Genomic DNA, 57,671 nt, shown 5'->3' on the forward strand with positions numbered 1-57,671 from the left:
TGGTATTTCGTTATCGGTAATAGTTACTAGCTGGGTATCAGTAGCAGTAATACCAGAGTCATCGGTAATTGACCAGGTGACTGTAGTAGATCCAACCATGAATTGCGTCGGAGCATCATTTGTTGGACTACTGGAAGTTCCTCCAACTGATGCATTTCCGAGATCAATATTTGATCGTAATGCATAACATTGTCCGGAATCATTAATATGATTAACATCAGCAGGAGCTATAATCGTAGGCGCCGCTTCTAATAAAAAACCTACAAAAAATGATTTGTTTTTAATTTGCTTTTCAAATACAGCCTTTTCCGGGCCATAATTGATACTAGCCAAAACAGTGTTAGCGGAAAGTGAGAACAGTCCGTAAATAAATACCGCTAAGAAAAACCGGGGAGTAATTTTACCCATAGGCAACTAATTGCTTTTAGAGGGTAAAATTACATATAAAAAATCTATTTTAACAAGAATTTAAATACAAAATAAAGATTTAAATGTCTAATAACCAGATAAAAACCATCTTTTGGGGGGTGACCGTGAATTCTTGTAGGAAAAATCATTCTAAATTCATAATAAACTTTTTATTTCTACTTCCCATTTCAGTAATTAGTTTTATAATATATACGCTTGCATGTCTTGACCTAATATTGATAGTGGTTTCTTTTTCAGTAGGGATGTCATCGTAGGTTTTTAAAACTCTACCGTTTAAATCAAAGATTAATATTTCGGAAATATTTACCAGGTCTGGGTTGCTAATTATCAGTTCCCTGGTATCGTTATAATACACGAAATCTACTGTATTGTTCAATTTTGGTTTTACAGGCTTTTCCAGCTCGTTTTTATTCCTGAAAACTATTTCGAACCTTTCATTATGAGTTCCAGATTCTGAAGTAGCGAAGTAAGCGCCTGATCTAAGATCGTGAATGCTATCGTGTATCTTATCTTTTAGATACACCGGTTGTGTGTCGGGGTAATTTTTTAGTTCCCCGATTTCAACGCTGAACGCAACTTCCTCTTTTATTTTAATTCCCAGTGGTAAAACCTGATCTATGTTAAAATCTGGTACGGCCTGAATAACGAATTCGTTGTCTTGAATTAACCAGTACATGTCTTCTGGTATATCATCGATTAACAGTGCGTCATAGCCTAAATCGAAACCATTGGTGGTATTTGCATCGGCAGTTACCAAAATTTGTCTTTGAAAACCAATTGGAGAGGTGAAATTTAATTTTATCTTATATCTTGAATCTTTTGTTGTTACCTTGGTTTTCTCTTTAGTAGGATAAATAGGTTTAAGAAATTGCGATTCATTTGAATTTAGTTCGGTGACAAAAGCTCTTTGGCCATTATTGAAGTTAACCGTACCTCCATTTATGGTAATACCATTGGCAATTGCAGGATCTAAAACTGTATTGATAAAAAATCCCTGGCCAACCGGGACAAATTGTCCTGGTTCTTTGGTTCCTGAGGAACCATCGTTATTAATACGTTCATCTACAGATGATGCAGATTTGACGGCTCCAGAGAGATTTATCGTTGCATAACCACCAACATATTCTCTTAAAATATGCGTGTTTTCAGGCCCAAAATGATCCCAGAAATAAAGTGCTCCGTTAAAAATATTTTGAGTGTTTGTAGCACCCGAAACTATGTTTTTATCCAGGTTGTCTAAAATAAATTGTTTTGCTTCCATCGCAGATGGATATGGATTGCCAATTAAACGGTTTTGGTTAGTACCAATACTTACTCCGCTAACAGGACCATTATTTGGCAATCCTTTAAAAACATAATTTTGTGGTGTTGAAATCGCCACATTCCCAGAGGTGCCTTTCATTGTGAAACCGTCCCCTGCATTAAGAAGGCCATTTTCACCTATCCATTTCCATTCTGCATAAATATTTGCGGTTCCAAAGAATTTAAAAAGCCAATAGGCGCTAATGCGTTTTGGACCGGCAGTATAATTATAATTGTCGGCGTAGGTATGGTCGTAGGCAAAGGAAATATCCTTCGCGTTATTAGAATCTGTTCCGTCTTTTAGAAGATTTTTTATTGAACCACCGCTATTAGAAGCTCCGGCACTAACCGGGAAGCTCCAGTAATTATAATTGTAGCTGTTCGCTGTTCCTTGTTGGTCTCGTTCCAGATAACCGGAACTGCCGGCATCAACAATACTACCAATATCCTGTATTAATTGAGACTCTCCGGTAAGATCTATAACTCCATTTAATTTCAAATAATGACTTACTCTTAAGTATTGCCCCGAATTAGTTTCATTATGTACACCTGACGGATTGAAAATATCCAAAGTCCCCGTTTCCGATTTTAAACCTAATACAATGATATCTTTATTTCCTGAATCAATATCATGGGAAGTTCTAACAATATTCCAATCAATCGGGCTTCCATCTATACCATTGCTATTTGGTGCGTCCCAAACATCAAAGTGTGTCCAGGTGTTATCAGTTGCCCAGGTTTGACCATCTACGCGTGAAGTGTAAGGCAGGGGAGCTGTGTTTTCCTGGAAGGTATCCATATTAACCAGTCTGCCTGGAACTGATGTACTGGCAAGATCTGGGGTAGTTCCCATTGCCACCAATACAGGATCTGCAAGAAGTTGGTAATATCCTGCAAGACTCGTATAACTTAGTCCGCCGGGAACATTCATTGGAATTTCTACGCCCATTTGTGTACCATTATTGTAGAGGCGTTGGTTCATCATAAATCTAATTTGGTCTATGGTAAGGTTGCTGTTCCAGATACGGACTTCTTCAATCCAGCCATCAAAATGATTTTCGGGAGTTCCATTGTTCCATCTTGCTCCAATTAAGGTTTTTGTACCACTATTACCTATATTAAAACTTCCTTCTTCAATTCCATCAATATAAAGCTTGTTATTAGATACAGCAATATGGTACCAGCGAGTATTAGGATAAATTCCAGCGGGTAAATCTTCCATATTTATTTCAAAATTAGGCCCGCTTAGAATAGTTCCAGTTGAGCTTTGTGGGCGTATCCAGGCTTCCAGGGTGTAGTTGCCGGTATAAGTTTCGCCCAGGTCTACATAATCATCTATACCGTCAAAATCCAGGGCTGTGCATGCTTCGAAAGCAATTTCTAAAGGTTCATAAATTGGTAAACAGTTTTGGTTTTCTATTAAATTGCCATTTTCATCGGTTTCGGTTGGTTCTAAAATCCAGGTGAAGATATAATTTTCAGTATTTTGAGATTCTGAAGTGAAAATTGCGTTCGGATTGGTTATAGGATCAGTTGTATCATTAGGATCTATATTTGAAAATTCGAAATTTTCATCTGGGCCTTCTACATTCCATTTTCCAATGTAGCCATCTGCAGTAGGGTAGGAGGTAATTACACCCTGAGCTGCACTGCTTACCGTGGCAGTCAACTCGGCCGAGTATACACCACAATTACCGGTCTCAGCAGTGATACTGGTAGTATATTGATCATATACAAAAACCTTGATTTCTTCGTCGTTTCTGGCAGTTGGGCAAGAGCCGCCTGTATACTCTAAAGTAGTAGTAATTACAGAAACATTCCATCCAATTTCGGTGGGGGTCCATTGTTCTGAAAAATTAGTTCCGATAACCACAGGTGTTTCGGGATTGGTCGTGTCTTCCCAAATAACACCTACATCCTGGGGGCCGTCCGGTAAAATAATATTATCTACAGCCCAAACATCTCCATCTCTAACTCCCGTGAACTTAAACATAATTCTTAGGTTATTTTGTCCAATATAATCGCCTAAATCAATTTCCATCTTATTTTCCGGACGGGAAGTTGGGTTTCCAGAGGAGAAATTGGCATAGTTTCCACTTGAGGGATCGTTGTTATTATTGTATAATTGTGTGTAACTACCTGCGGCTCCACCACTGGTAGAAATTAATACTTCAATGGAAGCGCCGGGTGTAAGATTATACGCCTGGTCAAAAGTTAAAATACCTGAATCCATCCCGTCTAAAGCAAAAACATTGGTTTCCATCGTAGAACTATTAGTTCCGGATACAATAGCAAAACCTTTATTTCCACTCGTTAACCCGTGATCAAATAATTGCAAGGAGGTGTTGTAGGGAGAAGAGAGGTTAGCGGTAATAAATTCCCGTGGCGTAACTCTTTTCCAGACATTTGGTCTAACATTATTAGCACTGGATTCAAAATTTTCCAAGTTGCCATCAGAATCTTTTATTCTCCAGCCATGTTGATCTATAGACGCATTATTGAAATTACCTCTATCGTTTATACCATCGCCAGATTCATAACCAGACTCCGCGGTTAAGGTAACTTCATCCCCTAAGCATATAAGATCTTCGCTAACACTAACCGGGGCCGGTTCAATATCAGAGGAAATTATACTTAAAATAGCAGTTCTGCTGGTTAACGGTTCGCTACAGGCTCCATTTATTACCTCTGCCTGGAAAATAAGAGTTTCATTACCCAATAAATTCCCGATAACAGCAGCAGATAAGGTTGTGCCGGTTTCTCCGGCTATAGTTTGAAAAGAACCCTGTGCGGTTCTATATTTCCAGGCTACAACTTCTCCAGTATGACCGGTTAGAACAAGATCTTCCAAAAATTCCGGATCTTGGCAAGTGGTATACAGACGGTCAAATCCTTGAAAATTCAGTTCTCCACCTACGGGATACTCATCCACCTGTATATTAACACTTTCTGAAGTGGTTTCATCGCATATCCCATTTTGCACTACAGCTCTAAATGAGGTACTAAGGATGAGGTTTTCATAAGTATAACTTGTTGATATTTCAGAAGCTTCCTGATTTACTGTTTCCCAGGTAGATTCGTTATCTTCGGAATACTCCCAGCGAATTACTTCCCCGTTTATATTCGCCACGGAAATTTCTCCGGAATTGTTTCCAATACAAACATTGGTTTCTCCGGTAATTGTTCCGGCATCACTGGGTTGGTCAACCTGAATCGTGATTTCAGCTTCAGAGGAGCAATCTCCTGTGCTCGTGCCAATAACCGTATAGGTAGTTGTCGTTTCAGGGTTTATTTCAAGAGAATCTGCGGTTCCAATTTCTTCATCGGCTTCGTTATACCAGATATAAGAGTCAGCTCCTACTGCGGTTAAGATAACAGTAGATGCTGCGCAAACAAGAGTTTCTGAAGGGGTTATAGTAACCTCTGGTAATTCATGAATTATTACTTCAATAGTCACTTTATCACTTTCGCAAGCTTCAAGGCTTTGAGAGACATAGTAAAGATAAGTTCCCGGGGCCGCGGTATCGGGGGTGGGAGCTGCTGTAAGTGCATTGCTATCTTCATCATACCAATTTAAAATTGCACCGTTAGTAGTGGTGGCTTCTAAGGTGTTTGCTGTCTCACCTTCGCAGTATTCCAAAAGTGCAGTGGTTTCGGGAGTTAAAGGTTTTTCTTTAATGTTTACACTAACTGCCACCCGTTCACTTTCACATACATCTGGAGTTTGAGTTACCCAGTAGATAGTTTCTCCAGGTGCATCGGTATTGGGTATGGGTTGAGTAGAAAAAGCATCATCTCCGTTTTCAGAAGCATACCACGTGAGGTTAGTACCACTAACCACTGTTAATGCGGGAGCATTCTCAAACTGGCAATATTCAAACTTTTCTACTGTAGGTTGCTCCGGAATTTCATTTAAACGTAATTGAAAAGGATTTGTAACTGCGGTAGAACAGGTGAATTCAGAAGGTCCTTGAATTTCTACATAATAATCTCCGTTGTAGGCAGTAGTAACATTAATTATTTCCAGGATGCCTTCATATTTCCCATTTTCATCGGCTGGCTGTGTGGTAATCGTAATATTTGCATCAGTATCATCTACGATCGTATTTCCTTTATACCAGGTGAAAGTTAAGGGTGCGCCATTTGCGTGCGCGATAAATTTCAGGTTAACTTCTGAAAATCCGTCACCACATATTGGAACTTCCTTAACAGGTTCTTCAATAATAATATCTTCATCTACATTAAGGCTAACAGTATCAGAAGTAACTTCGGAGCAAGATTGAGCTCCTGTGATCACCACATAATATTCCCCGGCATTAACAGAAGTCGTGTTGCTAAAGTTAAGCGTGGCAGAAGTTGCACCACTTACAGCATTTCCGTCTTGATACCACTGATAACTTAGATCGTCTCCAATGGCACTAACACTTAACTCACTTGGTTGGGTGGTACAAATTCCAATATTAAATGGTTGGGAAGTGATCTGTGGTTTCTCGAAAATTTCTATTTCCAGGCTTGTAACGACTTCATCACATGAATTTTTAGCAGGAATACTGTAAAAAACCGTATGTGACCCGCTGTTACTGGATGCTGGGTCTATATTTCCATCTGCACTTATGGCAAGTCCGTTACTTCCTGAAAATGTTCCGTCTTGATATTCAGTAGGTGTATTTATAAAAGTTACCGGTTGATCTTGCGTTACAGACGTACAAAGCGAAGCGTTTTCATAACTTATAGTTGCGTATGGTACTTCTGTTATAGCGACTGAAGTATTTATGATTACTGCTTCACACCCTCCTTGTTCCATAATAGTATATGTTATGCTGTAAATTTCAGGATCACTTAAGGATGGATTAATAGCGCCGGTTTGGCTATCAATTGAAAGTCCGGTAGGGCTTGATGTAAACGTGCCGTTTGTGTAATTACCTATAGTATTACTAAAGCTTACTTGCTGTAATTCAGTTTCTGAAGCGCAAATTGGTGTGTTGTAATTTATTTCTGCAGATGGCAATTCTGTGATTGTTATGCTTGTTTCTGTGATAGCCGGAGCGCATCCATTTATCTCTGGAGTAGTATATGTGACCGTATAGGTTCCCGGGTCACTTCCTGTTGGAGTTATAGTCCCGGTTGTAGCGTTTAGCTCTAGTCCATTTCCTGCGGAAAAAGTACCGCTCTGGCTATTATTATTTCCGGTAAGTTCAACTACAAAAGCTGCTGTTTCAGAATTGCAGACTTCTGTTGCCGGATAAGCGATGGTTGGATTTGGAGCTTCGGTTATTATGATTTCTGTAGTGAAATTATAAGTTCCACAACCAGCACTTTCTGGAGTGGTATAAGTTACCTGGTATGTGCCTGGATTACTCGTAGACGGATTAATTTCTCCGGTTTCAGAATCTATTTGTAAACCAGTTCCGGCAGCGAATGTGCCATTTTCATAATTTCCGCTGCCATTTAGCGTTACTGTTTTGGTGTTCTCATCTGATGAACAGAAATGGGTGTCTTCGTAGCTTAAACTTACCTGTGGTACTGCCGTAATGCTTATATTGGTAGTTAATTCTACACGTTCACAACCTAGTGTTGGAGGAATAATGTAAGTGATTAGATATTCGCCGGGATTACTATTTTCAGGATTAATTGCCCCGGAATTTTCATTAATACTTAGTCCGGCTGGTGTTGCTGTAAAAACTCCATTTTCAATAGCTCCAATAGGGTTTTCCAGTGTTATTTGTTTAATTTCTGTATCATCTTCACAAAAGGCAGCTTGAGTATAAACCAGGTCTGCAAATGGAACCGGGTTAACTATTACCTCGTGAGTTCCTGAGAGTGAATTCTCGCATAGGGGTTCCTCCAGGTATTGTGAGCTTATTAATTGGAAAGTAGTAGAAGAAGTTAAGTTTCCCGTAATTATACCGGCTTCTCCATTGGCATCCAGGTCTATAGTTTTAGAGTTTCCGTTTTCGGTATAAGTAATTCGGGTTTCGGGTGTTCCTGTTAAACTTATTTGTGTACTGGAATTTTCGCAAATATCCTGACCTGTGGTAGTAAAAGAAGCCTGTGGGTCTTCCCTAAAAAATATGGTCATTTCGTCTTCACCTGCATTACATGCACCACCCGGTTTCTCTGTAGTGACACTAATGGTAACCTGCCCGTTGTTTATATCGGAAGCGGTAGGAATGTACTCAATTTTAAAACTGTCTACCTTTCCAGAGGGTGGATCAATTTGTGTCCCCGAGGAAGTTTCAATATTGTCGATTTTTAATTTAGCATTTTTCGAACCAAAGGCTACATACGCATCAATAATAATAGTGTTGTTTAGGCTACACAAAACCATATCTTCACCAAGATCGGTAACTACATAATCATCAATGGCTATTCCTCCCATCGTTTCGCTTGCGCTTGCTCCGCAAATATTTATGGCCTGTACTGAAACGCTTTCGTTAGCACTATAGTTGGAATTTGCGGTAATATTTACAGTAATATTAGTGGTTCCTGCACCGCTTACAATATTCCATCCATTGGGTAAGCTCCATAAATATTCTTCGGTATTCTCAACTTCATCTATCCAAAATTCTACATTATTAAATGGAGGGCATATTGCGGTACTGGGTAAATTAGAAGATATTGCTAAAGGTTTTTCTGGGACAGCAGTAGTAGAGGTTATCGTTTTAAAAACTACTGAACTAGCTCCACAATCGTTTTTTGCGAAAACTTCAATATTTCCTGATGTTCCCGAAGCACTTACCTCAATATTATTGGTGTTTTGACCTGAGGTGATTGCCCAGCCCGAGGGTAATGACCATTCATAGGAAGTAGCATGATTAATAAGTGGAATGCTATATTGCAGTTGTGTTGCATTAGAACAAACCGTTTGTGGGCCGGTTATTTCTACAGTTCCAATTTCAGGGGTTGGCGCATCTACGCTAACCGATAAGGAACTGGCAGTGCCTTGTCCACAGGAATTTTTTGGAACTACACTCACCAGTCCGTTTTCTCCATAATTGCCTGCATTTACGGTGATGCTGTTTCCGGTTTCAGTTCCTGTAATATTCCATCCGGTGGGTATACTCCAAATATATTCCTCGACTTCAGCTAAAGCGGAAACAGAAAATTCTATTTGATCTCCCGGACAAATAACATTATTGGAGTTGCTGAAATTGATGCTTATAGAGCCAGCGTTTGTAGGTGCTCCATCCTGCATCTGAATCGCCAGGCTTTGAGATGCACTAGTACCACATGAATTTCTTGCTGCAACCGCAATGTTCCCACTTCCAGATTGGCCTGTTTGAATACTTATTTGAGGTGTTGTAGTGATTTGCTCTTGCATTCCCCATGAAGAAGGAAAGTTCCATATATATTCCTCGGTACCGCTTATGGCATTTATTGTATAAGTTTCACTAGTACCGGGGCAGACTTCTATAGCTCCGATTATGGTTCCAGGAATACCAGGAGTGCCTGCTTCTACATTTACTGCCAAATTCCTAGTTGCACTTTCGCCACAGGAATTTATAGCTTTTACAGTAATTTGTCCACTTCCTGAATTTCCGGTATTAATGGTAGCTTCCGGTGTACTTGTGGTTATTGTGTTGTTTGTTCCCCATCCTGAAGGGAAAGTCCATTCGTAAGTTTCAGCATTTGCTATGGCGGCTATGCTGTAGGTTTCATTCACTCCCGGACAAACCGATTCGTTTCCTGAAATATTTCCGAGTTGGCCGGGAGCATCGGGTTGCACGGTTACGTTAATACTTTGCTCACTATTGCTACATTCGCCTATTGCAATCACTTTTATAGTGCCATCACTGCTTCCGGTGGTTAATGTTATGGATGTAGAGCTACTAGACCCGCTCCATCCATTAGGTAATTCCCATTGATAAGAAATAGCGTTATTAACAGTGGAAATACTGTAGGTCTCTGAGGTTCCCGGACAAACCGTGATGCTTCCAGTAATTGCAGAAGGAGTGCCGGGTGAGGCTGGTTTTTCGGAAATAGTAATTTGATTACTTAAAAAATCATCGGTACAGGGATTGCTGGAACTTATGAATAGCTGAACCTGATCTCCGTCATTAAGAGAGGTGTTTAAAGTTGAATTATTTCCTACACTGGAATTATTCACTCTCCAGTCGTATACAGGATTAGTTCCGGCTTCCGTAATGCTTGATATACTAAAATTTATATTTCCCCCGGGACATACCGGGTTTTTATCTGCCTGAATAACCACGCTTCCCTGGCGAATACTATTCACCGTCATTTTAATAGGTTGGGAAGGGATTTCGCAGTTTGCATCATCGCTGGAGGTAACTATAAGCCTTACCTCATCGTTATTCTGAAGTGTGGAGGTGCTAAAGCTTGTTTGAGTGGTTCCAACATCGGTTCCATTTATTTGCCATTGGTAAATTAAATTGCTGCCTCCAGTAACTGATGAGTTGAAAGTAACCTGGGTATTTTCACAAATGGTTCTACCTTCAGCTGCACTTATGCTAACCGAAGTAGGACAGGCCTGGGAATATCCATTTTCAGAAATTATAACAATAGAAAATACCAGTAATAAATAATAAAGTAATTTTCTTCCCATAATAGTAATGTTTTAGAGCAATAATAATTACGTAGGGATAATTATATGTAACAGTCTATAAAGGGTTAACCTTCTGGGGTGAAGACAATTAACAATGGAAAGTACGGTTTTTTATACTATTGGCCGTTTTAAATCGGTGAAGGGATATTTAATTCGTTAAAATAATTTAATAATATTTTGTTTATGTGTTAATAAATTATATAAAATACAATTAAAACTTTCTTAAGCTCTTTGGAATATAGTTTAAGGCAGTTTAGATTGTTGGAATAAAAAAGCCGCAGCGAATAAGGCTACGGCTTTTTTTTTGAAGTAAAATTCTTACAAATTATTCACCCATAAAAGGATATCTGTAATCGGTTGCCGGAACAAAAGTTTCCTTAATTAATCTTACGGAAATCCATCTCATCAGGTTCATTTTAGACCCTGCCTTATCATTGGTTCCGCTGGATCTTGCACCTCCAAATGGCTGCTGACCAACAACGGCTCCAGTAGGCTTATCATTGATATAGAAGTTACCGGCAGCATTTTGCAGTAAATCTGTTGCTTTCGCGGCAGCATAACGATCACCCGAAATAATCGCTCCTGTAAGAGCATACATACTCGTATTGTCTACCGTTTCGCATATATCTTCCCATTTCTTTTCATCAAAGTTCTTATCATCATATACATAGATGGTAACAACCGGACCAAAAAGTTCGGTTTCCATGGTGGTGTAATGCGGATCTGTGGTGAGGATTACGGTCGGCTCAATAAAATAACCTTTAGATTTATCATAATTTCCGCCAACTACGATTTCGGCCTTTTCGTCTTTCTTGGCTTTGTCAATATAACTCGCTAGTTTATCAAACGAACCTTCGTGGATAACCGCATTGATGAAGTTACTCATATCCTCGGGCGATCCCATTTTAAAAGATTCAACATCTTCTACTACGAAATCCTTTATCTCTGGCCAAAGACTTTTTGGAAGATAAACCCTTGAAGCTGCACTACATTTTTGACCCTGGTACTCAAAGGCACCTCGCGATATAGCGGTTGCAACCTGCTTTGCATTAGCTGTTGGATGCGCAAGAATAAAATCTTTTCCACCTGTTTCTCCTACAATTCGTGGGTAAGATTTGTAGTTTCTGATATTCTTTCCAACCTTTTCCCAAATACCTTTAAAGACATCGGTACTTCCGGTGAAATGAATTCCTGCGAAATCTGGGCTGGCAAGAACTGTGTCGGTTACCATTTCCGGATCTCCGTTCACCATATTAATAACTCCATCTGGAACACCGGCCTCCTTGAAAACTTCCATCAAAACCTGAGCGGAAAGCATCTGGCTGTCACTAGGCTTCCAAACCGCTACATTTCCCATAAGGGCTGCACTAGAAGGCAGGTTTCCGGCGATAGCCGTAAAGTTGAAAGGAGTAATGGCATATACAAAGCCTTCAAGAGGTCTGTATTCCACACGGTTCCAGTTTCCGTCAGAAGAAATTGGTTGCTCGTTATAAAGTTCACTCATAAACTCTACGTTGAAGCGCAAAAAGTCACAAATCTCTGCAGCTGAATCGATCTCAGCCTGGTAAATATTTTTTGACTGCCCAATCATGGTAGCAGCGTTAATTCTGGATCTGTATGGTCCCGAGATAAGATCGGCTGCTTTTAAGAAAACAGCTGCACGTTGTTCCCATTCAAGTTTCGCCCATTTTTTTCTGGCTTCCAAAGCTTCTTCAATAGCTTTTTCAACATGTTTCTTTTTGGCTAGGTGATAAGTACCGGCCTGGTGCTGATGGTCGTGAGGAGGGTTAATGGTTTTGGTCTCACCGGTTTTTATTTCCTCAGATCCAATATATAGCGGAACTTCTGTATTAGCGTTCCAAAGATCTTTATAAGTAAGTAAAACTTCTTCTCTTTCCGGCGTTCCCGGAGCATAAGATTTTACTGGTTCGTTAACTGCTTTTGGAACGTGAAAAAATCCTTTTCCCATAGTTATTTTGTATTTTTTGATTTTTAATTATTGTGTGTCTAAAGTTAGAAAAAATAGGTGATTTCTAATCACTCTAACTCACCATTTACGAAAGCTTAACTATTTTAGCGAAATCAGTACATTTATTAAGAAAATTTTATGTGCACTATAAGTCTTATACCACACCTGAAAAATCCTAATGGGTTTATCTTAACATCTAATAGAGATGAAGCCAGCGAAAGGGAGACCTTTCCTCCCAATTTTAAAGTTGAAAAGGAGCTAAAATTACTTTTTCCTGAAGATGCGGTGGCTGGTGGGAGCTGGATTGGAGTGAGCCAGAGAAAAAGGGTTTTATGTTTAATGAATGGTGGTTTTGTCTCGCATAAACGTCAGGGTTATTATAGAAAAAGTAGGGGTTTGGTGCTTAAGGAGTGGCTTGTTGCTGCTAATATTGAAACAGAAATAAAACACTATAATCTGTTAGATATAGAACCTTTTACGGTAGTGGTAGCCGATTGGTCTTCAGGATTGTTTTTTGCTGAATTTGTATGGGATGGTAAGCAGAAGTATTTTAAAAAACTGCCTTTTCAAGCGCAAATTTGGTCCTCCTCACCTTTATATACTTCAGAAATTAAAAACCTTAGGGAAGCGTGGTTTTCAAAATTTCAAAAGGAAAATAATCTTTCTGCTAAAAATTTATGGGAATTTCATCATTCCGCTGGAAAAGGGGATAAAGAAATTGATTTAATTATGGATCGCGGTTTTGTAAAAACTAAAAGTATCTCTCAAATAGAATTCCTGCCAGGAAAATTGATTTTCACATATGAAGATCTTCAAAAAGGAGAAACTACTAGAAAGGAATTTAAAGGACTTTAATTCACGGCAAATGGAGCGCTTAATTTAAAAGTGGGGATCTTAACCCTAAATTTTCTAGTAGAAGTGAAGCTCACCATATTGTAATAACCGCCCATAGAGCCAAATGGAGAGTTTAGTAAGCAACCACTTTGGTAGGTATGGAATTCGCCTGGTTTTAATACAGGTTTTTGGCCAATTACGCCTTCACCCTGTACAATTTCAGTATGGTTTAAGGCATCTTTTATTTTCCAAAAACGAGAGGTTAATTGCACCGAATCATTACTTTGATTTTCTATAGTGATATGGTAAGAAAAAGCAAAACGAGAACCTAAGCTCCTTAGTAAGGTGCCTTCAAAGCTGGTTTTAACCGAAATCTTTATTCCTCTTGTAACTTGTTGAACCATATACTAGTAAATAGCAAAAGACGCTAAAATTGATATTATTGTCGCAATTCCTGCTAAAATAAAAAATATAAAGTTTAAGAGTATGAACTTTACAACGGTTTTAACACGTCCCTGCCCATAAAAATTACGCATGGCCTTATATAAATAGAAGATAAAAACGATAATGGCTACGTTAAATGCCCAATTTTCTAAGAAAATATCTAAAATAGATGCCAGGGCACAAAGTATGAAAAAGGTGGTTTGTACATGGAAAGCAAAGATTAAATGCTCAATATAGTTAAACGGTCTCCTTAAATACAACAGCCAAATAAATAGAGCAAATACCGGTAGGTAAAAGAAAATGATAAACGGTAGTTTGTTAACAAAGTAATTAAAGAATAGCCCCGGATTCTTTTTTATGGTACTCCAGTCTACTGCTTTTTTGTATAACCAATGATTGTAGTTGGATTGTGGATAGGCAAGGCTGTCCATTGCAATTTCGGCTTTCCTAATGGTTGTTTCTTTGTGAAACTTTGAAAAGATATCGAATTTTTTATTTATTGCCTCCAAATAACTCAGACTGTCTAATTTCCCGGAAGGGATGTAAACTTCTTTATAGGATTTTAGATTGCGTTGTTTTTGATTCTGAATATTTGTATCTAAACTCACATCACCCATAGGGGTGGGAACTAGTTTATGCATATTAGCATTTAAGCTATCCTGTTCAATTTTCTGGGCAACTTCATCAGCATCGGTAATTGGTTGAAGGTTGTCAAAGGAATTAGTAAGGCTCCATATTAAAAAGAAAATAATAGAGGCGCTTAAGTAGAATCTAAAAGGATTGGCGTAGCACATGCGCTTTCCATTAATATAATCTTTAGAAATTTTACCGGGTGAAAACAATAAAACCCTTAAAGTTCTTTGAAAACGGGAGTCGTAGGCTAACAGCCCTGAAAAGAATTCAGAGAAAAAATCGTCAAATTTTAATTTTTTAGTGCTGTTTAATTGTCCGCAGCTTGGGCAATATCTGTCACTTTTGTCTAGCGGAAATTTACAATTTAGACATGTAGTGCCTCTGTATTTTAGATCAGATCTATTCGCTGCCATTTTTATAAAGATTTGTTGATCTCTTAATTGGTAATAGTTGTAGAATTTCCTGTGCCTACACCAATTAAACGGTCGTACCTGGCACCGGGGCTTCGGTAGTATACCAACACCTGGTAGGAGTTTTCGGTCTCATCAAAATCACCGCTAAAAAAGCCTTCATCAATGGTTCCGTCTGTACGTTTTAGCACATATTTGTAATTATAGAATCCTTGCTTAAATAACCTTGCACCTTCATAAAGATCAGCATTTTTATTGTAAGTAAGGCGCGTGCTTTTATCTAAATTAAAATTATTAAAGGCTCCGTAAATATGAATTTCACCTCCGTTTAATTCTGAATAATTTTGAAGTTGAAAATGAACCCAAACATATTCGGCTTCTATTGAAGGATTCTCTGCAGGTAGGCTTCGAACTAGAAACTGCCCGTTTATGTCGGGATTGTAAGTATATGGTTCATTGGCTCTAGTGCGGTCTGTGAATAAATAGTGATGATAAAGATTTTTTAATGCAACCGAACTGATATCTGAAGTAGAGGCTCTTAACTCCTTATTGTCAAACTGAAGATATTCGTTTCCGCCCCAAAAAGCGGTTTTGACATCATAGCGATAAACCAGGTCATTGCCAATATTGTATTGCGGTTCAATATTTTTTATACCGGTTTTTAGGTTATGATTTTTGGTAATAAGAACCTTGACATTATTTTCGGGATTTTTAAGAAGTAAATTAGGAGATTCAATGGTGAAATTTACTACTTGTTTTTCATCTATAAACTTCAGGTTCCTGGAGCGTCTTAGATTAATTTTGGCCTGGGCAATATTCTCATAAACCATAAATTTTCGGGAAAAAACCAATTCTTTCTCACTGTTGAAGATGTTGATCATGTAATTGCCACTTACTTTAAGACCGCCGGTATCTTCATTTGGAATTTTAAGCTCGTAATGTGAAAAAGCCTGAAGTGTATTATAAGAATTGAGATAATTAAAGATTCTTATATCATCAAAGCCTATTAAGTATTCGGTTTTTGCTAATTGAGTGGGGGTCCAGTCGTAATTGTAATGTTCTATGGTGTAATAATAATCGGCTTCATCACCAATTATATCATCAAACTTTAAAATTAAGGATTCTCCTAATTGCAAAACAGGATTTCCATAGGTGTTTTGCGCATTTCCAGAGAGTTGAATGCTCCGTATATAATTTGGCGGAAGTGTCTCCTGTGCTACCTGGGCAGTCAATGCCAGCGATGAAAGGGATAAAAGTAAGAGTGAGAAAAAGTTTTTCATTAAAATAGAATCTTGACAAATGTAATTACAAATATTATTCTATAATTTTTAACATTTCACTTTAACAGTTTTAAATGCTTAAAAATCTTTGGTTTCTTGGGAAAAGTGTGGTTTAAATTCCTAAATTTGCACGACTCAAAACAAAAATTTTTAACATACACTCCATCCTATGTCAAAAGACATTCGAATTAAAAGAGGATTATCTCTAAAATTAGAAGGGGAGGCGGAAAAAGAGCTTGTAAAAGCTCCAAGGTCTAAAACCTACGCAATTAAACCGCCAGATTTTCACGCTTTGGTACCTAAAATGGTATTAAAAGAAGGGGCTAAGGTCCTTGCTGGCGATGAACTTTTCTTTTCAAAGTACACTGATGAATTACGTTTTACCAGCCCTGTAAGCGGGGTGCTTAAGCAAATTAAGCGTGGTGAAAAGCGTAAAATCATGGAAGTGATTATAGAGGCCGATCCTGAAGACACTTACAGAGATTTTGGAAAAATGAACGCTTCTTCTTCTGATGCTGAAGCTGTAAAGCAGCGCATTTTAGAAAGTGGTTGTGGTGCATTTATTAATCAACGTCCTTACGATATCGTAGCTGATCCTAAAGATACGCCAAAGGCTATTTTTATTTCTGCCGTAAGTACTGCACCATTAGCTCCAGACTGGGGCTTTGTTTTAAAAGAAAAACTAGCTGCTTTTCAGGAAGGGATAAACGCGCTTAAAAAACTTACTCCAGGAAAAGTTCACCTGGGGGTAGATGCTAGTTCTGCACAATATTTAAAAAATATTGAAGGTGTAGAGCTTCATACCGTAAAAGGACCACATCCTGCAGGGAATGTTGGGGTTCAAATTCATAAAATAGATCCAATTAATCAGGGAGATAGAGTTTGGACAGTGAATCCTGAAGATGTGACTATAATTGGTAATCTTTTTCTTACAGGGAATTATATTGCCGATAAAACTATTGCCGTAACAGGTAGTGAAGCTACTAATCGTAAATATTTTTCAACAAAGATTGGAGCTGAGGTTTCAGATGTTATCCAAAAGGTTGATGAAGACGTACGTATTATTTCAGGAAATGTGCTTACCGGTTTGAAACTGGCTTACGATCAACACGTAAGTTTCTTTTCAAACGAAGTGACGCTTATTCCAGAAGGAAATAATTATAGAGCCTTTGGTTGGTTGCCATTTACTTATAACAATATTCACTCAAATTCAAGAACTTCTTTATCCTGGTTGTTTCCAAATAGAAAGTTTAAACCTACCACCAACTTAAATGGGGAGGAGAGAGCTCTTGTGGTAACCGGTGAAATGGAAGAGGTTTTACCTATGGATGTGTATCCAATGCAGCTTATTAAAGCCTGTATGGCCGGTGATATTGAAAAGATGGAAAATCTTGGGATTTATGAAGTAGCTCCTGAGGATTTTGCTTTGGTAGAATACGTGAATACGTCCAAGATCGAGATTCAGGATGTGATTCGTCTTGGTTTGGATTTAATGATTACTGAAGTAGGTTAAAAAGCAGTAGAATTATGGAATGGATTAGACAAAGATTAGATAAAATAAAGGAGCCTTTTGCACCTGGGAAAAAATATGAAAAGTATGCGCCTGCAGTTAATGCAATAGATACTTTTTTGTTTACCCCAAATCATACCACGCAAAAAGGAGCTCATATTCGTGACGCAGTAGATTTAAAACGTACAATGATCACGGTGGTACTTGCCCTTATTCCAGCGCTTATTTTTGGGATGTGGAATGCCGGTTACCAGCACTTTACTCAGTTAGGTGGTGATTTTACCTTTTGGGATGCGTTTGGTCACGGAGCATTAAAGATTGTTCCTATGATCGTAGTTTCTTACGCGGTTGGACTGGGAATTGAGTTTGCCTTCGCCATCTTTAGAGGGCACGAGGTAAACGAAGGATATTTAGTGACAGGTTTGTTGATACCAATGATTATGCCTATTGATTTTCCACTTTGGATGCTGGCACTATCTGTAGTATTTGCAGTTCTTGTTGGTAAGGAAGCATTTGGAGGTACAGGAATGAATATTCTTAACCCGGCTCTTACCGCAAGGGCATTTGCATTCTTTGCTTATCCTACCTATATGTCTGGTAACCAGGTTTGGGTTAGTGAAGCAAGTAGTGTAGATGCAATTTCTGGAGAAACTATTCTTGGTTCTTTGGCAGCTGGAGAGAATGCGAGTTACAGTATGATGGATATGTTCTACGGGTTTATCCCGGGATCTGTAGCAGAAACTTCAACACTCTTTATTCTTCTGGGGGCCTTGCTTTTAATTTTAACAAAAGTAGGTAGCTGGAGAATTATATTGAGTGCATTTATAGGTGCAGCAGTAATGGGACTTATTTTTAACGCTTTGCCTTCAATGGGGGTTACAGGTAATGAACTTACAAACTTCCCATGGTATGGTCACTTAATTATTGGTGGACTTGCTTTTGGTATTGTGTTTATGGCTACAGATCCTGTATCTGCAGCGCAAACTATGAAAGGGAAATGGATCTACGGATTTCTAATAGGTTTCCTTTCAGTAATGATTAGGGTTTTTAACCCGGCATACCCAGAAGGAGTAATGCTTGGAATCTTACTTATGAACGTATTTGCACCAACGATAGATCACTACGTAATTCAATCTAATATCAAGCGTAGAAAAAAGAGAATTGAATCCGCCACCGCACAGGTGAAAACAGCAGTTTAATTATGGAAGAAAAATCAGTAAATAAAACAAATAGTAACGGTTATACGTTTCTTTTTGCGGTGATTATGGTGTTGGTTGTGGCCTCTGTATTGGCTTTTACTGCAACCTCACTTCAACCTATTCAAAGGGAGAATGTTCGCCAGGAGAAGATGCAAAGTATTTTAGCTACTATTGGTGTTGAAACCGATAGAGCTGGTGCTGAAGAGCTTTATAATCAGTATATCACTGAAGCATTAACCTTAGATCAAAATGGTGATGTGAAAGAAGATGTAGACGCTTTTACAGTAGATTTGGCCAAAGAGCTTAAGCGACCTGTAGCGGAACAAAATTACCCGCTATATATTGCCGATTACGAAGGTTCTAAATATTATATAGTTCCTTTAAGAGGTAATGGCTTGTGGAATGCGATATTTGGGTACATTTCTTTAAAAGACGATGTGAATACTATTAAAGGTGCAACGTTTGACCACCTGGGGGAAACTCCTGGTCTGGGAGCAGAAATCACCAAAGAATGGTTTAAGGAAAGTTTTTCCAATGAAAAGATCTTTGATAGTAATGGTAATTTAATTGGAGTATCTGTGGTGAAAGGTGATATAGATCCTTCAGATAAAGAAGATAATAAGGTAGATGCTATTTCTGGAGCTACAATTACAGGTGATGGTGTTTCTGATATGATTTCTGAAAGACTTCAACGTTATCTGCCTTACTTCAAACAGCAAACGGAAATTAAAGTCGCAACTAAGTAATTATGGCTACAGAGAGAAAAAATATTTCAGAAGAGAAAGAAGCCAAAAAGAAAGAAATGATCCTTTTTCTATCTAATTCAGAAGAAAAAGAACACTTCCTTTCTAAAGGCAATAGAAAATTATTGTCTGATCCTTTAGACGATAACAACCCAATTACTGTCCAGGTGCTGGGTATATGTTCTGCATTGGCGATTACGGTACAATTAGAGCCCGCTGTGGTTATGGCTATTGCCGTTGTGTTTGTAATGGCATTTAGTAATATTATTGTTTCCTTGCTACGTAATATGATTCCTAGTAGAATCAGGATTATCGTACAGCTAGTAGTTGTTGCATCCCTTGTGGCTTTGGTAGATCAGGTGCTTAAGGCTTATGCTTATGATGTTAGTAAGCAGCTTTCTGTATTTATTGGTCTTATTATTACCAACTGTATTGTAATGGGACGTTTAGAAGCTTTTGCTTTAGGAAACGGAGTTTACAAATCTTTTCTAGATGGTATAGGGAACGCAGCAGGCTATGGTTTAATTCTTATAATAGTTGCATTTTTCCGTGAGCTTTTAGGATCGGGTAAGTTATTCGGATTTGAAGTTTTAGGACATAAAGCGGCAACTTTAGCAGACTCTACAGGTTTGTATGCTTTAGGATATGAAAACAACGGATTGATGTTGCTTTCACCAATGGCGCTTATTGTAGTTGGTTTGCTTATTTGGGTACAACGTGCCAGAAACCGTAAACTGATAGAAGAGAACTAAAGCACAACAGCTTAAATAAAACGAAATTATGGATTTTATAAATTTATTTGTTAGAAGTATTTTCATAGAAAATATGATTTTTGCCTACTTTTTAGGGATGTGTTCCTATTTAGCAGTGTCAAAAACCGTAAAAACAGCTGTTGGGTTGGGTGCGGCGGTAATATTTGTACTTACTATTACTGTACCTATTAACTATTTGCTGGATAATTACTTGTTAAGACCGGGAGCTTTAAAATGGCTTGGTGCAGAATATGCTAATGTAGACCTTAGCTTTTTAAGCTTTATAATGTTTATTGCAGTAATAGCATCTATGGTACAATTAGTAGAAATGATCGTTGAGAAATTTGCCCCTGCATTGTATGGTGCCCTGGGTATTTTCTTGCCACTTATTGCTGTAAACTGTGCCATTCTTGGAGGGGCGCTTTTTATGCAACAAAAGGATTTTAGTGTAATCACAGAAGCTATAACCTATGGGTTTGGTAGTGGAATTGGATGGTTCCTTGCAATTCTTGGTATTGCAGCTATTCGTGAAAAAATAGCTTACTCTAATGTGCCTGCTCCATTAAAAGGTTTAGGAATAACCTTTATTATTACTGGGCTTATGGCATTAGGTTTTATGAGTTTTATGGGAATTAAATTATAATCGCAAAAGAAAGACTATGACAGTTATTATAGCAAGTATAGTAGTATTTTTAGCATTGATACTCATATTGGTTTCTGTGTTGCTTGGAGCAAAGGCAAAATTAGCGCCTTCAGGTCCTGTTACCATAAACGTAAATGGGGAGAAAGATATGGAAGTAGGTTCCGGTGGAACATTACTCTCAACCCTGGGAGACAATAAATTATTTTTACCTTCAGCCTGTGGTGGTGGTGGAACCTGTGTACAGTGTAAATGTATCGTAAAAGAAGGTGGCGGTGCCATTCTTCCAACCGAAGAACCACACTTTACCCGTAAAGAGATCGCGCAGGGATGGCGATTAGGATGCCAGGTAAAGGTGAAAGAAGATATGAAGATTACTATTCCGGAAGAAGTATTCGGAATTAAGAAATGGGAAGCAACCGTATTAAGAAATTATAACGTAGCTTCTTTTATTAAGGAATTTGTAGTGGAAATTCCTGAAGATATGGATTATAAGGCCGGTGGGTATATTCAGATTGAAATTCCTAAGTGTGAGGTTAAATTTAGTGATATGGATATCACTGCTCACCCTGAAGAACACGATGTGCCAGATATGTTTGAAGCCGAGTGGGATAAGTTTAAACTTCGCCCATTGGTAATGAAAAACCCTGAAACGGTAGAACGTGCTTACTCTATGGCTTCTTACCCTGCTGAAGGACGTGAGATTATGCTTAACGTTCGTGTAGCTACTCCACCATGGGATAGATCAAAAGATACCTGGATGGATGTAAATCCTGGTATTGCTTCTTCTTATATTTTCTCAAGGAAAAAAGGAGACAAAGTAACTATTTCTGGTCCTTATGGAGAATTCTTTATTAACCATAGTGAAGCAGAAATGCTTTATGTTGGTGGTGGTGCAGGTATGGCGCCAATGCGTTCTCACCTTTACCATTTGTTCCGTACACTTAAAACCGGTAGAAAAGTTACTTACTGGTATGGTGGACGTTCAAAAAGAGAATTGTTCTACATAGAGCACTTTAGAGCTTTAGAAAGGGATTTTCCTAACTTTGGTTTCTACTTAGCGCTTTCTGAACCAATGGAAGAAGATAACTGGAAAGTAAAGAAAAGTCTAGACGATGAAGGAGATGGATTTGTTGGATTTATTCACCAGGTTGTAATAGATAACTATTTAAGTCATCACGAGGAACCAGAAGATATTGAATTATACTTCTGTGGACCGCCTTTAATGAACAAAGCTGTTCAGAAAATGGGTGAAGACTTTGGAATGCCACCAGAAAACATCAGGTTTGATGATTTTGGAGGTTAGGAATTAAATAATTTAGACAAGCTGTCTAAGAAGTTTTTAATTCGTCATCCTGAATTCATTTCAGGATCTAGGGTGTTTTTAATTGAAACATGTTAGAAGCTGAAACAAGTTTCAGCTTGACGGTCATAAGGCTTTTTAGACAGCTTTTTTTATTTTTGCACTATGGCGAAATTAAACGATCAGGAGCTGCATAACCTTGCAATGAACATTGTAGGTAAAGAACTTGAGGAAAATGGTTACGAGTTTCTTGGGGTAAATAGTGAGATACAAAAGGATCCGCAGTTCGTTGCTTTAAAAGATAAAAAGCTTCACTTTGTAATTGTGCGGGCTATAGAATATCCATATAATCCCAAAGAATATGATATGGCATTTCTGCAATCTATTAAAGACCATGCCATAAAGTTTAAGGCACGTACATTTTATGCCGGAGTAGGCCTGGCAAATTCTTCCGATTATGAAAAACCAGTGATGCATGGCGAAGCTTATGTGGTTAATTATGAAGGCTGGCAGGAAATTTAAGCGCATAATGCACACTTTTTAATATAACATATTCGTGGCATTCTATTTCTTCAATTTTTTATAAATGAAAAACTTACTTTTTCCCTTACTTCTTATTTTTATACTTATTTCCTGCAAGAATGAAGGCCCGCAGGTAAACACATATACTGGAAATGCACTTGGTACCACCTACCAGGTAAAATATTTTTCTTCCCAAGATTTTGATACCGAAAAAGCTTTAGATTCTATTTTTGAAGTGATCAATACCTCAATGAGCACTTATCAGGATGATTCTGATATCTCTCGTATAAATTCGGGAGCTGAAGGGCTAACAGTAGATGTTCATTTCCAAAATGTGTTTAAATATTCTAAACAGGTTTTTAAAGAAAGCAACGGCTATTTTGATCCAACGGTGGGTAGTTTAGTCAACGCCTATGGCTTTGGCCCTGATAAGCCTTTAAATGAACCAGACGAAGCTGTTTTAGATTCCATAAAGCAACTGGTGGGATTTGAAAAAGTTAATTTAACCAGCATTAATACCATTGAGAAAGAAAACCCGAATATTTATCTTGATTTTAATGCGATAGCCAAGGGGTATACCATAGATGTTATCGCTGAATATTTAGATATAAATAATATTGAAAATTATTTAATTGAACTGGGGGGAGAGCTCGTTGCCAAAGGTGAAAATTTAGAGCGGGAATCTCCCTGGATGGTAGCCATAGATAATCCGCAGCAAACCGATGCTGAACGTACTTTACAAACCGTTCTTGCATTGGAAAACCGGGCGATGGCAACTTCCGGAAATTACCGAAAATTTAGAATAGACAGTACCACCGGAAATCGTTATGTACACACTATAAATCCCTTAAACGGGAAAGCTGAAAAAAGCAATTTGCTAAGCGCCTCTGTACTTGCTGAAAATTGTACCCTTGCCGATGGCTACGCCACTGCTTTTATGGCTTTAGGCTACGAAAGATCCTTAGAAATGCTGGAAGAACTGGAAAATGTAGATGTGTATTTTATTTATGTAGATGAAGCGGAAAGTATTCGGGTCTTTACTTCTGAAGGCTTTGAGGAAGCCTTAATGGAATAATCATTTATAACAAACTGGAATAACTTCCCCTTTTGCCAGGCGGTATTTATCAATATCTTCAGGAGATAATTGTTCGGTATAGTCAACTTCTTCAACCTTAAAACCAATATTTCTCAATTTATCAAAATAATCCCTACCGTATATTCTTACGTGATCGTACTGGCCAAATATACGTTCCCGTTCTTTTCTATCGGTAATTGAATCATCTTCAAAAGTATCCGTTCTCTTTAAATCCTGCGGAATCTGTAATATCGCTGTGCCGCCAGGTTTAAGAACTCTATAAAGTCCTTGCATCGCTTTGGTATCATCAGGAATATGTTCTAAAACGTGATTACACAGAATAAAATCAAATTCATTTTCTTTAAACGGCAAATTGCAAATATCAGCCTTTACATCGGCTAAAGGTGAATTTAAGTCAGTTGTGGTGTAGTTTAGGTTTTTAAGCTTTCTAAAACGCTTATAAAAAGCTTGTTCGGGGGCAAAATGCAGTACTTTTAGGTTCTTGCTAAAGAAATCGGTTTCATTTTTTAGGTATAACCAAAGTAAGCGATGCCTTTCCAGGGAAAGAGTAGAAGGGGAGAGCACATTTTCCCGCTGGTTAATATACCCGTAAGGTAGAAATTTAGAAAAGCTTTTCCCATCTATAGGATCGGTGTATTTATTTCCACGAAGCGCATATTTAAAAAAAGGTTTCACCCAATAGCTTAATTTGATAAGCATAGGGCGGGGCACGGTATTTAAAACTATTTTGAAAAGCTTTTTCATCAAGAATTGCTAGACTTTAATATCGCCCCAGTTTTCACCAGATTTTATACGATAAAGTTGCATTTCTGAAACTCCAAATTGCTTGGCCAGTACCTTGATTCTTGTTTTTCTTTTAGGGTCTAAAAGTTTCTTTTTTAATACCACGGCCTGTGCATATGAGAGTTTGGAATAGGTAACTACCTGTCTCAATTTTCTTTTGCGCTTGTTTTCTTTAACGCCAGGGCTATCATGCTGATGTTTTACCCATTCGTCTGGGGTGGTCCAGGCAAGGTTTTCTACGCGATTATCGTCTTTTTTAAAATTCTTATGAATCACGTATTTATGATCTTCATTCTTTTTAAGAAAAAGTTCAGCAACAATACGATGTACGTAATAGGCTTTATGTTTACCGTTTTGAAGTCTGGGAGAAAAACTTGTATAGCCATTGGTACGGCCGCCATTTATTAATTCTCCTTCTGGGTACTGCACGTAGCTAATTAACCTGCCGTAATTGGACACATCGTATACAAAGCGATCCTGCCATTCTTCTTTATGGAGTCTTTTCCATTCTTCGCCTCTATAATTCTTTATCATGGGCTTTTGCTTTAAACTCATCTTCTTCATCACTTTCAATTCCTAAAGCTTCATATATATAATCAAAGGTAGATAGTAGTTGTGGTTTCCCATCTACCAGGGCAACATCGTGCTCAAAATGGGCACTGGCTTTATTGTCTGCTGTTAGAATAGTCCAACCATCGGGTAATTGTTTTATTCTTTTTGTGCCAAGATTAATCATTGGTTCAATGGCCACTACCATTCCTTCTACAAATTTTTTACCCCTACCGCGTTTTCCATAATTTGGCATTTCTGGATCTTCGTGCATGGTCGCTCCAAGGCCATGGCCTACCAATTCTCTTACCACGCCATAGCCGCGATCTTCGGTATATTTTTGAATGGCATAACCAACATCTCCAACTCTGTTTCCGGCTTTAAATTCTCTTATTCCTACGTAAAGCGATTCTTTAGTAGCTTTTAAAAGATCTTTTATTTCTTGTTTTACCTCACCAACTTCAAACGTGTAGGCATGATCTCCATAAAATCCGTTTTTTAAAGCGCCACAATCTATAGAGATAATATCGCCTTCTTGCAACGGCTTGTCATTGGGAATACCATGAACCACCTGCGCGTTGGGACTCATACATAGTGAATTTGGGAAATCGTACATCCCTAAAAAACCTGGTTCAGCACCGTGATCGCGTATAAATTCTTCCGCCATCTTATCTAAGTCTAAAGTAGTTATGCCTGGTTTAATATGGGGTGCAAGCATTCCCAGGGTTTTAGATACAATTAATGCGCTTTCACGCATTAATTCAATTTCTGTAGGGGTTTTGGTAATTATCATATTCGTTATTTAAAATCGGCCTAAAAATCCGAATTTCTTCTTTTCTTTTTTCTGTTCTCTAATTATTGATCGGTCTTTTAATCGCTGGTATATTTCACCCCATCCCCACATACCACCAATATTTCTATCATCTATAAAAATATCGGCCAGGATCTTTCTGCTTATATCTTCGTCAAAAACCTCTTCGGGGTAACTTTTATTTATTGCGTAAAATTTAATGCCTTTTTTCTCACAAAATTTCACCGCTTCTTCTAATTTATCTTCGGCTCTATAAGTCCATAAAATAAGTCGGTGACCATCTTCCTGCAATTTTTTTAGTGTTTCAAATGCAAAAAGCTTTGGCTTTCCTATTTCAGGAAATTTATTTTCTACAATAGTTCCGTCAAAATCTACGGCTATGGTTAGTGTATGAGGCATAGGGCAAAATTAGCAAGATTAACCGAATATATCTTCTTAGGCTCCTGTTATTCGGAGTAAGGATCTATATATTCTTTACCATCAACTATCCTGGCAATATCTTCCTCTAAGTTTTCTACAGAATATTCTACAAAACGGTTTACTTCCTTTCCATCTTTAATAAAGATTATAGTAGGAACCCGGTGAATATTATACTTTTCGTCCAAATCGCCGGGGGCTTTTTTACTATAATTTACCGCAATACTTGTTAGGTTTTCCCTGTTGAAATCTACTAAATCTAACAATTTGAAAAACTTAGGAACTTCGTATCGGCTATCGCCACACCAGGTGCCCATAAAGAGAAGAATCTCATAATCTCCTATATTTTTCTTTATGGTTTCCACAGCTTCTGCATTAGGCTTGTAATTCGCGTAACCCGGAGTGAACCAGCGCGAATATGGAGATTTCTCCAAATCAGCTTGTGTGAATTCACCTAAAAGCATTTCTGCCGAATCTATATTCGCTAGTTTCTCTGTTTTATCTGAAACTTCCCCTGTGGTGATAAAAACTCCAAGGAAAAGCAGCAATATCTTATTGATCATTGATTTTTAAATTAGAGGGTCTTCAGTCATTAATTCAGGCTGCTCAATACCCATTAGCTTCAGGATAGTCGGAGCAATGTTTCCAAGCTTACCGCTTTTAATTGCTTTTAGATCTTTATCTAATAAAATTAATGGTACAGGGCTAGTGGTATGTGCTGTATTTGGACTGCCGTCTTCGTTGATCATGATCTCACTATTTCCATGATCTGCAATGATAATTACCGAATAATCATTTTCCATGGCAGTTTCAGCCACATCTTTAGCGCAAGAATCTACAGTTTCCACGGCTTTTACAGCAGCCTCAAATACCCCGGTATGGCCTACCATATCTGGATTTGCGAAATTCAGGCAAATAAAATCGGCCGATTCTTCTTGGAGTTCAGGAATAATTTTGTCCCTAATTTCAAAAGCACTCATTTCTGGCTGAAGGTCATAAGTGGCTACTTTTGGAGAGTTACACATTAAGCGTCTTTCGCCTTTAAAAGGTTTTTCACGGCCACCGCTAAAGAAGAAGGTAACGTGTGGATATTTCTCTGTTTCAGCAATTCTAATTTGCTTTTTGCCCATATACTCCAGGACTTCACCCAGGGTAGACTTAATATTGTCTTTTTTGAAAACTACATTTATGCCTTCAAAACTATCGTCATATTTAGTTACTGTCACATAATATAACGGCATTTTTTTCATATTGTACTCCGGGAAATCGTCTTGAGTTAGAGCCTGGGTAAGCTGCCTGCCACGATCTGTTCTAAAGTTGAAGAAGATTACAACTTCTTTTTCTTTTAAAGTGGCTACCGGCTCACCGGCATCATTGGTCATTACAATTGGTTCTACAAACTCATCGCTAACATTGTTTTCATAGCTTTTAGCAATAGCTTCAGAAGCATTTGTTGTTTTTGCACCTTCACCTTTAGTAATAAGATCGTAGGCTTTCTTTACTCTTTCCCATCGTTTATCACGATCCATTGCGAAATAACGCCCAATCACAGAAGCTAGTTTTCCATTGGTTTTCTCTAAATGTTTTTCAAGTTCTTCAACAAAACCTTTTCCTGAATGTGGGTCTACATCACGGCCATCTGTAAAAGCATGAACGTATTTTTCCTTAACTCCAAATTCTTCTGCAGCTGAAAGTAAGCCCTTTAAGTGATCAATGTGAGAATGTACTCCACCATCACTTAAAAGACCCATAAAATGAATTGGTTTATCATGTTTTATCGCATAATTAAAAGCTTCCTCCAGTACGGGCTCATCTTTTAAGGTGTTTTTTTCTACCGCCATGTTGATTTTTACCAAATCCTGGTATACAATGCGGCCGGCTCCAAGGTTCATGTGTCCTACCTCACTATTTCCCATTTGTCCTTCCGGTAGGCCAACCTGCATTCCGTCGGTGCGTAGTTCAGCGTGTGGATATTTCTCCAGGATACTATCCATAAATGGAGTTTTTGCTTTAGCTATAGCTGAAACGTCTGGGTTTTGCGTAATTCCCCAGCCGTCTAAAATCATTAGTAGAACTTTCTTATTCATAATAATTAGTTAATTAAGGCATAAAGATAAAAACAAATTGCCGGTCTACTAAATCCATGCCCACTAAATGTTTTATTAAATCTAAAGATAGAAGACCATTTGATAACTTTAGGCTATACTTAATTTAGCTGAAAAGAGAAATCACTTCTATCCTAAGTTTTAAAAATTTAACATTAAACTTGTTGCTTTGGAATAATTTTTTATTCGATTAATCGTTCTTTAAATAACTGCTGCTAACGTGTAATATGTTGAAATGTAGTTATATAAGGCTGTAAATGTTAAATTTTATGTTCTATAGCTTTAAAACTTAGATTAATAAGAATATTTTGTATGTTGGCATTACATTTGGACTAAATTAGGAGAACATTAATAAAACAACGTGTATGATTTATAGAATTCTGACTGTATTTGCCGTATTGATTTTCTCTTTTGCATTTACAACTACAGATAATTTAAAAACTAAGCTTAAAACTTCAGAATTAGAAGCTATCACTTCCCCGGTTTCTGAAGAAAGTAAAAACATAACTTTTGAAAGTAAAGTCGCTAGTCTCTACAATGAGTTTTCTACCAATAATATAAGCATTCCTGCAATGCCCGTTTTTGAAAAAGCGATAAAAGGCTACGAGCAATTAGACGAGAATGGTAAAGTGGGTAAAAAACTCCTTACCGTAATAGATTTTGGACTTTCTTCTACAAAAAAACGTATGTGGATTATGAATATGGAAACAAAAAAAGTATTGTTTAATACTTATGTTTCCCACGGAAAAAATACCGGTGGTGAGTTCGCTACCAAGTTTTCTAATACTGTAAATTCCCTGCAAAGTTCTCTTGGATTTTACGTTACCGCTGAAACTTATTACGGAAAAAACGGATTATCACTTTTTATAGATGGTATGGAGAAAGGTTTTAATAGCAATGCTCGTAAGCGTTATGTGGTAATTCACGGTGCAGATTATGCTGAACCAAATTTTATAGACAGAATTGGAAGGTTAGGAAGAAGCTACGGTTGCCCTGCGGTTCCAAATACAATTGCTAAAGAAGTGATAGATACTATTAAAGAAGAATCTGTAGTATATATTCACAAAAACAATAAAGAATACCTCGAAAAATCTACGCTACTAAATAGTTAATTTTTAGTAAGCAGTTTATAGATGGCAGCATCTCTTTTGTAGACATCTTCTGCAAAACGGGTGCTGCCATTTTCGTTCCAGGCTGTCCAGTATAGGTGGTGTACTTGTACTTGCTGAGTAACCTTAATTGTGGTAGTATTCCCTGAGTTTAGAATTTCTGCAATTTTATCATCGTCATATTTTGGTTGATCGCTTAAGAGCATTTTTGCGAGATCCAATACTCCCTGCACCCTTACACAACCAGAGCTTTGCGCCCTTAAATTTTTGTTGAAAAGCGATTTTGAAGGCGTGTCGTGTAGGTAAATCATATACTTATTGGGGTATATGATCTTTACCAATCCAAGCGGATTTGCCGGCCCGGCTTCCTGTCTAAAAGTATAGCCTTTCACTTTAGAAGAAGACCAGTCTACATCATGCGGATTCATTTTTTCACCACTTCGGTTAAATATGCTGAAATTTTTCCTGTTAATATAATCGGGGTCTTTAGAAGCTGAAGGGATAACATCTTTACTCTTAATCGTGGGAGGAATAGTCCATGTGGGGTTATAAACTATATGTTCTACTTTATCTGAGAAAACCGGGGTTTTTCGCGCTTCAGTACCAACCATAGTGAGGTGCGTAGCAAGCGTATCTTCATTTTTTACTAAATGTAAGCGATAGTTTGCAATATTTACAATAATGTATTGTTCTCCCAGGTCTTTAGGATACCAGCGCCAGCGTTCCAGGTTTACTAAAATCTGTTCCAGTCTGTCCTGGTAGGTTTTATTCAAGGTTTTAATTGTGCCACCGCCAATAACACCATCAGTTTCAATACCATATTTTTCCTGGAATTCTTTCACTGCTTCCTGTAGCGAGTCATCATAAGTATCAAGGCTGTCTGTAATTTCCTGTTCCCAATAACCTAATTCTTTTAAGCGCCTTTTTATATCAGGAATTCGCTCATCTTTTTCATCGGCTTTAATACTCTCTCCTTCTTCGGAAATAAAAATGGGGTTTTCTTCTTTTTTTGCCAGTTCTCTATATTTCTTTAAACTCTGTTTTAAGCCTTTATAAACCTCGTGCTTTGGTGTTACAGAATCTATAGCGGCCAGGATATTGTTTTGCTGAATTCCGTAATTCAGTAGACCGGTGAGTTCTATTTTGTTGCTTTCTAGTCCCCAAATACTGTAAATTTTTTTAGGATCTAATTTCCCCGAATTATAATCGGAAGCAAGACCAAAAAAAGCATCAGTAAGAATAATTTCGGTCAAACTGCGCTCTTCATCATCTAATTCTGATAAATTGGCGAGAGACTTTTTTAAATAGCTTAAATGGTAATCTTCAGGTTCCAGGCCGTCTTCCTTAGCTCTTTCTATGCCTCGATAAAGATCTTCCCGTAGCGCACGGTTGGTCCAAATTGGTTTGTATTCCCGCTTCGAATATATAGAATCAAGTAAGCTGGCGTATTGCAGATCTATATTGCCAACCGAATTAGAAATTGCCGTAAATCTTTTGGCAATTAAATCAGATGAGGCTAATTTTTCAATAACTACAGCCTCTTCCTCTTTTGAAGTTTCAATTCCCTTTTTTTGATCTTCTTTACAAGAAAATAAAAACAATACGCCAAGGAATATTAGAAAATGGGGGTATTTCATAAAAGAGGAAAAGTTAGTAGGTTTTTTATTGGCACCGCCAAAGGGTGTAATACCCCGAGGCTTGCCTCGAAATTAAAAATTTGTTTCCAACGAATGTCTCGTGGGCTTGCCCTGAGGTAGTTTCCTTAAGCTCTTACATCGTTGTAAGACTTGTTTCTATCAAATTGAACTTCAGCGAAAGGGCAGAGGGGTTCTATCTTATAATTATTTTTACGGGCAAATTCTACACTGTGGGCTAATAACTTGGTAGCAATTCCCTGGCCTTCCAGTTCTGGTCTAACCTCGGTATGATCAATAACAAGAATATCCTCTTCCTTTTTTTGATAGGTTAGCTCGGCGTAAATTCCTTTTTCATCTTTGATAAAAAACATTCCGCGGCTATCATTTTCGCGATGTTGAATATCCATAAATTATTTTTTGAAGACACCGTCAATGATACCGTAATCTATAGATTCCTGGGCATCCATCCAGTAATCACGATTAAAATCTTTTAGTACCTTTTCTATCTTTTGGTCACAATTATCAGCAAGAATTTTTGCACTTAACTCTCGGGTTTTTATGATTTCGTTCGCCTGAATTTCAATGTTTGAAGCCTGACCTCTGGCTCCACCCATAGGTTGATGAATCATTACTTTTCCATGCGTTTGGATAAACCTTTTTCCTTTAGTTCCGCCAGAAAGTAAAATAGAACCCATAGAGGCGGCTAAACCACTACAAATGGTAGAAACTGGGCTTTTAAGGCTTTGCATGGTGTCATAAATAGCAAATCCGTCGGTTACGTAGCCTCCGGGGCTATTAATAAAAAACTGGATTTCATCATCTCCTTCCATGTCAAGATAAAGTAGCCTGTCTATAACATGTTTAGCTGATTTGTCGTTGACTTCACCCCAAAGAAATACTTTTCGTTCTTCAAGGAATTTTGCGTCTATTAGGTCCTGGGTTTTACCGGGTTTATTACTCATAAGAAATTAGTTTAAGATGTATTCTGTTAGGCATTAAAAATAAGATTTATTTGTCGGAACACTTGTTTTTTAATTACCCATTTAACAAGATTTTATCGGTTCATTTTATTTTCCCTCTGAATATTAAGTAAATAGGATAGTAGAGCCTAAAAAGTTCAATTTTCTTTTGGAATTTGAAGGCTTTAAACTCTATATTTGCAGAACAAAGGCGGGAGTAGCTCAGTTGGTAGAGCGTCAGCCTTCCAAGCTGAATGTCGCCGGTTCGAACCCGGTCTCCCGCTCTAAGAAGAGAAACCTCAACAAAACGTTGGGGTTTTTTTTTGTGCGAAAAAATGATGAAAATTGGCTGGTTGAGAAGCCTGTCCCGCTTGAAGCCCGATAGGGTGTAATATCGGGAAACCCGGTCTCTCGCTCTAAGAAGAGAGGTTGTCTGAAAAGTATAGTTTCGTCAAGCTGAACTTGTTTCAGCTTCTAACCTGTTCTGATTATCGATATTTTAGATCCTGAAATAAATTCAGGATGACGATTTTAAGAACTTTTTACACAACCTCTTTTTTATGTAGAAAAAGTAATAGAAAATTTCTCAGAAGAGAAGCCTGTCCCGCTTGAAGCGTAATAGGGCGTAATATCAGGAAATCCGGTCCCCCGCTCTAAGAAGAGAGGTTGTCTGAAAAGTATAGTTTCGTCAAGGAACTTGTTTCAGCTTCTAACCTGTTCTGATTATCGATATTTTAGATCCTGAAATAAATTCAGGATGACGATTTTAAGAACTTTTTACACAACCTCTTTTTTATGTCGAAAAAGTAATAGAAAATTTCTCAGAAGAGAAGCCTGTCCCGCTTGAAGCCTAATAGAACCTGAACCCTAATCTTTTAAAAAGAATCATAAAAAAATCCGGAAACTAAAAGCTTCCGGATTTTTTCAATTTATAACTTAAGAAGAGTTTAACCGTTCATAGAGATTAAAAATTCCTCGTTGTTTTTAGTTTGCTTAATCCTGTCATTAATAAACTCCATGGCTTCTATAGGATTCATATCGGCAAGATATTTTCGCAACACCCACATTCTTTGTAATGCAGCTTCGTCTAATAAAAGATCGTCGCGACGTGTACTTGAAGAGGTAAGATCTATTGCAGGGAAAATTCTACGGTTAGCAATCTTTCTGTCTAATTGCAGTTCCATATTCCCTGTTCCTTTAAATTCTTCAAAGATCACTTCGTCCATTTTAGAACCGGTATCGGTAAGGGCCGTAGCGATTATTGATAAAGAACCACCGTTTTCAATATTACGGGCAGCACCAAAGAAACGTTTTGGTTTGTGTAGGGCATTGGCGTCTACACCACCACTCAATACTTTACCACTTGCAGGTTGTACGGTGTTGTATGCGCGGGCCAATCGAGTTATAGAATCTAGAAGGATTACTACATCGTGACCACATTCTACTAAACGCTTTGCTTTTTCTAAAACGATATTCGCAACCCGTACGTGTTCGTGAGCTTCCTTATCAAAAGTAGAAGCTACTACTTCACCTCGTACATTGCGTTGCATATCTGTAACCTCTTCAGGACGTTCATCAATAAGTAAAACTATTTGATAAACTTCAGGATGGTTTGCTGCAATTGCATTGGCAATATCTTTAAGCAACATTGTTTTACCAGTTTTAGGCTGGGAAACAATCATACCACGCTGGCCTTTTCCAATAGGGGAAAAGAGATCCATAATACGGGTAGACATGCTGCTCTGCTTTTCAGCAATATTAAATTTTTCTTTAGGGAAAAGTGGGGTTAAGTGCTCAAAAGAAACACGATCTCTCACTACCTGTGGGTCTAATCCATTAATTTTATTAATCTTAATTAAAGGGAAATATTTTTCACCTTCTTTCGGCGGACGAATTTGCCCTAGAACAGTATCCCCGGTTTTTAATCCGAATAAACGAATTTGCGACTGAGAAACATAAATATCATCTGGGGAAGTAAGGTAATTGTAATCTGAGGATCTTAGGAAACCATAGTTGTCCTGCATAATGTCCAGTACACCTTCACTTTCAATAATCGCATCAAACTCATAATCCGGTTCGCGATAGCGGTTACGTCCATCACGGTTGCCGGTTTCGCGACCAGCATTATTTTTATTGCGCGGGTCTTTCTTTTGGTCACGAGGATTGTTGTTCTTCTGGTTTTTAGAAGAATTATCGTCTCTTGTGTCTCTTGGTTTTTGCTCCTGTTTTTTGTTTTCCCTTGGTTTTGAAGTTGAATCTTCTTTCCTGGGAGCATCAATCTTTTTAGGAGAAGTGCTTTCCTTTTTTATAGCGCGGGACTCTTTGGTCTCTTTAACAGTAGCAGTGCTTGGTGGCTTTTTATTGCTTCCAATTTTACCGGCTTTTTTAGCCTGTGGTTTTTCTGAAGATTTACCAGAGGCTTCACTTTTGGGAGATTCTTCCTTTTTTGTGTCCTCTGTTGTAAGAGCTTCTTTAGCCTTTTTAGGGTTGGCAGCCTGATAGTCAAGTATTTGATATACCAGGTCTAATTTTTTTAAAGTCCTGAATTTAGGAACATTTAAAGATTTAGCGATATCCTGCAACTCAGGAAGCTTTTTAGCTTTTAATTCTGAAATTTCAAACATGGATAATTAAAAATAAATTTGTGTTTGGGTTGATTGTTGAACTTCGCGAGGAAGAATCGAAAAAAAATTTGGAGACTTAAGTAACCTGTTTTGAATTGGTTACGAAATGTTCCTGCAAGTATACAACTTTATTTTAATATTTTGAATAGCAATTCTAAAAAGAATCTTTATTTTTGTTCGCGAATTTCACTGAAAGATATGCTACAACGAATCCAAACTATATATTTGCTTATCGCTGTTATTGTTAGTGGCGGGCTAATCTTTGCTTTCTCACTTTGGGAAAATTCTGAAGGAGTTGCAATGTATGCCCAAGATTATCTTATGGTTTTTATTGCATTTCTAGCTTCAGCTTTATTATCTTTGGTGAGTATTTTTATGTTCAAAAATAGAAAGCTCCAATTTGTATTGGGGCGTCTAAATATCTTATTAAACTTTTTTTTACTAGGAGTGTTTGTTTATTGGTCGCTAAGTTTACCTGGAGAAATGGATATTTCAGAGAAGGGTATTGGGATGTTTCTTCCAATCATTTCTATCGTTTTTCTTGTTTTGGCCAATAAGGCCATTAAAAAGGACGAAGATCTCGTAAAATCTGTGGACCGATTACGATAAGCCTATCATCTTAGTAGTATTAGTGCGTGAAAACCCGAAGTGAAAGCTTCGGGTTTTTTAGTTTTTAAAGGTATGGTTACTTCCATAGTTATGTTTAAGCGAACATACTGTGATGAATGAGGTTGTCTGAAAAGTCTAGCTTCGTCAAGCTGAACTTGTTTCAGCTTCTAACATAAAATAAATTCTGATCTTGTTAGATCCTGAAATAAATTCAGGATGACGTGTTTAAAACTTTTCATACAGCTTTTTTGCTCCTGATAAAAATTTGCTGCAAATTATTCATCAAGACTCCCCACTAACTCTTAAGTTCTATTACTTCTAAATCCTTAATTTCCGCAGCATCAATTTTAAATCTAAGCATAGTGCGTTTCTTATGAAATCCCTGCTTTCCTGCCGCTCCCGGGTTCATATGAATTAATCCCAGGCCTTTATCGTTCATTACCTTTAAAATATGTGAATGCCCGCTAATAAATAGCTTTGGCGGATTTCTTTTAATTTCTTCTCTTATGGCGGGGGAGTATCTCCCAGGATATCCACCTATATGCGTAATCCAAACATCTACGCCTTCGCAATTGAATCGTTGGTGGAGTGGAAATTCCTTCCTTATTTCTGCATCATCAATATTGCCATAAACGGCCCTTAAGGGTTTTACTTTTTTTAATTCATCGGTAATATCGGTGATGCCAATATCGCCGGCGTGCCATATTTCATCGGCTTCGCCGGCATAATGTAAAATTCTTTCGTCAATATGACTGTGGGTGTCGCTTAACAGCAATATTTTTTTCAAGTTGGGATTGTTTTTGTTTATAGAATCATTTTGAAACCGATGCCTTCAAAGGATTTCAGCTTCTAATAAATGCCTTATCTTTGCAGTTCGCAAATATAAAAATAAAGAACTCGGTTGAGGTATTTTTTAGAACTGTCATATTTTGGGAAAGCTTATCACGGTTGGCAAAATCAGCCGAATGCGATTTCGGTTCAGGAAGAAATAGAACGAGCGCTTTCAGTTGTTTTTCAACAAAAAACACCTATTGTTGGCGCAGGAAGAACAGATGCTGGCGTTCACGCCAAACAGATCTTTGCACATTTTGATACCGATAAAGAACTGGAAAAAGAAGCTTTTAGGTTTAAAATGAATTCTTTGCTTCCGGCAGATATAGCTTTACGGGGTTTCTTTAAAGTGAAACCTGATGCACATGCTCGTTTTGATGCTTTAAGCCGGAGTTATGAATATCATATCGTTCAGCAGAAAGATCCTTTTTTAGAGGATAGAAGTTATTTTTTGAAGAATAAGCTGAATGTTGAAAAAATGAATGAGGCAGCGAAAATCTTAAAGGATTATACTAATTTTAAGTGTTTTTCAAAGTCTAAAACCGATGTAAAAACCTATAATTGCAAGATTTCTGCAGCAGTTTGGAAAAGTGAAAATGAAGTGTTGATTTTTTATATTTCTGCCGACAGATTTTTAAGAAATATGGTGCGTGCAATTGTGGGAACCTTACTGGAAATTGGTTTAGGGAAACAACCCATAGAAAATATGCACGAGATTATAAAAAGTAAAGACAGGAGTAAGGCGGGGACTTCGGTACCAGCAAAAGCATTATACCTTAGCAGGGTTACTTACCCGGAAATAGCAATAAAATAAATGGCATCTAAAACAGGTAACGCATTCGATTTTGATTTATTTAAGCGCTTGCTTAAATACACTAATCCCTATAAAGTAACTTTTTATTTTGTAGGTGTTGCAGCTATTTTGCTTTCATTTTTTGCTGTTTTAAGACCTTATTTATTAAAGGTTACCGTAGATGATGCAATTACGCCACAGAATTATGATAACCTTGTTTTTTATGTTGGTTTAATGGCCGGCGTTTTAGTGCTGGAAGTTATTTTTCAGTTTCTATTTGTGTATTTCGCTAACTGGTTAGGACAGGAAGTGGTTAGAGACCTTCGGGTAAACCTTTTTAAACATATGCTCAATTTTAAAATGACTTATTTTGATAAGTCGGCAGTTGGGCGTTTGGTAACCCGCGCGGTAAGCGATATTGAAACTATTGCCAGTATTTTTAGTCAGGGGCTTTTTATGATTATCAGTGATATTCTAAAAATGCTGGTGGTAATTGGCTTTATGTTTTACCAAAGCTGGCAGTTAACCTTACTGGTGTTGACCGTGCTTCCGCTAATTATGTACGCTACTCGTGTTTTTCAGAAGAAAATGAAAGTCGCTTTTGAAGAAGTACGAACACAGGTTGCCAACCTAAATACTTTTGTTCAGGAGCGAATTACGGGAATGAAAATCGTGCAACTTTTTACCCGTGAGAAAGCCGAATACAAAAAATTTAAAGAAATTAATGATAAGCACCGAAATGCCTGGGTTAAAACCGTTTGGTATAACTCTATTTTCTTTCCAATTGCCGAAATGGCAACTTCTATTACCATTGGTTTAATTGTTTGGTTTGGTGGTTTACGCGCGGTTGCAGACGATGGAATTACCCTGGGTGTAATTATTGCTTTTATTGAATTGTCTCAGCTCCTGTTTAGACCACTACGACAAATTGCCGATAAGTTTAATACGCTGCAAATGGGAATGGTTGCGGCCAATCGTGTCTTTGGAATTTTAGATACCGACTCTTCTATTAGTAATGAAGGTAAAATTCAAGTTAAAGACCTGAAAGGCGACATAGAGTTCAAAAATGTGCGTTTTAGTTATACCGATGATGAAGAGGTTTTAAAAGGCGTTTCCTTTAAAGCAAGTGCAGGCGAAACTATTGCGATTGTTGGTGCTACCGGGGCAGGGAAATCTACGGTAATCAATTTGCTGAATCGTTTTTATGAAATAGATAGTGGTCAAATTCTTGTAGACGGCATTGATATTAAAGATATTACGCTGGAATCTCTACGATCTGAAATTGCCGTAGTACTGCAAAACGTTTTCCTTTTTGCCGATACTATTTTGGCTAATATAAATCTCAGTGATCCTAACATTACCGAAGAAGATGTGGTTAGTGCAGCCAAACAAATTGGTATTCATGAATTCATCAATACCCTGCCTAATACTTATCATTATAATGTAAAAGAGCGAGGCGCAATGTTATCTTCGGGACAGCGACAACTTATTTCTTTTTTACGTGCCTATATGAGTAATCCCAGTATCCTCATTTTAGATGAAGCTACTTCTTCGGTAGATACTTATAGCGAACTACTAATCCAGGAAGCCACCGATAAGATTACGAAAGGAAGAACTTCTATTGTGATTGCCCATAGACTTGCTACCATTAAAAAAGCCGATAAGATCATGGTGATGGATGCCGGTGAAATTGTAGAAATAGGAACGCACACAGAATTGCTTCAAAAGAAAGAAGGCTACTACAAAAACCTTTATGAAGTTCAGTTTATGGCAGAGGAAAGTTTATAAGTTCGAGGAATTTAAAGGAAAGTCAATAATTTAAGGATAGAATTCCAACGGTCAATCTATGGGGGTCACGCCTTCTAGAAAGGATTATAGAAGATCTTTTTTAATTCTTTCAATCAATTCATCTGTACTTTCAAACATCACGAATTCCCCGTCTTTTACATAAGAAATCTGCCCGGTTTCTTCACTTACTACCAGGGCAAGCGCATCGGTTTTTTCAGTAATTCCAACAGCGGCACGGTGGCGTAATCCAAATCTTAGCGGAATAGACCTATCGTTAGAAACTGGTAGAATTACCCTGGTGGCCGTGATTTTATTATCTTCTATTACCATCGCACCGTCGTGAAGTGGAGAATTTTTATAGAAAATTGACTCCATAATAGGTTGATTGAGTTCAATATTCATATCGTCCCCAGAATTTTTTACAAAATCCAGGTTCGTATTTTTCTGAATAACAATTAAAGCGCCGGTATAACTTTGGCCCATGGCTTCGCAGGCCGAAATAATATCATCTACATTGGTGCTGGTTTCCAAATCACCTTTTAAGAATCTAAGCTGGGTAAAGAACTTTCCTTTTTGCGTGAAATTTGTTGACCCAATCATTAAAAGAAATTTCCTTATTTCTTGTTGAAAGACCACGATTAAAGCAAACATTCCAACTCCTATAAACTCACCAAGAACGCTGCTTAGAAGCTCCATTTGAAGCAATTCGGTGAGGCTTCCCATAAGGTAAATAATCACGATCCCTATAAAGATATTTACCGCAACTGTTCCTTTCACTAATTTATATAAATAATATAATAGGAAAGCTACAAATACAATATCCAGTACATCTAGAAAACGAAGATTGATTATATCCAAATTAGTTGGGTTTTTTGTAAAAATAGAAAATATGCGGCTACTTATTAAGTTCTGCAAATAATTTAGTGCATTCTACCGCTTCTTTTACATCATGAACTCTCAAAATATTGGCACCGTTATTTAAGGCTATGGTGTTTAAGAAGGTAGTCCCGTTTAAAGCTTCTGCTGCCGAAGTCTTTAAAGTTTTATAGATCAGGGATTTTCTTGAAAGTCCTGCTAATAATGGCAATTCTAGAGTTTTAAAGAGTTCCATTTTGGAAAGTAATTCAAAATTCTGATTGATATTTTTAGCAAATCCGAAGCCCGGATCCACAATTAAATCGTTTATTCCTAAAGCCCTTGCAGCACTTATCTTTTCCGAGAAATAGAATAAAATATCCTGTAAAATATCCTCATATTGGTTGAGGTCTTTCATAGTTTGTGGGGTACCACGCATATGCATCATAATATAAGGTACCTGATGTTTTGCCACGGTTTTCATCATTTCTTGATCCAAATTTCCGGCAGAGATATCGTTAATTATTGCTGCACCTGCTTCAATGCTTTTTTCGGCTACGTTTGCGCGAAAGGTATCTACAGAAATTAATGTTTCCGGGAAATGTTTTAGAATATTTTCTATTGCGGGAAGTACGCGTTTCAACTCTTCGGTTTCCTCAACTTTTGGTGCTCCCGGCGGAGTGCTATAGCCACCAACATCAATAAAATCGGCGCCATCTTTCAGCATTTTTTCCACCTGATTAAGAATATCTTTTTCCGAAACTTTTCGGCTTTCAGCATAAAAAGAATTGGGAGTGGTATTGATAATTCCCATCACTTTAGGGCTGTTAAGGTCTATAAGCTTGCCCTGGCAATTTATGGTCATTTTTACGGAATTTTAATTAAATATTCTGAAGTCAAAAGCAATAATTTTTAAAGCTCAATTCAGAAATTATAAAATGCGGTTTTAGTATTAATTCTGTTCTTAATAATTTATGCTTGTTCTTTTTTCCATTGATGAAAAAGGAACCAAAAAAATCTAGGCTTACGAAACTTTATCTAAATTTATCGTTCAGCACCTAAATTTTAGGAACTCTCCCGATAAAAATCGGGATCAAACAACCTAAGATTTCACGGTGCATCACTTCAAATTTTATGATAAATTTTCGGTAGGCCGCTTAAAAATCAACAGTACAAAATATAAAAAATAGAACCTCAATATTAAAAATTTAGGAGGTTACACATAATTATTAATATTTCAAAGAATTTGTAAAAAACGATTAGATAAATATTGTTTTACTATCTGAAATATTTGCACGAAATTTACGGAAATTAGATCTCTTTTATGCAGAATACCTCAAAACAGTATGACGCGGTGGTAGCCACCTGCCGTAGCCTGTTTATTAACAAGATGAAAGATTACGGAAGCGCCTGGAGAATTCTTAGGCTTCCGTCACTTACCGACCAGATTTTTATAAAAGCCCAGCGCATAAGAAAACTCCAGGAAAATGGAGTAAGAAAAGTAGATGAGGACGAAAAATCGGAATTTATAGGAATCATCAATTACTCGATAATGGCTTTAATTCAGTTGAAAAAAGGTGTTGTTGCCCAGCCAGATCTTGGGGTGGAAGAAGCGGCAGATCTTTATGATGAAAACATAGCTGAAACCAAAGCCTTGATGATGAACAAAAATCATGATTATGGCGAGGCCTGGCGAGATATGCGGGTAAGCTCTTTAACTGATCTTATTATTCAGAAATTATTGCGGGTCAAGCAAATTGAAGACAATAAAGGGCTAACCTTGGTGAGCGAAGGGATTGATGCGAACTACCAGGATATGATAAATTATTCCATCTTCGCAATGATTCTAATGAATGAAGCTGAAGCATAGTTTTTTATAACTTTTCAGAAGATAAAAGCATTTAATAAATAAAGAAGCATGAAATTATTAGTAGGGTTTTCCAGAATTTTCGTTGGCGTATTATTTATTTTTTCAGGATTTATAAAACTCAACGATCCACTGGGATTTTCTTATAAACTCCAGGAATATTTTAGTCCGGAGGTTTTAGGGCTTGATTTTTTGGTTCCATTTTCATTGGTGATCGCCATAGTTTTAGTGGTTTTTGAGCTGGTGGTGGGAATTATGCTTTTAATTGGTTACCTCCCTAAATTTACGGTTTGGAGTTTACTCTTAATGATCGTTTTCTTTACGTTTCTCACCTTTTACTCGGCTTATTTTAATAAAGTGACAGATTGTGGGTGTTTTGGAGATGCGATCCCGTTAACGCCCTGGCAGTCTTTTATCAAAGATGTTATCCTGCTTGTTTTTATACTGATACTTTTCTTTAATCGAAAATTGATCACTCCCGTTCTAAATCCTATTTCACATCGCTGGATCATCTTTTTATCCTTTATCCTTTCATTTTGGTTTTGCTACCACGTATTGATGCATTTACCGGTTTTTGATTTTAGAGCTTATAAAATCGGGAATAATATTGAAGAGTTAATGCAGGTTCCGGAAGACGCCCAAAAAGCTGTTTATGAGTACGAATGGACCTTTATGCATAATGGCGAAGAAGTAAAACTCATTACAGATGGGACTTACCCTAAGCAGGAAGGTGAATTTGTAGGTGTGGAAACTACGATGATAGAGGAAGGTTATGTGCCGTTAATTCAGGATTTTGAGATAGAAGCAAATGGAGAGGTGATTACCAGTCAAATTCTTGATGCTGAAAAACTTTTTATGGTGGTGGCCTATGATCTTTCTCATACTGAGCAGGAAGGATTTAAAGCGATACAAGACCTTGCAGCAGAAGCTAATGAAAAGGGTTATAACGTAGTTGGTTTAACCGCTTCTAATGATGCAGACCAACAAAAAATAATCGAAAAATTTCAGCTTGATTTTGAATTTTACCAGGTAGATAAAAAGGTTTTACAAACAATTGTAAGATCTAACCCTGGACTTTTAGTTATGGAAAAAGGTACAATTGTCCAGAAAAAGCATTGGTTTGATGCTGCGGATATAAGATTATAAATCATACTTAAGATTTCTTGAATTTTTGGTAAAAAGCGAATCTTCATTCGGCTTAGGCGTAGCTATGTTTATTCTTATCAATATATTTGTAGGAGAGCGGATTTTTTCCGCGGAAATAATAAAATCAACTAAGAAATTATGAGAAAAAAGATAGTAGCCGGAAACTGGAAAATGAACAACGATCTTGCTGAAACGCAGGAGTTGCTTTCACATTTAAAAATGCAATTGGTAAAAGAGCCTGAAGCCGAAGTTATGGTAGCACCGGCCTTTACTAATTTATACTCAGCTTTTCAAGGGCTAAAAGATACTCCGGTACAGGTTGTGGCGCAAAATATGCACCAGGCAGAGAACGGAGCTTATACCGGAGAGGTTTCAGCAAAAATGCTTAAAAGCATTGGGGTAGATACCGTAATTTTAGGTCATAGTGAGCGACGCGCGATTTTTGGGGAAACCAACGAAATTCTTGCAGAAAAAGTGAATTCAGCTCTTAAAAGTGAGATGAGAATTATTTTTTGCTTTGGTGAGGAATTGGCCGATAGAAAGAGTGATAATCATTTTGATCTTGTAGCAAAACAACTTGAGGAGAGTTTATACCAGATTTCTGATGCAGATTGGAAGAATGTAGTATTGGCTTACGAACCGGTTTGGGCTATTGGAACCGGAGAAACCGCTTCTCCAGAACAAGCACAGGAAATGCATGCTTTTGTTAGAAAAAATATTTCAGAAAAATTTAATGACGAAATCGCACAAAATGTTTCTATCCTTTATGGAGGAAGTGTGAAGCCTGCAAATGCCAAAGAGATCTTTGCAAAAGAAGATGTAGATGGCGGACTTATTGGTGGAGCCAGCCTTAAAGCAGTAGATTTTGTTGAAATTATAAATGCCTTTTAATTATGTCTTCTAACTATCTCGAATTCAAGTTTAAAATAGAGCCCTTGCAGCCTGCCTCAGAAATTCTTGTAGCAGAGCTGGGCTACCTGGGTTTTGAGAGTTTTGTAGAAGAAGAAGATGGCATTACTGCCTATATCCCTGCCGAGGAGTACGAAGATGATCTCCTGGCAGGGGTTCATATCCTACAATCAGAAGATTTTGAAATCACTTATTCTAAAGGTGAAATAGAACAGGTGAATTGGAACGAAGAATGGGAGAAAAATTTTAATCCCATTTTAGTAGATGATATTTGTAGTGTTAGAGCTCCTTTTCATCCAGAGCCCGATGTGGAATATGATATTGTAATAGAACCAAAAATGTCTTTTGGGACCGGGCATCACGCGACCACTCACATGATGATTCAGCATATTTTAAAAAATGACTGGAATGATAAAGCTGTACTGGATATGGGCTGTGGCACCGGTGTTTTAGCTATTTTGGCAAGTTTAAAAGGAGCAAAGTTTGTTGACGCCATTGATATTGATAATTGGTGCTACCAAAATACTCTTGAAAATATTGGTAGAAACGATTGCGATAATATTAATGTTGAAGAGGGAGGAGCTGAACTATTGCAGGACAGAAAATATGATATGATTTTGGCTAACATCAATAGGAACATTCTACTTAGAGATATTCCTATTTATGTAGACTGCCTTAATAAAGAAGGAGATCTATTTTTAAGTGGGTTTTATGAAGAAGATATTCCGGTAATTAAAGAAGCCTGCCTAAAACTTGGGTTAACTTATAAAGAGCACTTTGAGAAAAGTAATTGGGTAGCTATAAGGTTTTCAAAATAAGCATTTTATAGATATTTTGTATATTTGAGGCTTTAAAATTGAATGAAGATGAGTACTAAAGAAGAAGTATTAGAAGAGGTGAAAACCACCACGCAGAAGGAAAATGAGATCGTACTTTATAATGACGATTACAACACTTTTGATCACGTAATAGAAACTTTAATCTACGCCTGTGAACACACTCCGGTGCAGGCAGAACAATGCGCTATCCTGGTGCACTACAAAGGAAAGTGTACGGTTAAAACCGGCTCTTTTGATGAATTAAAGCCAAGATGTTCCAAATTATTGGAAGAAGGTTTAAGTGCCGAGATCGTTTAATTTAAAAAAGTCAATTTTTTATTTTTAGATTCTAAAAATAATAATATATTTGCAGCCGCTTAACCACTTAGGAAAAGCAATATTAAAAAGGCCTTGTGGCGCAACTGAATAGCGCACCTGATTACGGCTCAGGAGGTTCCAGGTTTGAATCCTGGCAAGGTCACTTTTTAGAGAATTCAAATGATGTCAAAACCCTGTAAATGCTATGATTTACAGGGTTTTATGTTTTTTAGGGCTTTTGTTAGAATGACTTTTATTATATTTATTATCTAACAAATCGTCAACATAAAAAATTACCCTGTCAACATGTTGACAGTTTGATTACCAGTAGCTTAAATTTTTTGTGGATTTGACTTTCGTCTTTTAGCTGAATATTAATTTAAAGACGATACCTATGCGTACTTCTAAAACATTTTCCATCTTATTCTGGGTGTATGCTTCCAGAGTGAAAAACAATCAAGCAAATCTCTACGTTCGAATTTCTCTAGATAGCCGTAGAGTAAACATTAGTTTAAAATCTAAAGTTCCATTCGATCTTTGGGATCCTTCAACACAACGTCTCGATGGTAGTTCTAAACAAGCTAGGGAGGCTAATAATCTCATTTCGGAGACCAGAACGAAGATTTTTCAGAATTACCAGGACTTAAGGTTTCAGAATAAAAAAGTAACCGCAGACCTTCTTAAATCAAATTTTTTAGGGGAAGGGCCTAGAGATAAAACCTTGTTAGATATTTTAGAGTATCACAAGCAAAAGATTGAGAAAACGCTTACCAAAGGAACCATCCGTAATTTCGGTGTTACAGAGAAATATGTTCTTAAATTCTTAAACGAAGAATTTAAGACGACCACTATTTATCTAAACGAACTTAATTATAAGTTTATCAATGACTTTGCGAATTTCCTTTTTAACTACTGGCCAAAAGGCCATGTGAATGCCATGAGTCATAACACGGTAATGAAGCATTTACAAAGACTTCGTAAAATAGTAACTCTTGCTTTTCATTTGGAATGGGTTGAAAAGGATCCGTTTATACGATGGAAACCTACTTTCCAAAAAAAGGAACGGGACTTTCTAAATCTTAGTGAGTTAAAACAAATCGAGGATTTTTATTTTCATAATGACCGTTTGGATAGGGTTAGGGATTTATTTGTTTTCAGCTGTTATACTGGGATCAGTTTTACAGATATGAATGATCTAACTAAGGATAATGTCAGGAATGGTCTGGACGGCCAAAAGTGGCTTTTCACTTCAAGAAATAAGACTAAAGCCAAAGTTAAGATACCTTTACTGGATAAAGCTCTAGAGATACTCGAAAAGTACAACGAACATCCAATGACCGAAATAACTCAAAGTCTTTTACCAGTTATAACTAATGTTAAGGTTAATCTTTATTTAAAGGAAGTAGCTGATCTATGTGATATCAAGAAGAATTTAACCTTTCATATGGCCAGGCATACTTTTGCTACTACTGTTACGCTTTCCAATGGAGTACCTATAGAAACTGTCTCTAAGCTTTTGGGGCATACGAAAATAGCAACAACCCAAATATATGCGCGAGTCCTTGAAGATAAATTAAGTCAGGATATGTCTGAACTTAGTCGGAAGCTTAGAAATTGGAAACCTAATATTTAATTAGAAATTAAATAAAATCTGATAGTAGGCAGTTGGCAGGTTAGACCTTAAGGTTTTACATACATCGAAAAATTGATATAATGAAAGTGGTGGTATTCTTAAAATCCTAAGAATAGATATTATTTTAAGTGGCTAGTTCGAGGGCAAGTGCTTAAAGCCTTGTTAATCGATTTATTTTCAAGGCTTTTCTTGTTTTCAGTAGTCATTGTGGTTTCTCCGTTTTTTATATCCTTTTAAAATTATGGAATAATTTATCTCCAGTTTATTTCGTGATTTAATTGACAAACTTTTTTGAATTCAGTTTCTGTAGACAAGAATGTTTGTTTCTAGTTTAAACATCAATTTCATCGACAAACTTTTTTGAATTCAATTTTTGTACACAAAGTTATTTGTTTACAGGTTTTATAAGAAACTGATTTGCAATTTTTGTTCACCTAAAATTTACTATTTGTATACATTACGGGTTAAAACGGAAGTCAAATGACTTTGTGTCTTGTTTTTTGCTATTTTTGAGAACCAAAATGTGAATTATGGATTTTAATGAAACAGAAGCAGTTCGATATCATTACGGAAAATTTCCGCCCAAGAATATTAGCTATAATAATTTTATTACAGAAATTATTAAAGCTACGGCCGCATTAGCTCGGTATGATCAAACGCTTAAAAACTTACATAATAATGAGATTTTGTTAGCTCCGTTAAGAAATCAAGAGGCCGTTATTTCTTCAAGAATTGAAGGTACAATAAGTACGATGGATGAAATTCTGCAATATGAAGCTGATGACGACGGGGGAAATTTAAATGCCAGATCGGAAGTAATTGAAACGATATTATACCAACGTGCACTAAAAAATGCACAAAAAGCATTGGAGGATGGATACGAACTTTCTACAAGTTATATAAAACAAATGCACCAACAATTATTACATTTTGGTAGAGGTGCAACCAAATCGCCAGGAGAATTTAAGAAGGAACAAAATTACTTAGCAGATAAGATTAAAAAGAAGATCCAGTTTATTCCTATTAGTCCGGAAAAATTAGATGAAGGTCTTGAAGAACTTTTTAATTACTTAAAGAATAGTAATGATCCCGCATTAATAAAAACTGCGTTAATGCATCTAGAGTTTGAAGCACTGCACCCTTTTCAGGATGGAAATGGAAGAATTGGACGAATGTTAATAACTCTCTTTCTGTGGAAGGAGGGTATACTCTCACAACCACATTTCTATATTAGTGGTTATATGGAAGAAAACAAAGATCAATATATAGATACTATGAGAAAAGTATCAGAAAAAAACGATTGGGAAGCCTGGATAAAATTTTTTTTAACGGCTGTGGAAAAACAAGCCATCTGGAATTTAGAAATTGCAGAAAATATAAGGACTCTCTATGAGAAAATGAAAATCGAATTTTCAGATATTCTTTCGTCCAAATGGAGTATGAATACTTTAGATTTTGTTTTTACTTTTCCGGTTTTTAGAAATAATAAATTTATATCCACTTCAGGTATACCTTCTGCAACTGCAGCAGGAATTACTAAAAAATTATTAGAAAATGGTTATTTGCTTCAAAAAGAAGAAGCATCAGGCAGAAGGCCTGCTTTATATTCCTTTGAACCACTTATGAGAATTGTAAGAGTATAAAGAATATTTCAATGCTTCTTTTAAAGTTTTTTTCATTTTGCAACTGTGTGTTGCAATCTTAATTTTTTACTGTGTAAAATTTAAAATTAGGCAAAAAAATAACAGGGGTCGCGACCCCTGTTATTTTTTTATTTACACAATTTATGAGATAGTGCTCGCATAATATTGTTATTGTCGATTTTCTTAATTGAATTATTGGAGATTAGGCTTTATAATAAAACTGTAGAAATATTGTTGAGAAGGAATTGTATATTGGTTATGTACCAGTCTTCCCCAAGATGTATCACCTCCAACACCCATTTGTAAATGATCTATATTCCATTGTATATTTTTTCCTAATTTAATATCAGCTCCGTGCTTTTTGGTAATAGGTACAAGACCGGAAGCTGAATCTGTCATTTCATTATCATTCAAATCAATCTCTGCCATTTTAAATGGCCAGACACTTGTATTCAATAAGGAACTAGTTGCAATCGTTGTAAGGGTTATGTCTTTCGATTCCAGTTTCATCCACCTAACATCGGTTTTGTTACCTGTTTCCTGTGGCCTAAGGTATCGATGGAACTGATCTTCGATATTACCTGAATAAATTCCAGTTGGTTGGCCAGTTTTACGATCCCAGTAGGTTTCTTCTGGCCCTTTCCCGTACCAGCTTACGTTCTTAAAGTCTGAAGGTAAAATTAAATACATACCAATTCTTGGAATATTCGGTAAATCTTCTTTTAGGGGCTCAAAATTATAATTCACTTTAAGATGGCCTTCAGAATTTAAAGTATACTGGACATTGACCTGTGCAGTTTTTTCCGGTAGCTGGTATGCCACCTCAAATGAAACTAGATTATTAACAAATGCTGGTTGTTTAATTAATTTTGATGTATAATTATAGGTACCTGTTTTCCATATTTTAGCCCAATTATGCATTCCATTACCCAAATCATTATCGGTAGGAGCACGCCAAAAATTTAAACGTATTGGTTCTTTGGTTATCAATTTATTGTCATATTTCCATTTTTGAATTTCCCCACTAGTCTTATCTAAACTGAGTTCGAAATTTTTTCCTTTAATTAGAAAATTGTCTGGATCAGCAACAATATCTAATATGTCATTCTCAGGGCCAAAATTTGAATTTTCAAAAGATGATAGAGAAAATTCTTCAAAAGCCAAGAGATGATTTTCCGGTAATAAGCTTTTTGCTGTAACTGTTTCCATAAAAAGCTGTAATATGATTTCATTTTGCTCTGGAAGTGTTTGATTGAGATTTAATTGGTATTCTTGTTTAGTTCTAGGTTTAATTTTGTTTAAAGAAATTTCTCCCGAATCTATACTTTTTCCATTTTTTAAAACCTTCCATATAACTTTTTCGTCCTCTAAAGTTTCAAAGAAATATTTATTGAAAATTTCTATCGTTGATGAAGCTTTATTAAACTTAAATTCAACCGGCTGATATACTTTTTTCACTTCAGATAAGTGAGGGTGTGGATTCCGGTAGGGATCCACCAAGCCATTGTTTAAAAAATTTCCGTCAGTAGGTAAATCGGGATGAAAATCATACCCATAAGCCAAATAGGGTTTGCCATCTGGATATTTATATTCCAGGGACTGGTCTACCCAGTCCCAAATAAACCCTCCCTGAAGCACCTCATATTTCTCTATAACATCCCAGTAATCCTGTAAATTCCCAACTGAGTTTCCCATGGCATGAGCATATTCTATCATTATCGCAGGCTTATTGGGATCATTTTTCGCATAGTCCTCCAAATGAGAAGCAGAAGGGTACATTGGGCAATATATATCTGTATAATGTTCGGTTTTTGCAGGTTCGTACTGTACAGGTCTGGAGTCATGCTCTTTTAGCCATTTGTAAGTAGTCTCGAATACCTTGCCGTGACCAGCCTCATTTCCTAAAGACCAAATAATTATAGAGGGATGGTTTCGATCTCTATAAAACATTCTTTTTGTCCTTTCTAAATGAGCGGGTATCCAACTTTCCTCGTTTCCTATTTGTGTTTTTTCATCAATTGCGAGAGGATGACTTTCTATATTGGCTTCATCAATTACATAAAGACCATATTTATCGCATAGATCGTACCAGTAGGGATCGTTAGGGTAGTGACTACTTCGTACTGAATTAATATTATTTTGTTTCATCATGCTTATATCCTTTTCCATACTTTCCTTACTTACCACGTGCCCGGTAATAGGGTCGGTTTCATGACGATCTACTCCTTTAATATAAATAGGTTTTCCGTTAACGAGTAATTGATTTTCTTTTATTTCTACGGAACGGAATCCTATTTTTTTTGAAATAAATGAGCTAGAAACATTTTTGCCAGGTTGCAAACTAAATTCCAGGGTGTATAAATTTGGAATTTCGGCTGACCATTTTTCTACATTTTTAAGCTCCTTAGAATATGTTTTTTTTACGGATTCATTTTTTTTGATATGAACTTCTTCTGAAGCTGAATAAACTATTTTCCCATTTGGATCCCTGAGTTTTACCCAAAGATCTGCTTTCAGATTTTTCTGAGAAGTATTTTTGATAAAAAAGCTGCCCTTAAAGCTCCCATCCTGATAGTTGTTGGTGAGATCTGCTTTTATTCCAACATCCTGAATATTAATTTTAGGAATGCTATATAAATACACATCCCGATCTATACCGCTCATTCTTAACATATCCTGGCTTTCTAAGTAGCTGGCGTCACTCCAGCGTACCATTTGCAAAGCCAGCAGGTTTTTATCTTTTTTTATAAGATTGGAGATATCAAACTCTGCTGGCGTTTTAGAACCTTCAGAATATCCCACAAATTCTCCGTTCAGGTAAACTTCCATAGCTTTTGTAGCTGCAAAATGGAGGATAAGTTTGCTGTCTTTAATAAAATCTGCTGAAACTTCAATGACTTTACGATAGGTGCCCACGGGATTATATTCATAAGGAATATTTGGCCAGGTTTCTTCAAAGGGATAACGCTCGTCCAGGTAAATAGGATGGCCATAACCCTGGGTTTCCCAATTTCCCGGAACCATTATTTTGTCCCATCCTTCTGGATTAATTTGAGATTCGTAATAATCTTCCGGCCGGTCGTTTAAAGATTTCACCCATTTAAAGTCCCATTCCCCGTTAAGGGAGATGAATCTTTCAGAAAGTTCCTTATCGTTTTTTTTGGCTAAGGCCTGGTTTTCAAAAGCAAAAAAATCTGCTCTTGGATCAAGTTTGTTGATTTCAAAAACCTTATGGTTTTCGTAAGGTCTTTTGTCCTGGGCAATAGCGTTTGCACTTATTAACAATAAGGAAAGAAGAAAATATAATTGATTTTTCATTATTTGTGGGATATTAAATTTTTGAAGTATTTAGATTACTGGTTTGTAACACAGTTTTTAGGTGATATATAAAGTAATCAACCTGGTTCCGGTTTATTATTATTGGAGGTTTCAATTTGAGTACATTATTATCTGGTCCATCGGTACTCATTAATACACCTCGAGCTTTCATCTTATTCACCAGTAAGCTAGCTGCATTGGTTAATGGATTTTTGTTTTTATCATTAAGTTCAAAACCAAGAAACAATCCTTTGCCTCTAACATCGCCAATTACAGGGAATTGATTTTGAAGGGTTTTAAGCTGTTCTTTTAGATAGTTGCCAATTTCTAATGCGTTTTCCTGTAGGTTCTCTTCCTTAATCACTTCCAGCACTTTTTTGCCTATGGCACAGGAAACAGGGTTTCCCCCAAAGGTGTTAAAATACTCCATGCCGTTGGCAAAAGTGTTGGCGATCTCAGGGGTGCAAACCACAGCTGCCAGGGGGTGGCCGTTGCCCAGAGGTTTGCCTATAGTCACGATATCGGGAATCACAGCGTGTTCCTGAAAACCCCAAAAATTCGTACCTAATCTTCCGCAACCTACCTGTACTTCGTCGGCAATGCAAACACCACCGGCTTTTCGGGTATATTGGTAAGCTAATTTTAAATAATCTTGAGGTAATTCTATCTGCCCACCACAACTAATAATACTTTCACAAATAAAAGCTGCCGGTTTTCTGTTTTTTTTATAAATCGATTTGATTGCATCTTGTATATGAGCAGCGTATCGTGGTCCAGATTGATGGCCACGATATTTTCCCCTAAACGCATCGGGCAATGGAACTATTTGGGTATGTTCTGGCGCACCTTTTCCCCCTTTTCCATCAAATTTATACGAACTTATGTCTATACAAGCATTGGTATTCCCGTGATATCCGACTTCTACCGCTATAAAATCTTTCTGGCCGGTATGAGATTTGGCCATCCTAATGGCAAGTTCATTGGCTTCACTTCCTGAGTTTACAAAATGTACTACCGAAAGTTCCTTTGGGAAAGTGGCTAAAAGATTTTTAGCAAACAGAAGGATATTTTCATGAAGATAACGGGAATTGGTGTTAAGCATTTCCATTTGCTTTTTTCCTGCGTCAACCACTTTCTTATGCTCGTGCCCTAGGTGGGCTACATTATTAACCATATCCAGGTATTTTCTACCCTTATCGTCTATAAGGTAAGCCCCATCGCCACGAACTATTTTTAAGGGGTCCTTATAACTTAAACTCAGGCTTTTTCCTAAATAGGTTTTACGCTCTGAGATCAGGGTTTCAGAATCAAGCCTATTTTCTGCTATTTTAACCTCTTTAAATAGGGCTAATGGATTTGGGAAAATTTGGTTGTAAACTTCTTTTTCCCTCTGTAAACAATTTGAAACAGGTGGTAGCATTTGTGGAGAAAGAAGGCTTAATTGAAAGCAAAAAGCATTTTTTTCTGTGGGTTTATGGGTGCCTAATAAACTACCTTTATCTATTTCCTGATCAACCTCTTTAGAAGATTCTATTTTAAGATTGCGGTAAATGGAATAGAACTTTTCTTTATTATCAAACGGATGTTCAATGATCAGGATTTTTTCGGTCTCATCCAGTTCAATAATTTTTCCCGGAATTAAGGCACGAAGTTTAAACTTTTTAAAATACCAAAATTGTATTCCTAAAAACAAATTCTTCCAGAAATCACCATTCAAAGTAGTTATTCGGTTCTTCTCGTTAATCAATTCTGGCCGGACTTCATTATAACCACCAAAAAAGATCTTTTCATTTTCTTCGAGCCAAAGTGCCTGAATCCTATTTGCCATTTTCTCCCTGGTTCTAACATCTTCCATATTGCTAATGGAGTTCGAAGAAATGTCCAAATTTAAAGGTTGAAAGGAGGCTGTTTTTTTCGTCTCAATAAGATCTGAAAGATGGTAATTGCTAGCCTGGGAATATTCTTTAAATAATAAAACCTTCTTCTTTTCTTTATATCCACAGGTGTTTTGAAATAAAATTCTGGCAAAGTCTGGACTTATACGGTGCCATTTCTTAATTAATTCCCAGCCTCCCGCGGCACTAATTTGATGGTATTCGTTTTCAGGTTCGTTTTGGGCGTTTAATTGTGCTTTTGTAAGGCTGATTATTAGACGCGCACCCACCAGCCAATACAGAATTTCCAATTCTTCCTTTTTAAGTGGAAAAGAGGCGTGGTAGCCCTTAATTACTTCTATTGCAGCTTCAAGAACCTGCTTTTTTTCCATCATGGCATACGTAATACAAACTGCCAAATCGTTTATGGTAGCAGTATAAGTAGCATCGCCAAAATCTATTAAGCCTATGACCTTTTCAGAATTAAGTTGAACTATAATATTACGGTCGTTAATGTCATTATGAACAATACTCTTGCGACATTTTGCTAATTGATTTTCAATAGACTCAAAACCATCATAGAAATATTTGATGTATTTCTTTTTTTCTGAATCAAACAGATGTTGATATTCTTTTGTCCAGGATGTTTGTGAAATATCCCAATGGAATTTTCGCTGCAAGGGGTATGTGTCTTCAAAGTTTTTTAAATGCTGGGTGAGTTTTCCGGCTTTTACTCCCAGCTCAAATAACAGGCCGGTCGTAAAAAAAGAGTTTTCGCTCCATAGCTGTCCAGGTATCCAGGTTAAAAGTCTTATATAGAAATTTTTCCCTTCAATTTCCAGCTCAGTAATTAAGTTTTCTTTTATACTGGGAATGGTTTGCGGTAAAATTAGTCCGGTGTCACCTCCTTTTAAATGCTTGAGAATATTATTCTGAAACTTCAGAAAATTCAGTTTACATTTTTCCCGGGAAGCCATTTTTAAGATATAATCCCCCGCGTTTGTTTTTACCGAGAAATTAAGGTCTAGTTCTCCCGGAAGAGGAGTTATTGTTCCTGTTATATTATATAGACTGTGGACTATTTCTTTAACACTATCCAGGCTTAACTTTTCCATATTCATTCCTTTAAGAGTAGTAGTAAATAATGAGCGGCAGACCAGCTAAAATTGTGAGCCTCCAGGCCTTCTCCAGTTATGGGGTTGTAATTCTCTCGAATAGAGGTTCCTTTTTCCGTTAATCCTTCAGCATTATGGATTAATTTCTTAGTAAGCTGGTTCGCTTCTTTATTAAATCCATATTTTTTTAATCCATTAACTCCAAAGTAAGATTGATCTATCCAGGTGGGGCCTCGCCAATACCCACCATCTGGTTCAAATTTTTCTGAACTGGCATCTAAGGTTTGCAACGGGACAGCGGTATTAAATTTTGTGCTATCCATCATTGTCTTTAAAAGCTTCTTAGCCTGAATTTTTGAGGCGACTCCTGCCCAAAGAGGTATCCAGCCTTCGCTTCCTTTTATGTTGACAAAAGATTTGCCATCTATGGAAGTGTCATAATACCACCCATCTTCCTCACTATAAAATTGCTGACGAATTTGCTTTTTTAAAGCATCAGCTTCGTTTTGGAATTGTTTTGCTTGTTCTTTTTTATCAAGAATGTTTGCTAATTTTTTTAAATAGAGCTTTTCGGCAAATAAATAGGAGTTGAGGTCTACACTTTCCTGATCCATGGAAAAAGCGTTTGTATCATTGGCCAGCAATTTAGTATCGTCAAACCGCACCGCATTATCCATCCCGCTTTCCCATTTCGCTGCAATGAGAGTTCCATCGGTAGAGCCATATTCACATAGGCCATCCTGGTCATGATCCCGGAACTGGTACCACCAATCATGTTGCTTTTTAATTTTAGGATAAATGTTTTCAATGAAATTAATATCTCCATCTTGTTGAAAAATTGTCCAGGCAGCCCAGGCAGAAAGCGGGGGCTTGGTATTTCGGTAATTGTTCTCCTCAATTAAGTTATCCCGGTACACGCAATCTGGTATAAATCCGTTTTCAGTTTGATAGTCGTACATAGCCAGTACTTGTTGTTTTGCCAAATCTGTATCATAATGCGCTACCGCCACTGCGTGTTTCCAACTATCCCAGGCCCAAAAACCATAAAACCATTTATAATTATAACTGGGAAAGAAACCGTCATATTTTAATCCGCCGGAAGCCGTTCGCCAATTGTTTTGTAGCGTAAGCAAAGATTTTTGGGCCAATTGGTAATAAGTGGAATCCTGCCATTGAGCTCCTATTTTAGCGTTAATAGACTTAATGGTCACTAGTTTTTGACTTTTAGTTTTTTGATAGGAAGCATCAAATTTTTCCTGAAGCCTGGTTATTGCTGCCAGCTCGTTTTTATTAAATTTTGAGGCATAAGAAAAGGAATAGCTGAGCTCGTAAGTTTCGCCGGCTCCTATTTCAATTGGTTTCAGATATGCTGTATAAGCAGTATCCAAAATTTTTATAGTAGATTTTTTTATTTCACCGGGAAGGTGCAGTAGCCCATAGAAATTATTTATTTCACTTTCTACCTTTATAAAACCCTTATTTTTTGATAAGGAAAAATCTCCGTTAAATATTTTTCCTTCTATGACCGGCCTTATCGTAATTGATTGGTCTTGTAGGTTTTTAAATTGAAATTGAAACATTGCTGTTTTAGCAGATGCAAAGAACATTTTATGGGATACCAACCAGTTTTTCGTTTTTTTCTGGAATTCCAAACCGGATAATGTACTCTGAAAAGATTTTTTTATTTCTGAATTATGGCTGATTTTATCCAAGTCTTGAAGCTGAATATTAACCAGGGATGGCCCTAACCAGGCTCCGTTTTCCTGAGACATTATAAATGGCCCGGAAAAACCATTTACATCTGAGGCTTTAGGCATGGAATAACCAAACCAGGAACCTTTATCTGAAAAAGCAAGAAAAGATTTATCCTCGATAGAATTTGGTATTCCCCGGTAGTCCAATACATTGGAAATTTCTTTATCGTCCGGATGAGCATTGTTTTTTTGCGCGAATAAAAAAGTAGCGCCAGTAAATAAGAAAAGACTAGTTAAAAGATATTTATTCATTTTTATAAAAGTTGTTAATCTGAAAGATTCAGAATAGATTACTTAAATAGAAATGAATTAGATGGAAATAAAGTGGCGTTTTTAAAATATTACGCCCACGGACAGGCCTAAATTACAAAAAAATGATTAGCGTCCAAGAAATAGTTTGAAAATTTTGAGTACCCTTAAAAATAAATGGTTCTTCTAATAAATAAGGTTTAAAAAATGTTAAATAACTATTTTAAAAAATTGGTTAGCTCGTTAAAAATATCTTGTTTTGTTTAAATATTATTGTATATCCGTATAGTGTCCTAATTATAAAATTTAGCTTTATATATCACGTCGAGCGCAGTCGAGACGTTTTTGTTAGACCTTTCGACTGCGCTCAAGGTGAGAAAAACAAGCTTAGGATTATTTACGGACAATCATAAATATTATTAAACAGTGGAATTAAATCTTATTCTAGAAAGATTAAAGAAACAAGATAAGAAGGCTTTTCAACAAGTCTTTGAGGCTTTTTATCCATGTTTGGTAGACTACTCTTATAAATTCACTTACAATCAGGCAGCAAGTGAAGATTTGGTGCAGGAATCATTTATTTATATTTGGGAAAATTCAGATAACCTAAAAATTAAAAAATCCCTTCAGGCTTATTTATTCACTATGGTTAGAAACCGTAGCCTTAATTATCTCAAAAAAATTAACCTTACCGATTCTAACCATCTTATTGATATTTCCAACTTCCTTACGGAAGACTTTCAGGAAAATATGATTTCTGAAAATGAGATGAGGGCACTTACTCAAAATGCCGAAGAAATCCTGAAATGTTTACCGGGAAAAATGCAGGAAATCTTTAAGCTAAAAGTAATGCATAGCTTAAGTTATAAGGAAATAGCTGAGGAAATGGGGGTTTCTGTAAATACCGTAAAGACTCAACTAAAACGGGCCAGGTTTAAAATAGAATCAGCTTTATCAATACTTTATTTTATCCTTCTTTTCTACTAAAAAGAAAAAAAGATATAAAAATTGTCACCCTATCCAGAAAAAAACTTGTCTCATAATAAAGGGGCATCATACCTAATTGATAATGGAATATAGTTTATTAGTAAAAAGGCTTAAAAAAGGTTTAAACCCTAAGGAAGAAAAACAATTCCAGGAATGGTATTTTTCTTCCCCAGATCATCGTGTGTATTATGAAAACTTAAAAAATAATTTTCATGATTCCCGTGACCTTAAAATAAATACTTCCAAAGCCTGGGAAAAAGTTGATAAGAAGATTGTAAAAGCTAAGAATAATTATTGGAAATATGTTATTGCAGCTATTGTGGTAGTCGGCTTCCTGAGTTTTCCTATTTACTTTTTTTTAAGTACTCCATTGGAGCAGAAAAATAAAGTAGTAAATGTTAATGAGTTGGAGTCTCCTTCTGAAGGTGTGATTTTTAAGGATCAAAATGGAAACTCTGTTACTTTCGGAAAAAATGATTCGGTTGTATCCGGTAAGTATTATCAGGGAAGTAAAAATCAGCTTAAAATTGCGAAAGTT

Annotated in this window: 44 protein-coding genes and 2 tRNA genes (1 of these 46 running past the window's edge); 24 read left to right on the forward strand and 22 right to left on the reverse strand. The window is 36.9% G+C overall.

Translation table 11 applies throughout. The features are described 5' to 3' along the window. The 3 genes from B5X51_RS14200 to pruA form a co-directional block, all read right to left on the reverse strand. A partial coding sequence (locus B5X51_RS14200; RefSeq protein ID WP_139374902.1) for a hypothetical protein occupies nt 1–408 on the reverse strand: 408 nt, incomplete at its 3' end. A gap of 145 nt (nt 409–553) precedes the next feature. Further along, nucleotides 554–10,297, reverse strand: coding sequence for a LamG-like jellyroll fold domain-containing protein (locus tag B5X51_RS14205; protein WP_079721850.1), 9,744 nt, complete (start codon nt 10,295–10,297; stop codon nt 554–556). A gap of 325 nt (nt 10,298–10,622) precedes the next feature. After that, nucleotides 10,623–12,266: an L-glutamate gamma-semialdehyde dehydrogenase gene (gene pruA, locus B5X51_RS14210; RefSeq protein WP_079721851.1), complete on the reverse strand. Its 1,644-nt coding sequence runs from the start codon at nt 12,264–12,266 to the stop codon at nt 10,623–10,625. Nucleotides 12,267–12,404: 138 nt separating this feature from the next. Between pruA and B5X51_RS14215 the strand changes: the two genes are divergently transcribed. Next, the gene (locus B5X51_RS14215) at nt 12,405–13,121 is read left to right on the forward strand and encodes an NRDE family protein (protein WP_079721852.1); all 717 of its coding nucleotides are present in this window, start codon (nt 12,405–12,407) and stop codon (nt 13,119–13,121) included. Here the strand turns inward: B5X51_RS14215 and apaG are convergent. Genes apaG through B5X51_RS14230 form a run of 3 tightly spaced genes read right to left on the reverse strand, consistent with a single transcriptional unit; the run spans nt 13,118 to nt 15,867 of the window. Then, nucleotides 13,118–13,504 carry a Co2+/Mg2+ efflux protein ApaG gene (gene apaG, locus B5X51_RS14220; protein WP_079721853.1) on the reverse strand — a complete coding sequence of 129 codons (387 nt, stop codon included), beginning with the start codon at nt 13,502–13,504 and terminating at the stop codon, nt 13,118–13,120. The genes B5X51_RS14215 and apaG overlap by 4 nt on opposite strands. 3 nt (nt 13,505–13,507) lie before the next feature. Continuing rightward, complete coding sequence (locus tag B5X51_RS14225) at nt 13,508–14,590, reverse strand: DUF3667 domain-containing protein (RefSeq protein ID WP_079721854.1); 1,083 nt, start codon at nt 14,588–14,590, stop codon at nt 13,508–13,510. A gap of 23 nt (nt 14,591–14,613) precedes the next feature. Beyond that, nucleotides 14,614–15,867, reverse strand: coding sequence for a type IX secretion system plug protein (locus tag B5X51_RS14230; protein ID WP_079721855.1), 1,254 nt, complete (start codon nt 15,865–15,867; stop codon nt 14,614–14,616). Nucleotides 15,868–16,036: 169 nt separating this feature from the next. Between B5X51_RS14230 and B5X51_RS14235 the strand changes: the two genes are divergently transcribed. The 8 genes from B5X51_RS14235 (at nt 16,037) to B5X51_RS14270 (ending at nt 23,611) form a co-directional block, all read left to right on the forward strand. Continuing rightward, on the forward strand, nt 16,037–17,380 hold the full coding sequence (locus tag B5X51_RS14235; RefSeq protein ID WP_079721856.1) for a Na(+)-translocating NADH-quinone reductase subunit A: 1,344 nt from the start codon (nt 16,037–16,039) through the stop codon (nt 17,378–17,380). A 14-nt stretch (nt 17,381–17,394) separates the two neighbouring features. After that, nucleotides 17,395–18,576 carry an NADH:ubiquinone reductase (Na(+)-transporting) subunit B gene (locus B5X51_RS14240; protein ID WP_079721857.1) on the forward strand — a complete coding sequence of 394 codons (1,182 nt, stop codon included), beginning with the start codon at nt 17,395–17,397 and terminating at the stop codon, nt 18,574–18,576. Between the two features lie 2 nt (nt 18,577–18,578). Next, nucleotides 18,579–19,322 (forward strand): Na(+)-translocating NADH-quinone reductase subunit C, encoded by a 744-nt coding sequence (locus B5X51_RS14245; RefSeq protein ID WP_079721858.1) that lies wholly within the window; start codon nt 18,579–18,581, stop codon nt 19,320–19,322. A gap of 2 nt (nt 19,323–19,324) precedes the next feature. After that, entirely contained in the window at nt 19,325–20,071 is a 747-nt protein-coding gene (locus tag B5X51_RS14250; RefSeq protein ID WP_079721859.1) for an NADH:ubiquinone reductase (Na(+)-transporting) subunit D, read from the forward strand. Between the two features lie 28 nt (nt 20,072–20,099). Then, nucleotides 20,100–20,714 (forward strand): NADH:ubiquinone reductase (Na(+)-transporting) subunit E, encoded by a 615-nt coding sequence (gene nqrE, locus B5X51_RS14255; protein WP_079721860.1) that lies wholly within the window; start codon nt 20,100–20,102, stop codon nt 20,712–20,714. Nucleotides 20,715–20,730: 16 nt separating this feature from the next. Further along, complete coding sequence (gene nqrF, locus B5X51_RS14260; protein WP_079721861.1) at nt 20,731–22,017, forward strand: NADH:ubiquinone reductase (Na(+)-transporting) subunit F; 1,287 nt, start codon at nt 20,731–20,733, stop codon at nt 22,015–22,017. A gap of 162 nt (nt 22,018–22,179) precedes the next feature. Continuing rightward, nucleotides 22,180–22,536, forward strand: coding sequence for a Na(+)-translocating NADH-quinone reductase subunit F (locus tag B5X51_RS14265; protein ID WP_079721862.1), 357 nt, complete (start codon nt 22,180–22,182; stop codon nt 22,534–22,536). 64 nt (nt 22,537–22,600) lie between these two features. Then, complete coding sequence (locus tag B5X51_RS14270) at nt 22,601–23,611, forward strand: FAD:protein FMN transferase (protein WP_079721863.1); 1,011 nt, start codon at nt 22,601–22,603, stop codon at nt 23,609–23,611. Here B5X51_RS14270 and B5X51_RS14275 read toward each other — a convergent pair whose 3' ends face one another. From B5X51_RS14275 to gpmI, 6 genes are read right to left on the reverse strand one after another with little or no spacing between them, the layout of a single operon-like run. After that, a complete protein-coding gene (locus B5X51_RS14275) occupies nt 23,612–24,376 on the reverse strand; it encodes a class I SAM-dependent methyltransferase (RefSeq protein WP_079721864.1) in 765 nt (254 codons plus the stop codon). A 9-nt stretch (nt 24,377–24,385) separates the two neighbouring features. Then, nucleotides 24,386–24,949: an HNH endonuclease gene (locus tag B5X51_RS14280; RefSeq protein ID WP_079721865.1), complete on the reverse strand. Its 564-nt coding sequence runs from the start codon at nt 24,947–24,949 to the stop codon at nt 24,386–24,388. Then, entirely contained in the window at nt 24,933–25,757 is an 825-nt protein-coding gene (gene map / locus B5X51_RS14285; protein ID WP_079721866.1) for a type I methionyl aminopeptidase, read from the reverse strand. Before map ends, B5X51_RS14280 begins: the two co-directional genes overlap by 17 nt. A 9-nt stretch (nt 25,758–25,766) precedes the next feature. Then, nucleotides 25,767–26,174 (reverse strand): BT0820 family HAD-type phosphatase, encoded by a 408-nt coding sequence (locus B5X51_RS14290; RefSeq protein WP_079721867.1) that lies wholly within the window; start codon nt 26,172–26,174, stop codon nt 25,767–25,769. A 47-nt stretch (nt 26,175–26,221) separates the two neighbouring features. Continuing rightward, entirely contained in the window at nt 26,222–26,755 is a 534-nt protein-coding gene (locus B5X51_RS14295; protein ID WP_079721868.1) for a TlpA family protein disulfide reductase, read from the reverse strand. 6 nt (nt 26,756–26,761) lie between these two features. Then, entirely contained in the window at nt 26,762–28,279 is a 1,518-nt protein-coding gene (gene gpmI / locus B5X51_RS14300) for a 2,3-bisphosphoglycerate-independent phosphoglycerate mutase (RefSeq protein WP_079721869.1), read from the reverse strand. Between the two features lie 383 nt (nt 28,280–28,662). Here gpmI and B5X51_RS14305 point away from each other — a divergent pair, with 383 nt between their 5' ends. Next, nucleotides 28,663–29,409: a murein L,D-transpeptidase catalytic domain family protein gene (locus B5X51_RS14305; RefSeq protein WP_079721870.1), complete on the forward strand. Its 747-nt coding sequence runs from the start codon at nt 28,663–28,665 to the stop codon at nt 29,407–29,409. Here the strand turns inward: B5X51_RS14305 and B5X51_RS14310 are convergent. The 3 genes from B5X51_RS14310 to B5X51_RS14320 all read right to left on the reverse strand — a co-directional run bounded on the left by B5X51_RS14310 (nt 29,406) and on the right by B5X51_RS14320 (nt 32,005). Next, nucleotides 29,406–31,043: a L,D-transpeptidase family protein gene (locus tag B5X51_RS14310; RefSeq protein WP_079721871.1), complete on the reverse strand. Its 1,638-nt coding sequence runs from the start codon at nt 31,041–31,043 to the stop codon at nt 29,406–29,408. The two genes, B5X51_RS14305 and B5X51_RS14310, sit on opposite strands and share 4 nt — an antisense overlap. Nucleotides 31,044–31,168: 125 nt before the next feature. Then, complete coding sequence (locus tag B5X51_RS14315; RefSeq protein ID WP_079721872.1) at nt 31,169–31,450, reverse strand: GNAT family N-acetyltransferase; 282 nt, start codon at nt 31,448–31,450, stop codon at nt 31,169–31,171. 3 nt (nt 31,451–31,453) lie between these two features. Then, nucleotides 31,454–32,005 (reverse strand): ClpP family protease, encoded by a 552-nt coding sequence (locus B5X51_RS14320; RefSeq protein ID WP_079721873.1) that lies wholly within the window; start codon nt 32,003–32,005, stop codon nt 31,454–31,456. A gap of 208 nt (nt 32,006–32,213) precedes the next feature. Between B5X51_RS14320 and B5X51_RS14325 the strand changes: the two genes are divergently transcribed. Then, nucleotides 32,214–32,286 (forward strand) — tRNA-Gly (locus B5X51_RS14325). A gap of 663 nt (nt 32,287–32,949) precedes the next feature. On the opposite strand, the gene rho is transcribed toward B5X51_RS14325, so the two are convergent. Next, a complete protein-coding gene (rho, locus tag B5X51_RS14330; protein ID WP_079721874.1) occupies nt 32,950–34,626 on the reverse strand; it encodes a transcription termination factor Rho in 1,677 nt (558 codons plus the stop codon). Nucleotides 34,627–34,824: 198 nt separating this feature from the next. On the opposite strand from rho, the gene B5X51_RS14335 reads away from it, so the two are divergent. After that, nucleotides 34,825–35,235 (forward strand): DUF4293 domain-containing protein, encoded by a 411-nt coding sequence (locus B5X51_RS14335; protein WP_070054643.1) that lies wholly within the window; start codon nt 34,825–34,827, stop codon nt 35,233–35,235. A 295-nt stretch (nt 35,236–35,530) separates the two neighbouring features. Here the strand turns inward: B5X51_RS14335 and B5X51_RS14340 are convergent, their stop codons facing one another. Continuing rightward, complete coding sequence (locus B5X51_RS14340) at nt 35,531–36,022, reverse strand: metallophosphoesterase family protein (RefSeq protein WP_079721876.1); 492 nt, start codon at nt 36,020–36,022, stop codon at nt 35,531–35,533. A gap of 114 nt (nt 36,023–36,136) precedes the next feature. Here B5X51_RS14340 and truA point away from each other — a divergent pair, with 114 nt between their 5' ends. Together truA and B5X51_RS14350 are read left to right on the forward strand one after the other, a co-directional pair. After that, nucleotides 36,137–36,880, forward strand: coding sequence for a tRNA pseudouridine(38-40) synthase TruA (truA, locus tag B5X51_RS14345; protein WP_079721877.1), 744 nt, complete (start codon nt 36,137–36,139; stop codon nt 36,878–36,880). Further along, nucleotides 36,881–38,647: an ABC transporter ATP-binding protein gene (locus B5X51_RS14350; protein ID WP_079721878.1), complete on the forward strand. Its 1,767-nt coding sequence runs from the start codon at nt 36,881–36,883 to the stop codon at nt 38,645–38,647. Between the two features lie 84 nt (nt 38,648–38,731). Here B5X51_RS14350 and cdaA read toward each other — a convergent pair whose 3' ends face one another. After that, nucleotides 38,732–39,505: a diadenylate cyclase CdaA gene (gene cdaA, locus B5X51_RS14355; RefSeq protein WP_079721937.1), complete on the reverse strand. Its 774-nt coding sequence runs from the start codon at nt 39,503–39,505 to the stop codon at nt 38,732–38,734. Between the two features lie 37 nt (nt 39,506–39,542). Continuing rightward, the gene (gene folP / locus B5X51_RS14360; RefSeq protein WP_079721879.1) at nt 39,543–40,367 is read right to left on the reverse strand and encodes a dihydropteroate synthase; all 825 of its coding nucleotides are present in this window, start codon (nt 40,365–40,367) and stop codon (nt 39,543–39,545) included. Nucleotides 40,368–40,826: 459 nt separating this feature from the next. On the opposite strand from folP, the gene B5X51_RS14365 reads away from it, so the two are divergent. The 8 genes from B5X51_RS14365 (at nt 40,827) to B5X51_RS14400 (ending at nt 47,836) form a co-directional block, all read left to right on the forward strand. Further along, nucleotides 40,827–41,372, forward strand: a complete 546-nt coding sequence (locus B5X51_RS14365; RefSeq protein ID WP_079721881.1) for a DUF1599 domain-containing protein — start codon at nt 40,827–40,829, stop codon at nt 41,370–41,372. A 48-nt stretch (nt 41,373–41,420) separates the two neighbouring features. Next, complete coding sequence (locus B5X51_RS14370; protein WP_079721882.1) at nt 41,421–42,515, forward strand: BT_3928 family protein; 1,095 nt, start codon at nt 41,421–41,423, stop codon at nt 42,513–42,515. 138 nt (nt 42,516–42,653) lie between these two features. Then, on the forward strand, nt 42,654–43,406 hold the full coding sequence (tpiA, locus tag B5X51_RS14375; RefSeq protein ID WP_079721883.1) for a triose-phosphate isomerase: 753 nt from the start codon (nt 42,654–42,656) through the stop codon (nt 43,404–43,406). A 2-nt stretch (nt 43,407–43,408) separates the two neighbouring features. Next, the gene (prmA, locus tag B5X51_RS14380; RefSeq protein ID WP_079721885.1) at nt 43,409–44,242 is read left to right on the forward strand and encodes a 50S ribosomal protein L11 methyltransferase; all 834 of its coding nucleotides are present in this window, start codon (nt 43,409–43,411) and stop codon (nt 44,240–44,242) included. 48 nt (nt 44,243–44,290) lie between these two features. Then, nucleotides 44,291–44,560 (forward strand): ATP-dependent Clp protease adaptor ClpS, encoded by a 270-nt coding sequence (locus B5X51_RS14385; RefSeq protein WP_070054610.1) that lies wholly within the window; start codon nt 44,291–44,293, stop codon nt 44,558–44,560. Nucleotides 44,561–44,649: 89 nt separating this feature from the next. Further along, a tRNA-Arg gene (locus tag B5X51_RS14390) sits at nt 44,650–44,723 on the forward strand. A gap of 231 nt (nt 44,724–44,954) precedes the next feature. Further along, nucleotides 44,955–46,193: a site-specific integrase gene (locus B5X51_RS14395; RefSeq protein WP_079721887.1), complete on the forward strand. Its 1,239-nt coding sequence runs from the start codon at nt 44,955–44,957 to the stop codon at nt 46,191–46,193. A 530-nt stretch (nt 46,194–46,723) separates the two neighbouring features. Continuing rightward, nucleotides 46,724–47,836 carry a Fic family protein gene (locus tag B5X51_RS14400; protein ID WP_079721888.1) on the forward strand — a complete coding sequence of 371 codons (1,113 nt, stop codon included), beginning with the start codon at nt 46,724–46,726 and terminating at the stop codon, nt 47,834–47,836. Between the two features lie 192 nt (nt 47,837–48,028). Here B5X51_RS14400 and B5X51_RS14405 read toward each other — a convergent pair whose 3' ends face one another. The 3 genes from B5X51_RS14405 to B5X51_RS14415 are packed head-to-tail and all read right to left on the reverse strand — an operon-like array spanning nt 48,029 to nt 56,149. After that, nucleotides 48,029–51,154, reverse strand: coding sequence for a beta-galactosidase, LacZ type (locus tag B5X51_RS14405; RefSeq protein WP_079721889.1), 3,126 nt, complete (start codon nt 51,152–51,154; stop codon nt 48,029–48,031). 13 nt (nt 51,155–51,167) lie between these two features. Beyond that, on the reverse strand, nt 51,168–54,143 hold the full coding sequence (locus B5X51_RS14410; protein ID WP_245828760.1) for an aminotransferase class III-fold pyridoxal phosphate-dependent enzyme: 2,976 nt from the start codon (nt 54,141–54,143) through the stop codon (nt 51,168–51,170). A 2-nt stretch (nt 54,144–54,145) separates the two neighbouring features. Continuing rightward, complete coding sequence (locus tag B5X51_RS14415; RefSeq protein WP_079721891.1) at nt 54,146–56,149, reverse strand: MGH1-like glycoside hydrolase domain-containing protein; 2,004 nt, start codon at nt 56,147–56,149, stop codon at nt 54,146–54,148. A gap of 423 nt (nt 56,150–56,572) precedes the next feature. Here B5X51_RS14415 and B5X51_RS14420 point away from each other — a divergent pair, with 423 nt between their 5' ends. Next, nucleotides 56,573–57,133 (forward strand): RNA polymerase sigma factor, encoded by a 561-nt coding sequence (locus B5X51_RS14420; protein ID WP_079721893.1) that lies wholly within the window; start codon nt 56,573–56,575, stop codon nt 57,131–57,133. An 82-nt stretch (nt 57,134–57,215) separates the two neighbouring features. After that, nucleotides 57,216–57,671 carry the beginning of a FecR family protein gene (locus tag B5X51_RS14425; RefSeq protein ID WP_079721894.1) on the forward strand. 669 nt of this gene lie beyond the right edge of the window, so the window shows 456 of its 1,125 coding nt (coding positions 1–456); its start codon is at nt 57,216–57,218; the stop codon falls past the right edge of the window.

Source organism: Salegentibacter holothuriorum, assembly GCF_900168045.1.
Lineage (GTDB): Bacteria > Bacteroidota > Bacteroidia > Flavobacteriales > Flavobacteriaceae > Salegentibacter > Salegentibacter holothuriorum.

Bases quoted from the DNA above. Each gene is read 5' to 3' on its own strand.
- gpmI (WP_079721869.1), bottom strand. From the start codon at position 28,279: ATGAATAAGAAAGTTCTACTAATGATTTTAGACGGCTGGGGAATTACG.
- B5X51_RS14350 (WP_079721878.1), top strand. From the start codon at position 36,881: ATGGCATCTAAAACAGGTAACGCATTCGATTTTGATTTATTTAAGCGC.
- B5X51_RS14295 (WP_079721868.1), bottom strand. From the start codon at position 26,755: ATGATCAATAAGATATTGCTGCTTTTCCTTGGAGTTTTTATCACCACA.
- prmA (WP_079721885.1), top strand. From the start codon at position 43,409: ATGTCTTCTAACTATCTCGAATTCAAGTTTAAAATAGAGCCCTTGCAG.
- B5X51_RS14365 (WP_079721881.1), top strand. From the start codon at position 40,827: ATGCAGAATACCTCAAAACAGTATGACGCGGTGGTAGCCACCTGCCGT.
- B5X51_RS14315 (WP_079721872.1), bottom strand. From the start codon at position 31,450: ATGGATATTCAACATCGCGAAAATGATAGCCGCGGAATGTTTTTTATC.
- tpiA (WP_079721883.1), top strand. From the start codon at position 42,654: ATGAGAAAAAAGATAGTAGCCGGAAACTGGAAAATGAACAACGATCTT.
- nqrF (WP_079721861.1), top strand. From the start codon at position 20,731: ATGACAGTTATTATAGCAAGTATAGTAGTATTTTTAGCATTGATACTC.
- B5X51_RS14310 (WP_079721871.1), bottom strand. From the start codon at position 31,043: ATGAAATACCCCCATTTTCTAATATTCCTTGGCGTATTGTTTTTATTT.
- B5X51_RS14305 (WP_079721870.1), top strand. From the start codon at position 28,663: ATGATTTATAGAATTCTGACTGTATTTGCCGTATTGATTTTCTCTTTT.
- B5X51_RS14250 (WP_079721859.1), top strand. From the start codon at position 19,325: ATGGCTACAGAGAGAAAAAATATTTCAGAAGAGAAAGAAGCCAAAAAG.
- B5X51_RS14235 (WP_079721856.1), top strand. From the start codon at position 16,037: ATGTCAAAAGACATTCGAATTAAAAGAGGATTATCTCTAAAATTAGAA.
- B5X51_RS14290 (WP_079721867.1), bottom strand. From the start codon at position 26,174: ATGCCTCATACACTAACCATAGCCGTAGATTTTGACGGAACTATTGTA.
- pruA (WP_079721851.1), bottom strand. From the start codon at position 12,266: ATGGGAAAAGGATTTTTTCACGTTCCAAAAGCAGTTAACGAACCAGTA.
- B5X51_RS14395 (WP_079721887.1), top strand. From the start codon at position 44,955: ATGCGTACTTCTAAAACATTTTCCATCTTATTCTGGGTGTATGCTTCC.
- B5X51_RS14415 (WP_079721891.1), bottom strand. From the start codon at position 56,149: ATGAATAAATATCTTTTAACTAGTCTTTTCTTATTTACTGGCGCTACT.
- B5X51_RS14265 (WP_079721862.1), top strand. From the start codon at position 22,180: ATGGCGAAATTAAACGATCAGGAGCTGCATAACCTTGCAATGAACATT.
- B5X51_RS14270 (WP_079721863.1), top strand. From the start codon at position 22,601: ATGAAAAACTTACTTTTTCCCTTACTTCTTATTTTTATACTTATTTCC.
- B5X51_RS14245 (WP_079721858.1), top strand. From the start codon at position 18,579: ATGGAAGAAAAATCAGTAAATAAAACAAATAGTAACGGTTATACGTTT.
- B5X51_RS14225 (WP_079721854.1), bottom strand. From the start codon at position 14,590: ATGGCAGCGAATAGATCTGATCTAAAATACAGAGGCACTACATGTCTA.
- B5X51_RS14410 (WP_245828760.1), bottom strand. From the start codon at position 54,143: ATGGAAAAGTTAAGCCTGGATAGTGTTAAAGAAATAGTCCACAGTCTA.
- apaG (WP_079721853.1), bottom strand. From the start codon at position 13,504: ATGGTTCAACAAGTTACAAGAGGAATAAAGATTTCGGTTAAAACCAGC.
- B5X51_RS14215 (WP_079721852.1), top strand. From the start codon at position 12,405: ATGTGCACTATAAGTCTTATACCACACCTGAAAAATCCTAATGGGTTT.
- B5X51_RS14275 (WP_079721864.1), bottom strand. From the start codon at position 24,376: ATGAAAAAGCTTTTCAAAATAGTTTTAAATACCGTGCCCCGCCCTATG.
- map (WP_079721866.1), bottom strand. From the start codon at position 25,757: ATGATAATTACCAAAACCCCTACAGAAATTGAATTAATGCGTGAAAGC.
- rho (WP_079721874.1), bottom strand. From the start codon at position 34,626: ATGTTTGAAATTTCAGAATTAAAAGCTAAAAAGCTTCCTGAGTTGCAG.
- B5X51_RS14385 (WP_070054610.1), top strand. From the start codon at position 44,291: ATGAGTACTAAAGAAGAAGTATTAGAAGAGGTGAAAACCACCACGCAG.
- B5X51_RS14230 (WP_079721855.1), bottom strand. From the start codon at position 15,867: ATGAAAAACTTTTTCTCACTCTTACTTTTATCCCTTTCATCGCTGGCA.
- folP (WP_079721879.1), bottom strand. From the start codon at position 40,367: ATGACCATAAATTGCCAGGGCAAGCTTATAGACCTTAACAGCCCTAAA.
- B5X51_RS14320 (WP_079721873.1), bottom strand. From the start codon at position 32,005: ATGAGTAATAAACCCGGTAAAACCCAGGACCTAATAGACGCAAAATTC.
- B5X51_RS14205 (WP_079721850.1), bottom strand. From the start codon at position 10,297: ATGGGAAGAAAATTACTTTATTATTTATTACTGGTATTTTCTATTGTT.
- nqrE (WP_079721860.1), top strand. From the start codon at position 20,100: ATGGATTTTATAAATTTATTTGTTAGAAGTATTTTCATAGAAAATATG.
- B5X51_RS14335 (WP_070054643.1), top strand. From the start codon at position 34,825: ATGCTACAACGAATCCAAACTATATATTTGCTTATCGCTGTTATTGTT.
- B5X51_RS14405 (WP_079721889.1), bottom strand. From the start codon at position 51,154: ATGAAAAATCAATTATATTTTCTTCTTTCCTTATTGTTAATAAGTGCA.
- B5X51_RS14280 (WP_079721865.1), bottom strand. From the start codon at position 24,949: ATGATAAAGAATTATAGAGGCGAAGAATGGAAAAGACTCCATAAAGAA.
- B5X51_RS14240 (WP_079721857.1), top strand. From the start codon at position 17,395: ATGGAATGGATTAGACAAAGATTAGATAAAATAAAGGAGCCTTTTGCA.
- B5X51_RS14400 (WP_079721888.1), top strand. From the start codon at position 46,724: ATGGATTTTAATGAAACAGAAGCAGTTCGATATCATTACGGAAAATTT.
- B5X51_RS14370 (WP_079721882.1), top strand. From the start codon at position 41,421: ATGAAATTATTAGTAGGGTTTTCCAGAATTTTCGTTGGCGTATTATTT.